The organism is Agrobacterium bohemicum, from assembly GCF_002896715.1.
In the GTDB taxonomy this organism is placed as follows: domain Bacteria; phylum Pseudomonadota; class Alphaproteobacteria; order Rhizobiales; family Rhizobiaceae; genus Agrobacterium; species Agrobacterium bohemicum.
Map to the genome: position 1 here is coordinate 57,672 of NZ_PGEL01000027.1, position 57,671 is coordinate 115,342.

At 56.9% G+C, this 57,671-nt stretch carries 53 protein-coding genes and 1 riboswitch (2 of these 54 cut by a window edge); of the genes, 31 read left to right on the top strand and 22 right to left on the bottom strand.

Going from position 1 to position 57,671, the window contains the following annotated elements:
• A protein-coding gene (locus tag CUC55_RS15710) for a hypothetical protein (RefSeq protein ID WP_067642696.1) crosses the window boundary here: on the top strand, positions 1–290 show its final stretch. Its footprint begins 403 nt before the window's first position; only the last 290 of its 693 coding nucleotides appear in the window; its start codon lies beyond the left edge, outside the window; its stop codon occupies positions 288–290.
• Between the two features lie 814 nt (positions 291–1,104).
• The gene (locus CUC55_RS15715; RefSeq protein ID WP_425352867.1) at positions 1,105–1,578 is read left to right on the top strand and encodes a PAS domain-containing protein; all 474 of its coding nucleotides are present in this window, start codon (positions 1,105–1,107) and stop codon (positions 1,576–1,578) included.
• 4 nt (positions 1,579–1,582) lie between these two features.
• Here CUC55_RS15715 and CUC55_RS15720 read toward each other — a convergent pair whose 3' ends face one another.
• Positions 1,583–2,386 (bottom strand): TSUP family transporter, encoded by an 804-nt coding sequence (locus CUC55_RS15720; protein WP_103088471.1) that lies wholly within the window; start codon positions 2,384–2,386, stop codon positions 1,583–1,585.
• A gap of 24 nt (positions 2,387–2,410) precedes the next feature.
• On the opposite strand from CUC55_RS15720, the gene CUC55_RS22765 reads away from it, so the two are divergent.
• The 5 genes from CUC55_RS22765 to CUC55_RS15740 all read left to right on the top strand — a co-directional run bounded on the left by CUC55_RS22765 (position 2,411) and on the right by CUC55_RS15740 (position 7,004).
• Positions 2,411–2,578 carry a hypothetical protein gene (locus CUC55_RS22765; protein WP_157940969.1) on the top strand — a complete coding sequence of 56 codons (168 nt, stop codon included), beginning with the start codon at positions 2,411–2,413 and terminating at the stop codon, positions 2,576–2,578.
• Positions 2,566–3,525, top strand: a complete 960-nt coding sequence (locus tag CUC55_RS15725; RefSeq protein ID WP_067642704.1) for a nucleoside hydrolase — start codon at positions 2,566–2,568, stop codon at positions 3,523–3,525. Before CUC55_RS22765 ends, CUC55_RS15725 begins: the two co-directional genes overlap by 13 nt.
• 249 nt (positions 3,526–3,774) lie before the next feature.
• Positions 3,775–4,995 carry an LL-diaminopimelate aminotransferase gene (locus CUC55_RS15730; protein WP_067644110.1) on the top strand — a complete coding sequence of 407 codons (1,221 nt, stop codon included), beginning with the start codon at positions 3,775–3,777 and terminating at the stop codon, positions 4,993–4,995.
• Between the two features lie 63 nt (positions 4,996–5,058).
• Positions 5,059–6,369, top strand: coding sequence for a homoserine dehydrogenase (locus tag CUC55_RS15735; RefSeq protein ID WP_067642707.1), 1,311 nt, complete (start codon positions 5,059–5,061; stop codon positions 6,367–6,369).
• Positions 6,370–6,494: 125 nt separating this feature from the next.
• Complete coding sequence (locus tag CUC55_RS15740) at positions 6,495–7,004, top strand: GNAT family N-acetyltransferase (protein ID WP_103088472.1); 510 nt, start codon at positions 6,495–6,497, stop codon at positions 7,002–7,004.
• On the opposite strand, the gene CUC55_RS23665 is transcribed toward CUC55_RS15740, so the two are convergent.
• The gene (locus tag CUC55_RS23665) at positions 6,986–7,561 is read right to left on the bottom strand and encodes a DUF1294 domain-containing protein (RefSeq protein ID WP_425352858.1); all 576 of its coding nucleotides are present in this window, start codon (positions 7,559–7,561) and stop codon (positions 6,986–6,988) included. The genes CUC55_RS15740 and CUC55_RS23665 overlap by 19 nt on opposite strands.
• Here CUC55_RS23665 and gatB point away from each other — a divergent pair.
• The 5 genes from gatB to CUC55_RS15770 all read left to right on the top strand — a co-directional run bounded on the left by gatB (position 7,469) and on the right by CUC55_RS15770 (position 11,083).
• Positions 7,469–8,971 carry an Asp-tRNA(Asn)/Glu-tRNA(Gln) amidotransferase subunit GatB gene (gene gatB, locus CUC55_RS15750; RefSeq protein ID WP_067642713.1) on the top strand — a complete coding sequence of 501 codons (1,503 nt, stop codon included), beginning with the start codon at positions 7,469–7,471 and terminating at the stop codon, positions 8,969–8,971. The genes CUC55_RS23665 and gatB overlap by 93 nt on opposite strands.
• A gap of 70 nt (positions 8,972–9,041) precedes the next feature.
• Entirely contained in the window at positions 9,042–9,539 is a 498-nt protein-coding gene (locus CUC55_RS15755) for a GNAT family N-acetyltransferase (protein WP_103088473.1), read from the top strand.
• Entirely contained in the window at positions 9,536–10,009 is a 474-nt protein-coding gene (locus CUC55_RS15760; protein WP_103088474.1) for a GNAT family N-acetyltransferase, read from the top strand. Before CUC55_RS15755 ends, CUC55_RS15760 begins: the two co-directional genes overlap by 4 nt.
• Before the next feature lie 111 nt (positions 10,010–10,120).
• Positions 10,121–10,519, top strand: a complete 399-nt coding sequence (locus tag CUC55_RS15765) for an NADH:ubiquinone oxidoreductase subunit NDUFA12 (protein WP_067642723.1) — start codon at positions 10,121–10,123, stop codon at positions 10,517–10,519.
• A 126-nt stretch (positions 10,520–10,645) separates the two neighbouring features.
• The gene (locus CUC55_RS15770; protein WP_103088475.1) at positions 10,646–11,083 is read left to right on the top strand and encodes a DUF2155 domain-containing protein; all 438 of its coding nucleotides are present in this window, start codon (positions 10,646–10,648) and stop codon (positions 11,081–11,083) included.
• A 9-nt stretch (positions 11,084–11,092) separates the two neighbouring features.
• On the opposite strand, the gene aat is transcribed toward CUC55_RS15770, so the two are convergent.
• From aat to CUC55_RS15795, 5 genes are all read right to left on the bottom strand, one after another.
• Positions 11,093–11,704 (bottom strand): leucyl/phenylalanyl-tRNA--protein transferase, encoded by a 612-nt coding sequence (aat, locus tag CUC55_RS15775; RefSeq protein ID WP_103088476.1) that lies wholly within the window; start codon positions 11,702–11,704, stop codon positions 11,093–11,095.
• 3 nt (positions 11,705–11,707) lie between these two features.
• Positions 11,708–13,051 carry an acetyl-CoA carboxylase biotin carboxylase subunit gene (gene accC / locus CUC55_RS15780; protein ID WP_067644116.1) on the bottom strand — a complete coding sequence of 448 codons (1,344 nt, stop codon included), beginning with the start codon at positions 13,049–13,051 and terminating at the stop codon, positions 11,708–11,710.
• Between the two features lie 10 nt (positions 13,052–13,061).
• Positions 13,062–13,544 carry an acetyl-CoA carboxylase biotin carboxyl carrier protein gene (accB, locus tag CUC55_RS15785; protein ID WP_067642732.1) on the bottom strand — a complete coding sequence of 161 codons (483 nt, stop codon included), beginning with the start codon at positions 13,542–13,544 and terminating at the stop codon, positions 13,062–13,064.
• Positions 13,545–13,571: 27 nt separating this feature from the next.
• Positions 13,572–14,009, bottom strand: a complete 438-nt coding sequence (gene aroQ, locus CUC55_RS15790; RefSeq protein ID WP_067642734.1) for a type II 3-dehydroquinate dehydratase — start codon at positions 14,007–14,009, stop codon at positions 13,572–13,574.
• A gap of 210 nt (positions 14,010–14,219) precedes the next feature.
• The gene (locus CUC55_RS15795) at positions 14,220–14,987 is read right to left on the bottom strand and encodes a DsbA family protein (protein ID WP_103088477.1); all 768 of its coding nucleotides are present in this window, start codon (positions 14,985–14,987) and stop codon (positions 14,220–14,222) included.
• 171 nt (positions 14,988–15,158) lie between these two features.
• Here CUC55_RS15795 and CUC55_RS15800 point away from each other — a divergent pair, with 171 nt between their 5' ends.
• The 4 genes from CUC55_RS15800 to CUC55_RS15815 all read left to right on the top strand — a co-directional run bounded on the left by CUC55_RS15800 (position 15,159) and on the right by CUC55_RS15815 (position 18,634).
• Positions 15,159–16,316: a pyridoxal phosphate-dependent aminotransferase gene (locus CUC55_RS15800; protein WP_173645912.1), complete on the top strand. Its 1,158-nt coding sequence runs from the start codon at positions 15,159–15,161 to the stop codon at positions 16,314–16,316.
• 87 nt (positions 16,317–16,403) lie between these two features.
• Positions 16,404–17,108, top strand: a complete 705-nt coding sequence (locus CUC55_RS15805; protein WP_103088478.1) for an SDR family oxidoreductase — start codon at positions 16,404–16,406, stop codon at positions 17,106–17,108.
• 175 nt (positions 17,109–17,283) lie between these two features.
• Positions 17,284–17,661 carry a response regulator gene (locus CUC55_RS15810; RefSeq protein WP_067642744.1) on the top strand — a complete coding sequence of 126 codons (378 nt, stop codon included), beginning with the start codon at positions 17,284–17,286 and terminating at the stop codon, positions 17,659–17,661.
• A 136-nt stretch (positions 17,662–17,797) separates the two neighbouring features.
• Positions 17,798–18,634, top strand: a complete 837-nt coding sequence (locus tag CUC55_RS15815; protein ID WP_103088479.1) for a response regulator — start codon at positions 17,798–17,800, stop codon at positions 18,632–18,634.
• Positions 18,635–18,699: 65 nt separating this feature from the next.
• Here the strand turns inward: CUC55_RS15815 and CUC55_RS15820 are convergent, their stop codons facing one another.
• From CUC55_RS15820 to CUC55_RS15830, 3 genes are all read right to left on the bottom strand, one after another.
• Positions 18,700–19,290, bottom strand: coding sequence for a carboxymuconolactone decarboxylase family protein (locus tag CUC55_RS15820; protein WP_067642750.1), 591 nt, complete (start codon positions 19,288–19,290; stop codon positions 18,700–18,702).
• 83 nt (positions 19,291–19,373) lie between these two features.
• Complete coding sequence (locus CUC55_RS15825; RefSeq protein WP_103088759.1) at positions 19,374–20,876, bottom strand: phospholipase D family protein; 1,503 nt, start codon at positions 20,874–20,876, stop codon at positions 19,374–19,376.
• Between the two features lie 111 nt (positions 20,877–20,987).
• Complete coding sequence (locus tag CUC55_RS15830; protein WP_103088480.1) at positions 20,988–21,176, bottom strand: hypothetical protein; 189 nt, start codon at positions 21,174–21,176, stop codon at positions 20,988–20,990.
• A gap of 103 nt (positions 21,177–21,279) precedes the next feature.
• A riboswitch (cobalamin riboswitch) is annotated at positions 21,280–21,460 on the top strand.
• Positions 21,461–21,534: 74 nt separating this feature from the next.
• Here CUC55_RS15830 and bluB point away from each other — a divergent pair.
• Entirely contained in the window at positions 21,535–22,221 is a 687-nt protein-coding gene (bluB, locus tag CUC55_RS15835; protein ID WP_103088481.1) for a 5,6-dimethylbenzimidazole synthase, read from the top strand.
• A 2-nt stretch (positions 22,222–22,223) separates the two neighbouring features.
• On the opposite strand, the gene CUC55_RS15840 is transcribed toward bluB, so the two are convergent.
• Both CUC55_RS15840 and CUC55_RS15845 read right to left on the bottom strand, forming a co-directional pair.
• Positions 22,224–23,384 carry a DUF2865 domain-containing protein gene (locus CUC55_RS15840; protein ID WP_245303718.1) on the bottom strand — a complete coding sequence of 387 codons (1,161 nt, stop codon included), beginning with the start codon at positions 23,382–23,384 and terminating at the stop codon, positions 22,224–22,226.
• Positions 23,385–23,503: 119 nt separating this feature from the next.
• Positions 23,504–25,819: an NADP-dependent malic enzyme gene (locus CUC55_RS15845; protein ID WP_103088482.1), complete on the bottom strand. Its 2,316-nt coding sequence runs from the start codon at positions 25,817–25,819 to the stop codon at positions 23,504–23,506.
• A gap of 216 nt (positions 25,820–26,035) precedes the next feature.
• Here CUC55_RS15845 and CUC55_RS15850 point away from each other — a divergent pair, with 216 nt between their 5' ends.
• On the top strand, positions 26,036–26,863 hold the full coding sequence (locus CUC55_RS15850; RefSeq protein WP_067642762.1) for a UDP-2,3-diacylglucosamine diphosphatase: 828 nt from the start codon (positions 26,036–26,038) through the stop codon (positions 26,861–26,863).
• A gap of 4 nt (positions 26,864–26,867) precedes the next feature.
• Here the strand turns inward: CUC55_RS15850 and dgcA are convergent, their stop codons facing one another.
• On the bottom strand, positions 26,868–27,851 hold the full coding sequence (dgcA, locus tag CUC55_RS15855; RefSeq protein WP_103088483.1) for an N-acetyl-D-Glu racemase DgcA: 984 nt from the start codon (positions 27,849–27,851) through the stop codon (positions 26,868–26,870).
• 143 nt (positions 27,852–27,994) lie between these two features.
• On the opposite strand from dgcA, the gene CUC55_RS15860 reads away from it, so the two are divergent.
• The 4 genes from CUC55_RS15860 to CUC55_RS15875 all read left to right on the top strand — a co-directional run bounded on the left by CUC55_RS15860 (position 27,995) and on the right by CUC55_RS15875 (position 32,001).
• Positions 27,995–29,155 carry an ABC transporter permease gene (locus CUC55_RS15860; RefSeq protein WP_103088484.1) on the top strand — a complete coding sequence of 387 codons (1,161 nt, stop codon included), beginning with the start codon at positions 27,995–27,997 and terminating at the stop codon, positions 29,153–29,155.
• 4 nt (positions 29,156–29,159) lie between these two features.
• The gene (locus CUC55_RS15865; protein ID WP_103088485.1) at positions 29,160–29,996 is read left to right on the top strand and encodes an ABC transporter ATP-binding protein; all 837 of its coding nucleotides are present in this window, start codon (positions 29,160–29,162) and stop codon (positions 29,994–29,996) included.
• Between the two features lie 3 nt (positions 29,997–29,999).
• On the top strand, positions 30,000–31,370 hold the full coding sequence (locus tag CUC55_RS15870) for an MlaD family protein (protein ID WP_103088486.1): 1,371 nt from the start codon (positions 30,000–30,002) through the stop codon (positions 31,368–31,370).
• A gap of 28 nt (positions 31,371–31,398) precedes the next feature.
• Positions 31,399–32,001 carry an ABC-type transport auxiliary lipoprotein family protein gene (locus tag CUC55_RS15875; protein ID WP_067644128.1) on the top strand — a complete coding sequence of 201 codons (603 nt, stop codon included), beginning with the start codon at positions 31,399–31,401 and terminating at the stop codon, positions 31,999–32,001.
• A gap of 69 nt (positions 32,002–32,070) precedes the next feature.
• Here the strand turns inward: CUC55_RS15875 and CUC55_RS15880 are convergent, their stop codons facing one another.
• Together CUC55_RS15880 and CUC55_RS15885 are read right to left on the bottom strand one after the other, a co-directional pair.
• Positions 32,071–32,511 carry a PACE efflux transporter gene (locus CUC55_RS15880; protein WP_067642777.1) on the bottom strand — a complete coding sequence of 147 codons (441 nt, stop codon included), beginning with the start codon at positions 32,509–32,511 and terminating at the stop codon, positions 32,071–32,073.
• A 176-nt stretch (positions 32,512–32,687) separates the two neighbouring features.
• Complete coding sequence (locus CUC55_RS15885; protein ID WP_103088487.1) at positions 32,688–39,521, bottom strand: apolipoprotein A-IV repeat region-like domain-containing protein; 6,834 nt, start codon at positions 39,519–39,521, stop codon at positions 32,688–32,690.
• Between the two features lie 479 nt (positions 39,522–40,000).
• On the opposite strand from CUC55_RS15885, the gene CUC55_RS15890 reads away from it, so the two are divergent.
• Complete coding sequence (locus tag CUC55_RS15890) at positions 40,001–40,369, top strand: Hpt domain-containing protein (RefSeq protein WP_067642783.1); 369 nt, start codon at positions 40,001–40,003, stop codon at positions 40,367–40,369.
• Positions 40,370–40,492: 123 nt separating this feature from the next.
• A complete protein-coding gene (locus tag CUC55_RS15895) occupies positions 40,493–40,813 on the top strand; it encodes a 2Fe-2S iron-sulfur cluster-binding protein (RefSeq protein WP_067642786.1) in 321 nt (106 codons plus the stop codon).
• Between the two features lie 325 nt (positions 40,814–41,138).
• Here CUC55_RS15895 and CUC55_RS15900 read toward each other — a convergent pair whose 3' ends face one another.
• Positions 41,139–41,795 (bottom strand): DUF922 domain-containing Zn-dependent protease, encoded by a 657-nt coding sequence (locus tag CUC55_RS15900; RefSeq protein WP_082760100.1) that lies wholly within the window; start codon positions 41,793–41,795, stop codon positions 41,139–41,141.
• 131 nt (positions 41,796–41,926) lie between these two features.
• On the opposite strand from CUC55_RS15900, the gene folP reads away from it, so the two are divergent.
• From folP to folK, 3 genes are all read left to right on the top strand, one after another.
• Positions 41,927–42,793, top strand: coding sequence for a dihydropteroate synthase (gene folP / locus CUC55_RS15905; RefSeq protein ID WP_483415372.1), 867 nt, complete (start codon positions 41,927–41,929; stop codon positions 42,791–42,793).
• Positions 42,790–43,155, top strand: a complete 366-nt coding sequence (gene folB / locus CUC55_RS15910; protein ID WP_103088489.1) for a dihydroneopterin aldolase — start codon at positions 42,790–42,792, stop codon at positions 43,153–43,155. Before folP ends, folB begins: the two co-directional genes overlap by 4 nt.
• Positions 43,156–43,159: 4 nt before the next feature.
• The gene (gene folK, locus CUC55_RS15915) at positions 43,160–43,675 is read left to right on the top strand and encodes a 2-amino-4-hydroxy-6-hydroxymethyldihydropteridine diphosphokinase (protein ID WP_103088760.1); all 516 of its coding nucleotides are present in this window, start codon (positions 43,160–43,162) and stop codon (positions 43,673–43,675) included.
• Between the two features lie 14 nt (positions 43,676–43,689).
• Here the strand turns inward: folK and CUC55_RS15920 are convergent, their stop codons facing one another.
• From CUC55_RS15920 to CUC55_RS15935, 4 genes are all read right to left on the bottom strand, one after another.
• Positions 43,690–44,244, bottom strand: coding sequence for a hypothetical protein (locus CUC55_RS15920; RefSeq protein ID WP_067642795.1), 555 nt, complete (start codon positions 44,242–44,244; stop codon positions 43,690–43,692).
• 129 nt (positions 44,245–44,373) lie between these two features.
• Entirely contained in the window at positions 44,374–45,447 is a 1,074-nt protein-coding gene (locus CUC55_RS15925; protein ID WP_103088490.1) for a YcjF family protein, read from the bottom strand.
• A complete protein-coding gene (locus CUC55_RS15930) occupies positions 45,444–46,919 on the bottom strand; it encodes a YcjX family GTP-binding protein (RefSeq protein WP_103088491.1) in 1,476 nt (491 codons plus the stop codon). Before CUC55_RS15930 ends, CUC55_RS15925 begins: the two co-directional genes overlap by 4 nt.
• Before the next feature lie 105 nt (positions 46,920–47,024).
• On the bottom strand, positions 47,025–47,534 hold the full coding sequence (locus CUC55_RS15935; RefSeq protein WP_067644138.1) for a SixA phosphatase family protein: 510 nt from the start codon (positions 47,532–47,534) through the stop codon (positions 47,025–47,027).
• 268 nt (positions 47,535–47,802) lie between these two features.
• Here CUC55_RS15935 and dksA point away from each other — a divergent pair, with 268 nt between their 5' ends.
• The gene (gene dksA, locus CUC55_RS15940) at positions 47,803–48,222 is read left to right on the top strand and encodes an RNA polymerase-binding protein DksA (protein WP_067644141.1); all 420 of its coding nucleotides are present in this window, start codon (positions 47,803–47,805) and stop codon (positions 48,220–48,222) included.
• Positions 48,223–48,299: 77 nt separating this feature from the next.
• On the opposite strand, the gene CUC55_RS15945 is transcribed toward dksA, so the two are convergent.
• A complete protein-coding gene (locus CUC55_RS15945) occupies positions 48,300–48,812 on the bottom strand; it encodes a DUF6389 family protein (RefSeq protein ID WP_157940970.1) in 513 nt (170 codons plus the stop codon).
• A gap of 130 nt (positions 48,813–48,942) precedes the next feature.
• Complete coding sequence (locus tag CUC55_RS15950; RefSeq protein ID WP_103088492.1) at positions 48,943–51,882, bottom strand: Rne/Rng family ribonuclease; 2,940 nt, start codon at positions 51,880–51,882, stop codon at positions 48,943–48,945.
• Positions 51,883–52,643: 761 nt separating this feature from the next.
• Between CUC55_RS15950 and CUC55_RS15960 the strand changes: the two genes are divergently transcribed.
• From CUC55_RS15960 to prfB, 3 genes are all read left to right on the top strand, one after another.
• Positions 52,644–53,801 (top strand): N-acetylmuramoyl-L-alanine amidase, encoded by a 1,158-nt coding sequence (locus tag CUC55_RS15960; protein WP_245417783.1) that lies wholly within the window; start codon positions 52,644–52,646, stop codon positions 53,799–53,801.
• Between the two features lie 325 nt (positions 53,802–54,126).
• Entirely contained in the window at positions 54,127–56,562 is a 2,436-nt protein-coding gene (locus CUC55_RS15965; protein ID WP_103088494.1) for a penicillin-binding protein 1A, read from the top strand.
• 99 nt (positions 56,563–56,661) lie between these two features.
• A protein-coding gene (gene prfB, locus CUC55_RS15970; RefSeq protein ID WP_170063900.1) for a peptide chain release factor 2 occupies positions 56,662–57,671 on the top strand; the annotation gives its coding sequence in 2 pieces (ribosomal slippage) (positions 56,662–56,730 and positions 56,732–57,671; 1,131 coding nt in all); it runs 122 nt beyond the window's last position.

Below are 57,671 nucleotides of genomic sequence, written 5' to 3' on the forward strand. Positions count from 1 at the left end.
ACACCAATGCCATCAACGCCCAGTGCTACGAGGCGAAAACCAACGACCTCGTCGGCCGGCACATCGCAGAATTCATCGGCATTCACCATTTCCAGCAAGCGCTGCGTGACAAGCTGGACGCATGCTTCAAGGGGCAGGCGGCCAAGTACACCTATGCGGAAGACATCGATGGGAACACGGTGGTGCGATCCTACGAAATGTCACCCTGCTACTCGCCGTCATACAAGCTCGTCGGCGCTATCATCGTCGTCAAGGAACTGGCCGATCGTCGTCATCGTGCGGTCGCCTAAGGCACCGTCGCATTTTCTGCCGCCAATTTAAGCCTTTGTACGCTACCGCACCATGTCTTTTGACATTTCTGTTTTAATGCCATTACTGACGACTAGGCCTCTTCGCGCGATTTTTTGGATGTCCCGACAGGCATTTCAGGTGAAGTATTCATTCTGCAAGATCATCTTGTAATTCAATTCCTCATTAATTTTGAGTAGAAATACGCCGTTTGGCTTGTATTCGNTTTTTTGGCAGCCAAAATTTCCAGTATATTTCAAATTATTAATGAACATCAATTTGCGCGTGTATGCAACATCCATGCGCGGCATGGCGGTAAATCTATATAACAAAAGTTAATCCGTGAACGTCTATAGGTAGAAACTAGTGTATTGACGGATTGAACGGCAATAGTGTTCATATCCGTCGTTGGGGTTTTTCCTTGGTCGCCGTCGGTCGGTCGTTCGCGCCGAGGCAGAGTCGATGAGAATTTGCCCGAGCAATAGCTTTTGAACGAAGGACGTTTCTGGATCCGGCGCGGCGACGTTGATCGTGGCGCCTTACAGAAACTTGGGTGATGAAATGGAGGCTCCAATGCTCGGACTCCTCGAGACTTTCGCGCAAAAATGCATGCAGTTGAAGCAGGCTGTGGCTGGTGGCCATGATGATCTCGTGCGCGCGCTTGACCGCGAACTTGAGCCTATGATCGAGGATATTCTGTCCTACAAGGCGGAAACCCGTGAGGACATGCTTATGCAGTTGCAGTTCCTGAACGGCTTGATCCGCGACGAAGCGGACGACAAGTCGAGCGTGACGCGTCGTAGCGCTGCCATGTCGATGCTGTTTGACCGTTACCTTCGCAGTCCCGATACCGATAGTGACAGCGTCCANCCCCCATCATTGCGCGGGACGAACAGCGACATCGCGTTCCAGACGGCGGACCAGCCGTCGTTTAACGAAGCGGTTCTCGACAGCCTGCCGGACCGGGTTGGCGTCATCACCAGAGATTACCGCTATGTCTATTCCAATCAAGCCAATGCGCAGTATCTAAGCCATACGACGCTTTCCATGATCGGCTGTCATGTGTCTGACTTTATCGGCGAGGAAAGCTTCAGTACATTGGCCAAACCGGCATTCGAAAAATGCTTCAGGGGTGACACGGTGGATTATATCCATACCGGCTTGCGTGACGCCAAAAGCTTTTTCACGCGCTGCCGCATGACGCCTTTGCGCGGATCAAGCAATGAAATCATCGGCGCGATCATTGTTCTTCACAATGCTGACCAGACCGTTGAATTCGAGCGCAGTTGAGCCCTTAGCTGCCTGTCAGGCTGGAGAAGAAAGCGGACACCGAGGAGGCCGCGCCTGAATCCAGCAGCAATTTGGTTGCCATTGCCAAGCAGGAAATGACCAGCAGCGGGCGAATGATTTTTGCGCCGTTGCTCATGGCCAGGCGCGAGNCCATCTGGGCACCCAAAAACTGCCCCAGACCCATGACAAGTCCGAGCTTCCACAGGATTGCGCCGCTGAACGTAAAGACGAGAAAGCTGCCGAAATTGGAGCCGAAATTGAGAAGCTTTGTGTGCGCTGTTGCCTTCAGCATGCCGAAACCGGCAAGCCCGACAAAGGCCAGCATGTAAAAAGAACCGGCCCCCGGTCCGAAGATGCCGTCGTAGAAGCCAACCAATGGAACGATGGTCAACCCGAACACGAAGGGCGTGATGCGCTGATGGCTGTCGAGGTCATTGAGGTTGGGTTTGAAGGCAAAATACAGTGCGATGGCAATCAGCAGGAAAGGCATGATGGCACGCAGAATATCTGGCGGCACGAATGAGGCTGTCAGCGCTCCGAAGATGCCGCCGACGAATGCCATCATCGCCATGGGGAACTGCTTTTTAAGGTCCACATGGCCGCGCCGCGCATAGGCGATGGTGGCCGACGCCGAGCCAAACTGCGCTTGCAGCTTGTTGGTGCCGAGCGCTTCGAGCGGCGGTATGCCGAGAATCAGCATGGCAGGAATGACAATGAGGCCACCACCACCGGCAATCGAATCCACGAAGCCCGCAAAAACGGCGACAAGAAACAGGATGAGAAAAAGCTGAAGGGCGATGTCTTGCACGGGAGCATTCCGGAGGGACTGTAAATGATGACAGCTTCTTTCACCGAATCCTGCCTGTTGCAACGCTTTTCCGCCCGTGGAGCAGAAGGCATTGCGTCGATTGCGCGTCCGTCTATTGTGCGCTCGCTGTTTCGTCAATTTCAGGGCGATTCTGCTGACAAAGAATTCGAGGACATGGCATGCACAAGGTAATTTTCGACACGGACCCCGGCATCGACGACGCAATGGCGCTGCTGTTTCTGCACCGCCACCCGGATGTCGATCTTATCGGTGTCACGACGGTGTTCGGCAATGCACCGCTGGATATTACCACCCGCAATGCGCTGTTTCTCAAACAGCAGTGGGGCATGACGGCACCCGTGGCCAAGGGCGCGGGCGTCACGTTCGACCCATCGCGCCCGGAAGGCCATTGGCCGACATTCATCCACGGCGAAGATGGTCTCGGCAATATCGGTGTTCCCGAAGAAATCGATCTACCGCTCGATCCGCGTCCGGCACACCATTTCATCATCGATACCGTCAAGGAAAATCCGGGTGAGGTGACACTGATCGCCGTTGGCCGCATGACGAACCTTGCGCTGGCGCTGCGTGAAGACCCAGATTTTGCCGCTCTGGTCAAGAATGTCGTCATCATGGGTGGCGCTTTCGACATTAACGGTAATGTCAGCCCCGCAGCAGAAGCCAATATTCATGGCGATCCTGAAGCCGCGGACCTGGTGTTCACCGCGCCGTGGCGCGTGACCGTCGTCGGCCTTGATGTCACGACGCGCACCGTTATGACCGCCAAATTCATGGATGAGATGGCAAAGGAGGGCGGGGCGCCCGTCCAGCTTCTGTCCGATCTGTCGCAATTTTACATCGAGTTTTACACTCAGCGCACCGGCGATGGAATGGTGGTGCATGACGCTTGCGCCTGCGTCTACCTCACCAACCCCGAACTGTTCCAGACACGCAGTGGCGCGGTTCGTGTGGTCTGCGGCGGCATCGCAGATGGCCAGACGATCCAGAAGCCGGATGGCGTCGGCTTCCCGCCTGGAAACTGGGACGGGCACCCGAGCCAGCTCGTCTGCACGGATATCGAGCCCGAACGTGTACTTTCGGTCATCCGTTCTGCAGTTGTGCAGGGTGAGCGCGGCTGATTGATCGCCCGCGCCGCCAAACGCTAAGGCTCGCCTTGCATTTTAGNAAAAACTCGCGTTATGCAGGTTTTTGATGCGTCGTGTGGATTTTACCGACTATGGTCGGCTTTGGNAAACCAATTCGTGNTTTTCAGCACATGCGCTACAGTTAAACTATACGGTTTCGATGTGTTCGTGTCGGCTGTATTTGAAACCNAAAAACGAACGTTCTGTGAGCCGGTTCATCCGGCTCATTTCCACGAGGNAAAGATGGAAGAGTTTCACAAGGTCAAGCGTCTGCCGCAATACGTCTTCGAACAGGTCAACCGTTTGAAAGCGAGCGCGCGAGCGGGTGGGGCGGATATTATCGACCTTGGCATGGGGAATCCAGACCTTCCAACGCCGAAGGCCATTGTCGACAAGCTTTGCGAAGTCGTGCAGGATCCGCGCACGCACCGTTATTCTTCGTCCAAGGGTATTCCGGGCCTTCGCCGTGCACAGGCGGGCTATTATGCCCGTCGCTTCGGCGTGAAGCTGAACCCGGATACGCAGGTCGTTGCCACGCTCGGCTCCAAGGAAGGCTTCGCCAACATGGCGCAGGCGATCACTGCGCCGGGCGATGTCATTCTCTGCCCGAACCCGACCTATCCGATCCACGCGTTCGGTTTCCTCATGGCCGGTGGCGTCATTCGCTCGATGAATGTCGAGCCGGATGAGACCTTCTTCGGCCCGCTGGAGCGCGCGGTTCGCCACTCCATTCCAAAGCCGCTGGCGCTGATCATCAACTACCCTTCCAACCCGACAGCACATGTTGCATCGCTGGATTTCTACAAGGACATCATCGCTTTTGCGAAGAAGCATGACCTCATCGTGCTCTCGGACCTTGCCTATTCCGAAATCTATTTCGACGACGCCAACCCGCCGCCTTCCGTGCTGGAAGTGCCGGGCGCCATGGACGTGGCTGTTGAGTTCACCTCCATGTCCAAGACCTTCTCGATGCCCGGCTGGCGCATGGGCTTTGCCGTTGGCAACGAGAGACTGATCAGCGCGTTGACACGGGTGAAATCCTATCTGGATTACGGTGCATTCACGCCAATCCAGGTGGCTGCAACCCATGCGCTGAACGGAGATGGCACCGACATTGCCGAAGTGCGCAGTGTCTACCGCCGCCGTCGCGACGTGATGGTGGAAACATTCGGCAAGGCCGGTTTCGAGGTTCCACCTCCTGCAGCCACCATGTTCGCATGGGCGAAAATTCCGGAAAAATTCCGTCATCTCGGTTCTCTGGAGTTTTCCAAGCTGCTCGTGGAGAAAGCCGATATCGCGGTTGCTCCCGGCGTCGGCTTTGGCGAAATGGGCGACGATTACGTTCGCCTTGCACTCGTTGAAAACGAACATCGAATTCGTCAGGCAGCGCGCAATTTGAAGCGTTTCCTGTCGACAGCGGACGATACGTTGCACAACGTCGTTTCGCTCAACGCCCACCGTTAAGGGCACATAACCGGGTGGCCGTTTCAGGCCACCTCTTCACGTCAGCAAATCAGGAATATACCAATGGCAGATTCATTGAGAATCGGCATAGCGGGACTCGGCACCGTCGGCTCTTCGCTCGTGCGCATCCTCCAGCAGAGAAGCAACGAACTTGCGATTACCTGCGGACGCGCAATTGAGATTATTGCCGTCAGCGCACGCGATCGTTCGCGTGATCGCGGTCTCGATCTCAAGGGTATTACTTGGTTCGACACGCCTGAAGAGATGGCGAAAAAAGCCGAGATCGATGTTCTCGTGGAACTGGTCGGCGGTGCCTCTGGCGCTGCCGAAAAGGCCGTGCGCGCCGCATTGGCACGCGGTCTCCATGTGGTGACAGCGAACAAGGCGCTGCTTGCCAAGCACGGTGTCGAACTTGCCATCATGGCGGAAGAAAAGGGCGCACTGCTGAACTTCGAAGCAGCCGTGGCCGGCGGCATCCCCATCATCAAGGCGCTGCGTGAATCGCTCACCGGCAACCATGTGTCGCGCATCTACGGTATCATGAACGGTACCTGCAATTACATCCTGACCAAGATGGAAAAGGAAGGCCTTTCGTTTGAAGCCTGCCTGAAGGAAGCGCAGCGTCTGGGTTATGCCGAAGCCGATCCAGCCTTCGATATCGAGGGTAACGATACCGCCCACAAACTGGCTATTCTGACGACGCTTGCCTTCGGGTCCAAGATCGCCGCTGATGACATCTATCTCGAAGGCATCTCCAATATCTCCATCGAGGACATTCAGGCAGCGGCCGATCTCGGCTACCGCATCAAGCTGCTTGGCGTGGCGCAGGTTACGGAATCCGGCATTGAGCAGCGTGTGCATCCGACCATGGTGCCGCTGGATTCGGTCATTGCGCAGGTGGACGGCGTGACGAACGCGGTTGCCGTCGAATCGGATATTCTCGGTGAACTGCTGATGGTTGGTCCGGGTGCTGGTGGCAACGCAACGGCATCTGCCGTGCTGGGTGACATTGCCGACATTGCCAAGAGCCGTCCCGGCGTGCAGCAGGTGCCGGTTCTCGGTCGCCCTGCGAAATCACTGACCGAATACCGCCGCGCCAAGATGAAGAGCCATGAGGGCGGTTACTTCATCCGCCTGACGGTAAAGGACAAGGCAGGCGTTTTTGCCAGCATCGCGACGCGCATGGCGGAAAACAACATCTCGCTGGAATCCATCGTGCAGCATTCGCGGGTTCCCGTCGAAGGCGGTGCCCAGACCATCATTCTCGTTACGCATGCGACGATGGAAGATGCCATTCGCAAGGCTGTCAAAGCCATCAAGAGCGAAAAATATCTGGTGAACGAACCGCAGGTCATTCGCATCGAACGCACCTGATTCCGCTGGNTTTCAACCATGAGTGACAATGCCATCGCCGTTGGGCGGTGGCTTTTGTCCATGGGGTCTCGCTGGCCGAATCGAAGGTCGGATGATCTATTGGATTTCACAAACGGAGAGGCCTAGTGATCTTTATCCGCCCAGCCAGAGAAGGTGACGCAACCCTGCTTGCGGCCATTGGTCTGCGGGCGTGGGCAAACGCCACATCGGCTATTGGCGTAACGGAAGAGTTGCGGGACAATGCGCGTGCCGCATTCGGTAATTTCACGCACTCCTCATGGCTTGCCATCACGGTTGCAGAGGCTNATGGCACGATTGTCGGTTGGGCGGCGCGCGAACATTTCGATGAGACGATCACAGATTTCTGGATCGATCCGGTCTACCAACGTCAGGGTGTCGGGACGGCACTTCTAGTTGACATCGAGCGGCAGATCGTGGCGCGCGGCTACGCTGCCGGAAGGCTGGAAAGCCATGCGCAAAACGATCAGGCCGTTTCGTTTTTCCGCAAGCATGGATACAGTGTCAGCTGGNTTTCCATGAAATATTCGGAAAAGCTGGATCGTGACGTGCAATCCATGGGGCTGCGAAAACAGCTGGTAGACATAGAAATCGGCGGTTACGGCTTCGGTTTTTGAGCCATTGTTTCCAGGGCATGGAGCGCAGCTTTCGGCCAGGTCGGCATGATGATCAGCGATGCGCCAAGCACGAGCTGCACGATGACGATGAAGAGCAGGATGCTGCGAAATGGCTCTTTTCGGGTTTTATGACGCAGCATGCGCTGGGCGACAACCGCACCGGCGCTGCCGCCCAGAAAGGCAAGCCAGAGCAGGGTGGATTCGGCGACGCGCCACTCGCCTTTCCTTGCAGCCTCCTTGTCCCACCAATAGATAAGGAAGACCAGGAGGTTGAAAGCAAGATAGGTCGCGAGAGATAAAGCCAGAATCATCATGGCGCGATTGAAATTCAAAATTGTNAAAAAATGATCTTCACTCTGGCCNAAAGATGCAGCTTTCATGCCTTTGGCGCGACAAGCCTTGCGCCACGATGCCAATTGTTCTACCTCACCATAGACAGAAATTCCGTATATTAAGAGCTTGATATGACCCTTGTAGACGTGCGCACGCCAGACCCGAAACGCTTCATTCCCGGCGCCACCGGCGATTGGGAAATCGTCATCGGCATGGAGGTGCATGCGCAGGTTCTGTCCAATTCCAAGCTGTTTTCCGGCGCTTCCACCACCTTCGGCAACGCGCCGAATTCCAACGTTTCGCTGGTGGATGCGGCGATGCCTGGTATGCTGCCTGTCATCAACGAGGAATGCGTGGCACAGGCTGTGCGGACCGGTTTGGGCTTGAAGGCACAGATCAACAAGCGCTCGATCTTCGACCGTAAGAACTATTTTTATCCGGATTTGCCGCAGGGCTATCAGATTTCGCAGTTCAAAGACCCGATCGTCGGTGAGGGCAAGATCGTGATTTCGCTTGGACCTGACCGTCAGGGCAATTTCGAAGACATCGAGATCGGCATCGAGCGTCTGCATCTGGAGCAGGATGCGGGCAAGTCGATGCACGACCAGCACCCGACCATGTCCTATGTGGACCTGAACCGTTCCGGCGTGGCGCTGATGGAAATCGTCTCCAAGCCCGATATGCGCTCGTCCGATGAGGCGAAAGCCTACATGACGAAGCTGCGCTCCATCGTGCGATATCTCGGCACCTGCGATGGCAACATGGACGAAGGCTCCATGCGTGCGGACGTGAACGTTTCCGTGCGTAAGCCGGGCGGCGAGTTCGGCACACGTTGCGAAATCAAGAACGTCAACTCTATCCGCTTCATCGGCCAAGCCATCGAATACGAAGCACGTCGGCAGATCGCCATTCTCGAAGATGGCGGCTCGATCGATCAGGAAACCCGGCTGTTCGATCCCGGCAAAGGCGAGACGCGCTCCATGCGTTCCAAGGAAGACGCGCATGACTATCGTTACTTCCCGGATCCTGATCTGCTGCCGCTGGAATTCGACGATGCCTTTATCGAACGGATGAGCAAGGATTTGCCGGAACTGCCTGATGACAAGAAAGCGCGGTTCGTCAGCGAGCTCGGCCTCTCGGTCTACGATGCCTCGATCCTGGTTTCGGAAAAGGCGATTGCGGATTATTACGAACTGGTCGCCAACGGCCGCGATGGCAAGATTGCCGCCAACTGGGTGATCAACGACCTTCTGGGCGCGCTCAACAAAGCGAGCAAGGGCATCGAAGAGACTCCGGTTTCTGCCGATCAGCTTGGCGGTATCATCGACCTCATCAAAGCCAACACGATCTCCGGCAAGATCGCCAAGGACCTGTTCGAAATCGTCTGGAACGAGGGCGGCAACCCGGCGGAGATTGTCGATACCAGGGGCATGAAGCAGGTCACGGATACGGGCGCCATCGAAAAGGCCGTAGACGAAATCATTGCTGCCAACCCGGATCAGGTCGAGAAGGTGAAGGCAAAGCCGACGCTCGCCGGCTGGTTCGTCGGTCAGGTCATGAAGGCAACGGGCGGCAAGGCCAACCCACAGGCCGTGCAGGAACTGGTCAAGGCGAAGCTTGGTCTTGAGGAGTAAGCGCTCCTATCGGTGACGTCGAAGCCGGGATTGCTCCCGGCTTTTCTATTTCAAGACTAAGGGGAATATCGTGTTTTTTATTCGCACGGCCAGTGAGCGCGATATTGAGCCGGTGAGGGCGCTCTTGGCGCGGACTTGGCATGCCACCTATGACGCGATCTATGGTGCGCAGCGGGTCAGTCAGCTGATTACCGAGTGGCATTCTCTCGCCGCCATGAAAGAGCGCGTTCNAAAAAAGGGTGGCGAGTTTTTGGTGGCTGATGATGGCAAGCGCATCGGTGGGATGGGTTATGCCGCCATGTCGGGCAAGATGTCCAAGACGGCGCTGCTGCACCAGCTTTACGTCGATCCGAACTTTCAGCGACAGGGCGTCGGGCGCGACATTTTCGCGGAACTCGAGACGTGTTTCCCGGATGCAGAAATCATGCGGCTTGAGGTGGAGCCGAAGAACACCGTCGCCATCGCTTTTTACGAGGGATTGGGTTTTGTCGAGGTTGACCGTGTCGAACGCATGGCAGGTGTTGTCGGTTTGCCGGGTATCGCGATGGAAAAGACGCTGACGCGATGAGCACGAGCCCGGAAAACCTCGTCATTCGGTTAGCGCGGGAGAGTGACCTGCCTGCGCTCGCAGCGATGTTTGCTGCCGACGAACATGGCGGTCACGGCGATACGACCGACGTGTCGGCGCAGCCGGATTACCTTTCGGCGTTTCGTGCCATAGAACGATCATCCAACGAGACGCTTTATGTCGCGGAACTGGACGGCAAGGTGGTCGGGACTTTTCAGACGGTGATTCTCACGAAGCTCGTCGGTCGTGGCGCAACGTCGATGAAGATAGAGGCGGTGCAGACCCGTGATGACATGCGCGGTCGCGGTATCGGTGGGATTATGATCCGCTACTGCATCGATGACGCTNAAAAACGCGGTGTCAAAAACATTCAGTTGATATCGAACATGACCCGGGTTGATGCGCACCGGTTTTACGATCGTCTCGGCTTCGAGAAGCGCCATCTCGGTTTCAGCATGACACTGAAATAGCAGCTGACGGCCGGGGAAATACTGGACAATTGGCGCTTGGGGCGGCATAAGCTTGTGCTGTGCTGCGCAATCCAAATCGCCGCAGTGCATTCAAGCCCCGAGGAATGGATAATGAAGACTCTCCTGACGCAAATCTTCACCTGGTGGAATGGCCAGACGATCGGAACGCGCTTTCACACATGGCGTTTCGGGAAGAAGGTTGGACAGGACGAGTTGGGCAACACCTATTATGAAGGTGGAACCACATCCTGGGGCATGCCGCGTCGTTGGGTCATCTATAATGGTTATGCTGATGCATCCGCGATCACGCCCGGCTGGCATGGCTGGATGCACTACCGCACCGACGTTCCGCCAAGCCAGGAAAGCTACACGGCACGCGAATGGGAAAAGCCGCACTTGCCGAACATGACCGGCTCGTCCAAGGCTTACCGTCCGCAGGGCTCGCTTGCTGTTCCCGGTGAACGTCCACGCGTGACCGGTGACTACGACGCCTGGACACCCGGCAACTGATTGCGTTTGGGTGGTGAGCATGGCCTACGTATGTGCCGCCACGTCACCCGTTTTCGCCACATTCCGCCTGTAGGCGTTGAACTCTCGCCGGATTGGCGCGGGAAATCTTTCTGGAGACGGTTCGATATGGGAAAATTCACGCGAGATCGTTCTTTGCGTGCACTGGCTGTGGCTTTTGTTGCGCTTTTGCCCATGACTGGCTTCGTCTCCTCCGCCTCTGCCGCTCGCATTGNAAACCGCGTTGCGGTGTTTTCCGGTATCGACAAGATCACCGGCCGCATCACCTCATTCGATGTTTACCTGAACGAGACGGTGCAATTCGGTGCGCTTCAGGTCACACCGAAGGTCTGCTATTCCCGCGACGACACCGAAGCGCAGAAGATCGACGCTTTCATCGAAGTCGATGAAATTACCCTCGATCGCAAGATCAAGCGCATCTTCACTGGCTGGATGTTTGCAGATAGTCCCGGCCTGAACGCCGTCGAGCATCCGATCTATGACGTGTGGCTGACTGGCTGCAAGCAGGAATCGGACGTGCCCGCTCCGTCTTCTGCCAGCAAATAATCCAGAAAATCAAAATGCAAGGCTTGGGCGATTGACCGCAGGCTCCAGCATTTTTGAATAATCCGCCTTCGGAACGTCGATTGCCCCGAATGTCTTCAGATGTTCGGTGGTGAACTGTGTGTCGAGAAGGGTGAAGCCTTTTTCGCGCAGGTGCTCGACAAGGTGGACGAGGCAGATTTTGGATGCGTTCGTGCGCCGTGNAAACATGCTTTCGCCGAAGAAGGCAGAGCCGAGCGATACTCCGTAGAGGCCGCCTACGAGCTCATCACCCTCCCAGGCTTCCACGCTGTGCGCGTGGCCGATGTCATGCAACTCGTTATAGAGGCGATGGATTGTGCCGTTGATCCATGTGCTGGGCCGATTGTCCGCTTCGGCTGCACACCCGATCATGACCGCATCGAACGCCGAATCGAACCGGATATCGAACGGCTTTTTGCGGATGGCCTTGGCCAGACTTTTTGAAACGTGNAAATCATCAAGCGGGATGACGCCCCGCATGTCCGGCTCTACCCAGAACAGTTCGGGGTCATCAGCCGAATCGGCCATGGGAAACAGGCCGATGGAGTAGGCGCGCAGCAGAATATCGACGTCGATATCGTCATTTCTGCCGCGCCGCCCCATATCTTACTTCGCGTCGCCAGCCAGATATTTTTCCAGCCAGTGGATGTCATAATCGCCGTTCAGAATGTCTTCGTTCTGCAGAAGGTCCTGAAACAGCGGCAGGGTGGTCTTGATGCCGTCTACAACGAATTCGTCGAGCGCACGACGCAGGCGGCGAATGCATTCGTCTCGGTTGCGACCGTGCACGATCAGCTTGCCGATCATGCTGTCGTAGTAAGGTGGGATCTTGTAGCCCTGATAGGCGCCGGAATCCACACGCACACCGAGGCCGCCGGGTGTGTGGAAATAGGTCAGCGTGCCGGGAGACGGCACGAACGTGCGTGGGTCTTCGGCGTTGATGCGGCATTCGATGGCGTGACCATTGAACTTCACCTCATCCTGCGTCACCGAAAGGCCTTGGCCGGATGCAACGCGGATTTGCTCCTGCACGAGGTCCATGCCGGTGATGGCTTCCGTGACCGGATGCTCCACCTGAAGACGGGTGTTCATTTCGATGAAATAGAACTCGCCGTTTTCGTATAGAAACTCGATGGTGCCTGCACCGCGATACTTCAGCTTGCGCATGGCATCGGCGCAAATTTCACCGATCTTCATACGCTGCTCGACGGTGAGCGCGGGTGAATTGGCTTCTTCCAGAACCTTCTGGTGGCGGCGCTGCAACGAGCAGTCGCGTTCGCCCAGATGAATGGCCTTGCCTTCACCATCGCCAAACACCTGCACCTCGATATGGCGCGGCTTGCCGAGATATTTTTCCATGTAGACGGCGTCGTTGCCGAAAGCGGCAAGCGCTTCGGAACGGGCTGTCGAGACGGCTTCTTCAACTTCCGACTCGTCTTTCGCGACCTTCATGCCGCGTCCACCGCCGCCAGCGGTTGCCTTGATGAGAACCGGGAAACCGATCTTTCGGGCGATTTCCAGAGCGTTCTCAGGCTTCACTTCGCCGTCCGAGCCGGGAACTACGGGAATGCCGAGTTCCAGCGCGGTCTGCTTGGCGGTGATCTTGTCACCCATGATGCGGATGTGATCGGCGGTCGGTCCAATAAAGGTGATGCCGTGCGCGTCGAGAATATCCGCAAACTTGGCGTTTTCGGACAGAAAGCCGTAACCGGGGTGAACGGCATCCGCACCGGTGATTTCGCAGGCCGCAACGATCTGGTGAATGTTGAGGTAGCTGTCACGTGAAGGCGGTGGGCCGATGCACACACTCTCGTCGGCAAGGCGCACATGCATGGCATCGGCGTCAGCTGTGGAATGCACGGCGACCGTTGGAATGCCGAGTTCCTTGGCGGCGCGCAATACGCGAAGGGCGATTTCGCCGCGATTGGCGATGAGGATCTTGGATACCATGAAATCAGCCTTATTCGATGACCACGAGGGCTTCACCATACTCTACTGGCTGCGAGTCGTTGACGATGATTTCCGTCACCTTGCCGGACTTTGGTGCCGGGATCTGGTTCATTGTCTTCATCGCTTCAACGATCAGAAGCGTCTGGCCTTCCTTCACGGTCGCGCCGACTTCAACGAATGGACGCGCGCCGGGAGCGGAGGACAGATAGACGGTGCCAACCATGGGCGACGTCACCGTGTTGGCAGGGTTGCGGGCAGGGGCCGCAGGTGCTGCCGTGCCGGGTGCGACGGCCGGGGCAGCAGCTGCTGCGGGGGCGGGAGCAGGGGCGTATTGTGCGGGTGCTGTTGCGTAAATCGGCGCAGGAGCTGCACGCGACACACGAATACGCATGTCGTCCTGCTCGACCTCGATCTCGGAAAGGTCGGTGTCGTTGAGAATGTTCGCGAGGTCGCGGATCAGTTCCTTGTCGATACCGTGTTTCTTTTCAGACATGACAAACCCTATTCTGATTGTTTCTTTTTATGCCGTGATATTTTTCAAAGCGTTGAGCGCCATGATGTAGCCATACGGCCCGAAACCGCAGATCATACCCTTGGCGGCGGGCGCTATCATCGATTTATGGCGGAATTCTTCGCGTGCGTGGATGTTGGAAATGTGCACTTCCAGCACAGGAACGGAAATGGCGCGGATGGCGTCATGCATCGCAATCGACGTGTGGCCATAGGCACCAGGATTGATGACGACACCGACGGTGCGTTCGCCTGCCTCGTGCAACAGGTCCACCAGAGCGCCCTCATGGTTGGACTGATGACACTCGACCGTAAAACCAAGCTCTTTACCCGCTTTGACGCAGTCGTCCTCAATGTCCTTCAGCGTCTTGCCGCCATAAATGCCCGGCTCACGTTTTCCCAACATGTTGAGATTGGGTCCGTTGAGGACAAAAATCGTGTTGCTCATTCGAAAGTTCCGCCAGAAAATCAGCGCCACCTATAGACCGCACAACTGCGAAGGAAAAGCCCCGAAGCGCTCAAAGCAGGGATTGTCCTTAATCTTATGGGGNTTGAAGGTGTTTTTGGTAGATTATCGCTCGCAGAAGACGCGCCGAGCGTTCAAAGGAGGCCTGTCTCTCATTCCAGCGGGAGCGCAGGAATGAGAGACAGGATGTCATTAAGAGCACGTCGCCTTACCGCAGGCGCGCATATTGGCGATCTTTTCNTTTAGCGGGGTCGTGCCGACTGCGCCGAAAATGGCTTCGTTGCCGATGACGTAGGACGGCGTGCCGGTGATGCCGAGGTTGGTGGCGAGCTGGTAGGTTTCCTTAACCTGGGCGTCGTTGGGATTTGCCGCCATGGATTTGCGGATATCTGCTTCTTTGATACCAAGCGATTCTGCGACTTCGATGGCGCTTGCCTCGTTGGCCCGGCCCGTGCTTCCGAGCAGTGTGCGCTGGAATTCCGGATATTTTTCAGGTGCCAGAAGTTTGACGGCGTTGGAAACCTTGTGTGCCTCCAGTGATTCCGGCCCGAGAATCGGAAACTCCTTCAGAACGAAGCGAACATTCTTGTCGGNTTTCAGGATGGCGTCGACGTCGCTCATCGCCCGTTTGCAGTAGCCGCAATTGTAGTCGAAGAACTCGACCAGCGTCACATCGCCATTCGGGTTGCCCAGCGACAAATCATAATCAGACTGGAAAATGGTTTTCTGGTTGTCTGCTACAGCCTCGGCTGCCTTGGCGTTGCGCGTGTCATATTGCTTGCGCTCAAGAGCCTCCTGAACCTCCAGCATGATCTCCGGGTTCTCGATCAGGTATTCCTTGATGAAGGCGCCGAACTCTTTTTTCTGCTGGTCATCCAGCGCATGGGCGGGGAGCGATACGAAAACCGTGGATAGGGCCGTCAGGCAGGCAAAAGCCGTGGATTTTAGGGAAAGTGCCATGTCGGTCCTCATCGTTTTGTTGCAGAGTAGTGATTCTGTTGTCCCACGCAATTACCCTAATTCGATGCGATTGCCATATCGCAAAATAAACCGGCCCGTTGCGATCTCGCCATTGTGAAGACCGTAATAATGCGGCAAATCTCCGACAGTTTGACAAGAAAGAACATGCTTTTGATAACGTTGTCCAAGCGAAGCGCGGTCGAGCCATTCCATGCGATGGATATTCTGGCAGAAGCCAACCGTTTGAGACAGGCGGGAAGACCGGTAATTTCCATGGCCGTTGGTCAGCCCTCGCATCCCGCCCCCAAGGCTGCGCTGGATGCTGCCGACGAGGCGCTGAAACACGGCCGCGTTGGCTACACCGATGCGCTTGGTCTGCGCGATTTGCGTGAAGCCATCGCCTCCAGTTACCGCATGCGCCACGGTGCCATCATTGATCCTGCCCGCATTGCGGTGACGACCGGATCTTCGGCGGCATTCAATCTGGCATTTCTGGCTCTGTTCGATCCCGGTGATGCCGTCGCGATTGCGCGTCCCGGATATCCGGCATACCGCAATATTTTAAAAGCGCTTGGTCTTCACGTGGTCGAGGTGCCGGTTACTGCGGAAACCGGATATACGCTGACGCCTGCAAGCCTTGAGCGCGCCGAGACCAAAGCCGGGCACAAATTGAAGGGTGTGCTGCTGGCAAGTCCGGCCAACCCGACGGGCACGGTGACGGGACGTGAAGCGCTGAAGCGGCTGGTGAATTATTGCGACAGCCGTAACATCGCGTTCATTTCGGATGAGATTTATCACGGGCTGACATTCGTCGGCGAGGAGACGAGTGCCGCCGAGATCAGCGAGAACGTCGTCGTCATCAATTCGTTTTCGAAATATTATTGCATGACGGGTTGGCGTATCGGCTGGATGGTGCTGCCTGAAATGCTGATACGACCGGTCGAATGTCTTGCGCAAAGCCTGTATATTTCAGCGCCCGAGCTTTCGCAGCGTGCCGCCAAGGCCGCTTTTTCCGCAGAAGACGAGCTTGATGTCTACAAGGAAAGTTACCGCACCAACCGCGATTTCCTGATGAGCCGGCTCCCGGAACTGGGCCTGCCGCTGGCATCCCCCATGGACGGCGCCTTCTACGCCTATGTCGATACCAGCCGCTATTCGAATGACAGCATGGATTTCGCCAAGCGGATGCTGGCGGAAATCGATGTTGCGGCGACGCCGGGGCTGGATTTTGACCCCTTGGAAGGCCACCGCGCGCTGCGATTCTCCTATGCCGGTTCCGTGTCCGACATTGCCGAAGCGGTCGGTCGGATCGGCGGCTGGCTGAAATAAAGCTGTCATCTTCCATCAATGATTTTGGTTCGAACTTGCTGGTGAAACCGGTTAAGTTCGAGTTTCAAGCAGGATGGGAGAACAACGATGTCGGCAGAAAAAGTAGCGGTGGTAACGGCGGGTGGCAGCGGCATGGGCGCTGCGGTGGCGAAACGTCTGGCGGCAGATGGCTACAAGGTCGCGATCCTGTCATCGTCCGGCAAGGGTGAGGCGCTGGCTGCAGAGCTTGGTGGCATCGGCGTGACGGGTTCGAACCAATCCGTCGATGATCTCAAGAGGCTTGCCGATCTCGCTCTTGAAAAATTTGGGCGGATCGATGTGCTGGTCAATAGCGCCGGTCACGGTCCGCGTGCGCAAATCCTGGAAATCACCGATGAGCAGTGGCATACGGGTCTCGATGTCTATCTGCTAAATGTCATCCGCCCGACACGCATCATCGCACCTGTCATGGTGTCGCAAAAGTCGGGTGCTATCATCAATATTTCCACCGCCTGGGCGTTCGAGCCAAGCGAGATGTTTCCGACCTCTGCCGTATTTAGGGCGGGGCTTGCCGCCTATACCAAGATTTTCTCGGACACCTATGCGCCACACAACGTGCGCATGAATAACGTTCTACCGGGCTGGATAGACAGCCTGCCCGCAACGGATGNCCGACGTGACATGGTGCCGATGCAACGTTACGGTAAAAGCGAGGAAATCGCGGCAACCGTCGCATTTCTGGCGTCGGAAGGGGCGGGGTATATTACCGGCCAGAACCTGCGGGTGGATGGTGGCCTAACCCGTTCCGTGTGAGCGTTCTTCCTTTACAAGACGAATGACAGGTTGATGTGCCTTGCCCATTTATCCCGTGGAGAAGTCCTGATTCCGCGCACGGGAAAGGAACTTGCATGGCTGGGTGGCGTTGTTCAATCCAAGGTCAAAAGTTTTCACGAACACGACGCTTGGATGTAAAAGCAGGTAACCAGTCATGGGACAGCGCAACGCATACGCCAGACAAGTGGTACTGGTCGTCGAAGACGACCCTCTCTTACGCATGATGGCGGTCGATCTTGTCGAAGATGCAGGCTTTGACGCAGTGGAGGCTTGTGGTGCCGACGAGGCGATGGAAATTCTCGACAGCCGCCAGGACATCGACGTGTTGTTTACCGATGTCGATATGCCCGGGAGTATGAATGGGGTTGGGCTCGCAAACTGGGCCCGCAGAGCGAACACCCCATTGGGGATCGTCGTGACGTCTGGGCACCACAACCCGTCAGAAGAGGTTTTGCCGGAGCGCAGTGTGTTTTTTCCGAAGCCCTATGACTTTACCAAGGTCGTCGATACGTTGCGCCTGATGACTGTATGAGTTGCTTCGCTGCGCGCAGCAAGACAATGGTTTGCGAATAAGTAACCATAGTTCACACGTGGTTTTATGGATTAATTATTCTGNAAATATCAGCAGTTATAGTCGCTTTCAAGGATTTCGGGTATTTGGGGGCACTATGAACTTTCTGGGAATTACGGGCATGCAGTATTCTGGCGTGCCANTTCGCGACACAAGAATATTGCTTGCCGAAGACTCCAATGTCTTCACCCAGATGATCGGCTCTCGTCTTAAGGAGTTGCTTGGACTTTCTGTCGAAGTCTGCCGCAACTTTGAAGAATTGCAGGAATGCTACGAGCGCTCCTCCGAAGAGGTGACGTTGGCGATTTCCAACATCAACTTGCCCGGTGCAGAGAATGGTGAGGCACTGGAATATCTTGTCGATCTCTCCATTCCTACCATTGTTTTCACCAGCACATTCCATGAAGACACGCGCGAAAAACTCCTCACAAAGGAAGTTGTCGACTATATTCTCAAAGACAACGTTTTTGCCGTCGATATGCTGACAGAATCGGTCTGCCGCTTCCTGACCAACCACCGCCATCATGTGCTGATCGTGGATGACAGCCCGACGGCACGTGCGCTGCTTTCAAGCCGTCTGAAGCGTTACAACTTCCGGGTAAGCCTTGCCGACAACGGCGCGAAGGCGCTTGAGCTCTTGAAGAACAATGCGGACATCAGTCTTGTTGTAACTGACTATAATATGCCTGACATCGATGGTTTCGAGCTGACACGGCGCATCCGCACGATGCGTGGGTCGCACGAACTGCGTATCATCGGTGTGTCGTCGTCCACCAACCGCCTTCTGTCGGCGCGCTTCCTGAAAGCTGGCGGCAACGACTTCATGCTGCGGCCCTTCATCGATGAAGAGTTCTATTGCCGCGTGAACCAGAACCTGGACACGCTTGTGCAAATCCAGGCTGCCAAGATGCACAGCAAGAAGGTCGCAGCCTAAGGCTGGACGTTGGCAGGTGGCACGCGTTGGTGCCGCCGCCTTTATGCTGTTTGCAAACGTATGCGTCAGACTTCCTTTTCGACCGGGCGGCCCATTGCCAGTTTATCGGCAAGTTCCGGGCCGAGTTTGTCCACATAGGTCTGGTCTGGAGAGGTGCCTAGCGCATCCAGCGTCTTGGAAAAGAAACAGCGTGCAGATGCTGCCGCTACGATGTCAAAAATCTCCGCATCCGTAAGAGCGTGTGTTTTGAGCGCGTCGATATCGGCCTGCGTGATCGATGTCGCATCGCGCACAACTTTGGTAGCGAAGATCATGATGGCGCGTTCCTGATCGTCCAGCGGTGCGTCGTCTTGCCCATCAACGATAGCCTCCAACTGATCACCCGAAACACCTTCGCGCACCAGCACCGCCCCATGGGCCAGCATGCAGTAGGAAGAGCGAAGTTCCCGGGCTGCGGCGAGCGTCACCAATTCGTAGCGTCGCGGCTCAATATTGCCGCGCAAGCTGACCAGCAATGCACTCCAGCTTTCCATGACCTCCGGGCGATGACCGAAGGCCCGATACATATTGGGAAGATATCCGTATGTCTCCTCGGCGCCGCGATACATTTCTGCTGTCTTGCGGCTGGCTGTCGGCTCTGGCGGGGCGATGAACATGGAACTCTCCTGTATTTCAACTCTTTCTGAAATGCGTGAGCGCGCAATTGGATCAGTTCGGAAACGCTTTTTCTTGAAAAACATTAAAGCTGCGACTCGAGCGGCAAAAGTCCCATGGCAATTACCAGTATCCGGCGGCTGAGGCTTGCATAGGGCTCGTTCGAGTAGTGGCGCAATTCACCGCGCACCAGACCATTCCACACCAGATTTCGTCTTGCATTCAAGGTCAGCTCGAAGCTCATTTCGTGGTTGGTTTCCTGCGCGAAAATTTCGTCCATGGCTTTCACCAGACCTGGAGATGNAAACAGGACACCCATCTCGGTATTCAAAGACATGGAGCGCGGGTCGAAGTTGAGCGAGCCGATAAAGCCGATCTCGCCATCGCGGGTGAAAGCCTTCGTATGCAGGCTGGCCTGACCGGAGCCACGAAGCGAGAAGGACTTGTACTGATCTGCCTGTGAACGAAGCTCGTGTATTTTGACGTTATTGACCAGTAGCGGCTTTCGGTAGCGCGAATAACCAGCGTGAACGGCAGCCACATCCGTCGCTGCCAGTGAATTGGTGAGGATGCAGACAGACACGCCATCGGCGCAGAGGCGTGAGAATGTCTCGACGCCTTTCTGGCCGGGAATGAAATAGGGAGAAGTGATCCTGAGTTTCTTCTTCGCCTGCTCCATGATCGGAAGCAGTGTTTCCATCAGAAAATTATGGCCATTGCGACGGTTTCCGGCAGCCTTTTCAGGCGGGTCGGCAACGACTTTCGCGCTTTCGACCCAATGCAGACTGTCAGACATCAGAAAATTGCCGGAGTGATGCTGGCTTTCCACCTGCGCAAGATAGGGTCGGGCGGCATTTCCCGAGGCAAGGACATCCATTCGCCGACGAAGCTTGGCAAGTTTGCTGGGCCGCCGCGACAGAAGCGATCTGACCGGAACTGCCACTGCACTGTTCCAGTAGTCGTCGAATATGTCCTCTGCCTCGTCAACGCATGTGCCATGCGCTATGACATCGAAATCCCGAAAATTCGTCTGTTCCGCTGCATCGAAATAGGCGTCGCCGATGTTACGTCCGCCGACGATGAGGACCCGACCATCCGCAATCCACGCCTTGTTGTGCATGCGTCGGTTCACGCTGCGAAACCGAAACACCATCTCTATGCCGCGCCTGAAAACGTTCTCACGTGCTTTTGTGGGGTTGAACAGACGCAACTCGATGTTGGGATGGCTGTCGATAGCGTGAAAGGCGCGGTCGGAAATGGACACGCCGAGATCATCAAGCAACAGACGCACCCGCACACCGCGATCGGCAGCGGCGATGACCTCACGCATGACGAGCTGGCCCGTAAGATCCGCGTTCCACATGTAATACATGAGGTCGAGACTGCGCCCCGCCGCCCTTGCGGAGCCCACCCTGGCGGCGAAAGCACCGACATTCGATTGTATCAGGGACAGGGCGTTCTTTTCGGCACGATCCCGGTTGAGGTCCATCCAGTGCCGGTCGAGGGGTGTCTCGTCATCGTCCTTGGAGAGGGCTGTCGATGCGATTTTGATGATGATCTTGTCGCGGTGACGCGTAGCCAGAGCCATACCCGCGACAATGACGAGTACGATAAGGATCGCAATAGCGACAGTGGCATTCACAGAGATGGTATCACCCGCATCNTTTATTGAATATTCTGCTCAGATATCTGGTCTGGGTCAGTGGATTTCAATGCTTCGCCTGTCGGCCTCTTCCTTGATGATATCTTCAACGACCTGTCGTTTCAGGTCAGGATCGCCAAGCAGGTAATCATCTGCGATCTCGAAAATGGATTTTGGGKTTTCGGTTTTCTTGAGCGTATCAAGATCCTGTCCGATGCGCTCGCGAAGTTCGGCATAATTATCCATAAGATGTCCTCCATTGTGCAGGGAGAATGCGTCAGCGGGCTGGAGGGTTCCGGCATCAGTTGGCAAATGACACGGGATTGTCTTGCTTCTTCGCGTTTGCCTCGCGATAACGCCTGCATCAGGTGCCTGCTTTGCGGTAGGAGAATCGGGAACGCGGTGAAATTCCGTGACGTGCCCAACGCTGTAAGGTGGACGCGTGTTGCCATAGGCCACTGAGAGATCGGGAAGGCGGCAACATGCGAGCGAAGCCAAGTCAGAAGACCGGCCTGATGCAACAGACCAACCGCTTGGACAGCGCGAGGTTTTTCGAGATACCGGATGCGGATGTGTCCGGCCTCGGCATTGTTGGGGATTGACGATGCGACCTGATGACCTCGAGCGCGGGCTTGTGCCGGCGCATGAANTTTCTGACGACCATAAGATCGCCGTCTACCGCGCTATCGAAACCCGCCGTGACGTGCGGGACCAGTTTCTGGACGAGCCACTGTCCGACGCGCTGGTAGAAAAACTTCTGAGGGCTGCCCATGCGGCGCCGTCTGTCGGCTTCATGCAGCCATGGAATTTCACACTCGTGACCGATGAAGCCGTGAGGCAGCGCGCGTGGGAGGCATTTTCCCGCGCCAATGCGGAGGCGGCAGAGATGTTCGGGGAGGAGCAGCAAGTTCTTTATCGCAGCCTGAAACTCGAAGGCATCCGCAAGGCACCATTGTCGATCTGCGTGACCTGCGACCCGACCCGTGGCGGCGACGTGGTGCTGGGACGAACCCACAATCCGCGCATGGATGTCTACTCCACCGTCTGCGCCATACAGAACCTGTGGCTGGCCGCGAGGGCGGAAGGCATCGGTGTCGGATGGGTCAGCANTTTCCACGACGCCGATATCCGCGATATTCTCGCCATCCCCGAACACATCGAAATCGTTGCTTGGCTATGCGTCGGCAAGGTCGATATGCTCTATGACGAGCCGGAACTGGCGGTCAAAGGCTGGCGGCAGCGACTGCCGCTGGAGGAACTTGTGTTTCGCGATAGGTGGGGCGNAAAGTAAGGTCACCTTTGCTGCGGCTGTGCGCCTTTCAGCGCTGGGTTTTTCAGATCGATACGGCTCGTTTCTGCGGGCAGAAACTGCGGGCCGACGATGCGGACCTTGCTGTTGTTGGGGTCGTATTCCCGCTCAGGAACAGGCTCTGCCTTCTCCACCGGCTTCGGCTCCTCGGGCTTGATGTCAGCAGGTTTCGGCATTGTGTCACTCTTCGGTGACGTAATGGTCGTGATGCTCGACATCTCCTGTGACGGGGTCGATTGCGGTGCTTTTGCCTGATCTTCCTGCTTTTTCATCTCGTCGTGATAGGCGGCCATGTTGCAGCTACAGGATGGCGAGCGACTGGTGCCTGCGTTGTTGCGATAGGCAAAGGCTGTTGGCATGGAGGCATAGGGTTCGCCCGTTTTGGCCGATACCATGTCCGAACTTTCCTGACCCTGAAGCGAATGGTAGAACAGTTCGGTCTGGGTGCCGGGGCACATGCGCTCGCATTGGGCTGCCTGCGCGCGGAAATCCAGCGGTGTGGCATTCGAGGAAATCGGGAAGAACGCGCCATCGCATGTTCTCACGCAAAGCGTTCTTAATCCGCCTTGCATGGGCATGTCGGGCGAGGGGCGGTAGTCCTGATTATCGGGACTGTCGAAGGGGTCGACCGTGCCGCCCATATCCGGTTGTTGCGAAGGATCGGTCGTGGCGAAGGATGGCGGTTGCTCATCGTAACAACCCTGCGCATCCAGTGCTGCCATGATGCGTTCGCGGCTGTCCTGCGCGTTCTCATCGCGCTGCGAGGCCAGCATGCGGTCTCGATCTTCCGCAATCATGGCACGGTCGGATTCGGCCTGAACCAGCGCATCACCGATTTCGCCGCAGAGTTCGGCGTTTGGATTGCCATAGACGATGACGCTGCCTGACGAGCAGCCGTAGCCGCGCATATCGTTCTTGATCCGACGAATGAGAATATTCTGTTGCGCCAGCGCATTGGCGTAACGTCTTACCTCGGCCGTGTTGCCGATGATGCGCGTTGGCTGAGTGAGCTGCTGGCGCAGCCCATCACAGACGGCACTGGCCTGCGCCGACAGGGGTGCTGCAAGCATGAGAGTGAAAAATGTGCCGATCAAACGGCTGCGGCGCGGGATCAATGGTCCGTCCGTTTCCTGCCCTGCCATCATGCAGGTCATATCCTGTTGATCATCGTCCGCGGAATGCGAAGCATGTTTATGCGTTCAGGATAACATAAGCCCGTGCCGCAAAGCGGCAAGGGCCTGTTCAAAATTACGTTAACCCGGCCTTACACCGAAGGGTGCGAGGCCTGAACCGTTGCAAGCGCTGCCATGTTGACCACGCCACGCGATGTCACCGTTGGTGACAGGATGTGAACGGGCAGAGCGGAGCCGAGCAGGATCGGGCCGACATGCAGGCCTTCTGTCATGGTGCGGACGACGCCCAGCGTGATGTTGGCCGAGTCGAGATTCGGGAAGACCAGAAGATTGGCTTCGCCCGACAAGGCGCTGTTTGGCATGGCGCGCTTGCGCAGAATTTCAGACAGGGCCGAACCGCCCTGCATTTCGCCATCGATTTCCAGTTCCGGCGCCGCATCGCGCACCAGCTGAAGGGCACGGCGCATCTTGCGGGCGCTTTCCGAATCGCGCGAGCCGAAATTCGAATGGCTGACCAACGCGATCTTTGGCGTGATACCGAAACGCTTGATCTCCTTGGAGGCAAGGATTGCAAGTTCGGCAATGTCTTCCGAAGTCGGCTCGTAATTGACGAAAGTGTCGGTGAGGAAGATCGCGCCTTGTTGGGTAATCAGCAGGCTGAGGCCGCCGAATGCGTGGGCGCCTTCGCGTTTGCCGATGATCTGGTTCACGTCGCGCAGATGGCGGTCGAAGCGACCTTCCAGACCGCAGATCAGGGCATCCGCTTCGCCGCGTTTGACCGACAGCGCGCCGATGACGGTGCTGTTGGTGCGCACGATTGTGCGGGCTGCTTCCGGGTTGATACCGGCGCGACCGACCAGCGCGAAGTAGTCATCGACATATTCACGGTAACGCGGATCATCCTCGGGGTTGACCACTGCAAAGTCCGCGTGAGGACGAATACGCAGGCCGAAACGCTTCAGGCGCGTCTCGATGATCTGCGGACGGCCGATGAGGATTGGAACGCCGGTTCCTTCTTCCAGCAGCACCTGGGCCGCGCGAAGTACACGCTCGTCTTCGCCTTCGGCAAAGATGATGCGCTTCTTTTCGGCAGTCTTGGCCAGATTGAAGATCGGCTTCATGATGAAGCCGGAGCGCCAGACGAAGCGGTTCAACTGATCCAGATAGGCGTCGAAATCGGTAATCGGGCGGGCGGCCACACCGCTTGCGGCAGCAGCACGCGCAACGGCTGGCGCAATACGCAGGATGAGACGCGGATCAAACGGCGATGGAATGAGATAGTTGGGGCCGAAGACGGGGGTCTCTTCGCTATAGGCCTTTGCCGCGACTTCAGAGACCTCCTCACGCGCCAGCTCGGCTATGGCGTGAACGGCGGCCATTTTCATTTCTTCGTTGATGGTGGTCGCGCCGCAATCCAGTGCGCCCCTGNAAATATAGGGGAAGCAAAGCACATTGTTGACCTGGTTCGGGAAGTCGGAACGACCCGTGCAGATCATCGCATCCGGGCGCGCAGAGCGTGCGAGTTCCGGCATGATTTCAGGATTTGGGTTGGCAAGTGCCAGAATGAGCGGCTTTTCCGCCATGCGGGCCAGAAGCTCGGGTTTCAGCACGCCGGCGGCGGAGAGGCCGAGGAAGACATCGGCGCCATCGATTGTTTCGTTCAGGGCGCGCTTGTCGGTCTTCTGCGCGTAAACTTCTTTCCACTCGTCCATCAAACTGTTGCGGCCATCATAAACGAGGCCTTCGATATCGTGGACCCAGATGTTTTCGCGCTTGGCGCCGAGAACGACGAGCAGGTTGAGGCAGGCGAGCGCTGCAGCGCCTGCGCCCGATGCAACGATCTTGACGTTTGCAAGCGANTTTCCGGCAAGTTCCAGTGCGTTAGTCACAGCCGCGGCGACGATGATGGCGGTGCCATGCTGGTCGTCATGGAACACGGGAATGTTCATCTTCTCACGAAGCTGGCGCTCCACTTCGAAACATTCCGGTGCCTTGATGTCTTCAAGGTTGATGCCGCCGAAAGTCGGCTCCAGCGCCGAGATTGTGGACACCATGTCGTTGATGCCGGGTGCATCGATTTCGATATCGNAAACGTCGATGCCAGCGAATTTCTTGAACAGAACCGCTTTGCCCTCCATGACGGGCTTGGAGGCGAGAGGGCCGATATTGCCAAGGCCCAGAACCGCCGTACCGTTAGAAATGACGGCAACAAGATTGGCGCGCGCGGTATATTCGGCGGCCATTTCAGGGNTTTCGTGAATGGCAAGGCAGGGGGCAGCAACGCCGGGCGAATAGGCAAGCGCCAGATCGCGCTGGTTTCCAAGGGGTTTGGACGCCTGAATCTCCAGTTTTCCCGGGCGCGGATAGCGGTGGTAGAAAAGTGCCTGTTGTTCCAGATCCGCATTGGCGTTTTTGTCTTGCGTCTTGCCCGTGTCCTGAGAACTCATTCTATCACCGCTTATTTCAAGTTTATTGGAGGCCTTTGCATACAACAATCGGCAGGTGCGTACAGCCGTTTATTTCATCTACGACACCCAAAAGCGGTACTTTTCACACGGCTTAAAACGAGAGTTTCCTTCAGAAATGGCCGGTTGTCATCTTGCTGAAACACGAGTCTGGNTTTGCAGGAGAAGAAAGTTGCCGAGACAAGGGGGAAGAGTTCCATGGCCGCGCAAACCGAAGCCAGACAGTTCAGAACACTTTTCATTTCCGACGTGCATCTTGGCTCCAAAGCAGCCAAGACGGATTTCCTGCTGGATTTCCTGCGCTACCACGAAGCCGATACGATTATTCTCGTTGGTGACATCATCGACGGCTGGCGACTGCGCCGTAACTGGTATTGGCCGCAAGGCTGTAACGATGTCGTGCAGAAGCTGCTGCGCAAGGCGCGCAAGGGCACGCGTATCGTTTACATCCCTGGCAATCACGACGAATTCCTACGGGAGTTTCCCGGTACTCACTTCGGCGGTATCGAAGTGGCGGAGCGGATGATCCATGAGGCTGCGGACGGCAAGAAATACCTCGTCATTCACGGTGACGAGTTCGATGTCGTGGTCCGCAACGCGCGCCTTCTCGCCTATCTCGGCGACTGGGCCTATGATGCGGCGATTGCCATCAACGTGCTGCTGGCTGCCGTTCGCCGCCGTATCGGTTTGCCTTACTGGTCGTTCTCTGCCTGGGCAAAGCAGCAGGTGAAGCATGCCGTCAATTTCATTGGCGAGTTCCAGCGTGTGGTGGCCGATGAAGCGCGCCGCAACAATGTCGACGGTGTTATCTGTGGCCACATTCACCACGCGGTGATGGAGGATATGGACGGTATCCGCTACATCAACACCGGTGACTGGGTGGAAAGCTGTACGGCGGTTGCCGAAAATGCCGACGGAACCTTCGAGCTGATCACATGGATGAAGTCCGACGATCAGGTCGAGACGTCGGTGCGTGAGCTTGAGCCGGTGAATATCGCTGGATTGCTCGGCAGACAGGCGGCCTGATTCTTTAGCCCCACAGTTCCGGTTCTGGTGGATGAACGAGCGATCCTTCATACCGCATGCCGGGAACGCGGTCCCGCACGAGCAGTAGCGGCCCGTCGAGATCGGCATAGGCGGTGTCCTGCGCCAGCATAAGCGCAGGTGCCATGCCGAGCGATGTGCCCAGCATGCATCCGACCATGATGATGAAGCCCAGTCGCTCCGCCTCCTTCTTCATGACGAGTGCCTCCGTCAGGCCGCCGGTCTTGTCCAGCTTGATGTTGATGGCGTCGTAGCGGTCACGCAGCGCGGTTAGATCGGTCGTCAGATGCACAGTTTCGTCAGCGCAGATGGCGACTGGCCTTTCGATTTGCGCCAGAATGGCATCCTTGCCAGCGGGTAACGGTTGTTCGATAAGCGCGATGTTCAGCTCTTTCGCCACGGCGAAATGATGCCCGATGTTGTGTTCCGTCCAACCTTCGTTCGCATCGATGATGATGGTTGCGTGTGGCGCGGCGGCACGAACGGCGCGCAGACGTGCCTCATCATCCTGAGTGCCTGTCTTGATTTTCAGAAGGGGACGCGAGGCATTCTCCGCGGCTTTGGCAGCCATGGCATCAGGTTCGCCCAGAGAAATCGTGTAGGCGGTGACAATGGGCTTTGGTGACGCCGTCAGAACCCTGGACGCTACGCTTGTGCCTGACAGTTTCGCCTCCAGATCCCACAACGCGCAATCGACCGCATTGCGGGCCGCACCCGGTTTCATCATGTGCTGCAATTCGGAACGGTCGATGCCGTTGGACACGGCATGCGAAACTGCCCTGATATCCTCAAGAACGCCATCGATTGATTCGCCGTATCGGGTGTAAGGCACGCACTCGCCGACACCTTTGATGCCANTTTCCGTAATCGAGCAGGCGACGACGACCACTTCTGTGCGGCTTCCGCGTGAAATGGTGAAGCTGCCCGCAACCGGGAAGACTTCAGCTGTGGCTTCGAGGTAACGGCCCATCGAAATTACCCTTTAGTTGGATGTAAAACACGGTAACTGACAATAAATCTACGAAATNCCCCCGGATCGCTGTGGCTTGGTGATCCGTCAATCGGTATGAATCGTTACGGAATCTTTAATAAGCTGCATTCGCTTGGAGCAAGATGCAAGAACCTGAAGCACGGCAACCGGCGCAACCGGCAGCGATCTCGGCGGATAACGACGCGAACGGCGGCTCTGCGCGTTACGTTCTGACTGGCTCATGGCGCAACGCTCATGTCAGTTCGGTTCTTGGCGACATTGAAAAAATCGAAAAATCTGGCGCCAACGGTTCGATCGTGGTCGATCTTTCGGGTGTCGAGAACATCGATACGACAGGCGCATGGCTGTTGCAGCGCATGCGTCACAGGCTGGGAAAAGCCGGTGGGCAGGTGGCATTCGAGGGCAATGAACAGGTCGAGGGGATCATATCCTCTCTGCCGGAAGAAGCGCCTCTGCCACCCAAAGACACGACCAAACACAGTCTGAGCGAACGCATCTTCTCGCCTGTCGGCAAGAATGTCGTTCAGGCAGGCGCTGATTTTCTGGCGGGCATGTATATTCTGGGCTCCGCTGTTCGCGGCGCGCAGATGAAGCTGGGGCGTGGGCGCGGTGTTTCTCCTGCCGCCATCGTCAACCAGATCGATCATATGGGCGTTCGGGCCGTCCCGATCATTCTGCTTATGTCGTTTCTGATCGGTGCGATCATTGCCCAGCAGGGTGCGTTCCAGCTGCGGTATTTCGGTGCTGAAGTCTTCGTGGTCGACCTTGTCGGTATTCTGCAACTGCGTGAAATCGGTGTGCTGTTGACCGCCATCATGATCGCTGGCCGTTCGGGAAGCGCGATCACCGCCGAAATCGGCTCGATGAAAATGCGCGAGGAAATCGACGCGCTGAAGGTCATCGGCCTCAATCCGGTGGGCGTGCTGGTGTTTCCGCGTCTGGTCGCGCTGACGATCGCGCTGCCGCNTTTGACAATCATCGCCAACTTTGCTGCGCTGTTCGGGGCTGCAGTCGTTTCGCTGCTCTATTCTGGCATCACGTTCGAGGTTTTCCTGTCACGCCTGCATTCCGCCGTGGNAATTTCCACCATTGCATCTGGCATGATCAAGGCGCCGTTCATGGCGTTGATCATCGGCATTGTTGCAGCGGTCGAGGGTATGAAGGTGGGTGGTAGTGCCGAATCCCTCGGTCAGCATGTCACGTCCTCAGTCGTGAAATCCATTTTCGTCGTGATCCTGGTCGATGGCGTCTTCGCCATCTTCTATGCAGCTATCGATTTTTAGGGAGATGCTGTTGCAGGATCACGAAACAACGAAAAGCAAAAACAAGGATCGTGAGGTCGTTCTCTCGGTTGAAGGGGCGACCGTGTCATTCGGTGACAAGGTTGTTCTGGACAAGCTCGATCTCGATGTCTATCGCGGCGAAATCCTTGGCTTCATCGGTCCATCCGGTGCTGGNAAATCCGTTTTGATGCGCGCTATTCTGCGCCTCATTCCGCGCCAGGGCGGTACCATCAAGATTCTCGGGACCGACTACGACAAGGCGACGGACGAGGAGCGCATGGGGCTCGATACCCGCCTTGGTGTGCTGTTTCAGCAGGGTGCGCTGTTTTCCGGCCTGACGGTGAAAGAGAACATTCAGCTGCCGATGCGCGAGTATCTCGACCTGCCGCAGTCACTGATGGACGAGCTTGCTGCTCTGAAGATCGATATGGTTGGCCTGGCAGCGGATGCTGCCGACAAATATCCATCTGAATTGTCCGGTGGCATGATCAAGCGCGCGGCCCTAGCACGTGCATTGTCTCTCGACCCGGATCTGGNTTTTCTGGACGAACCGACATCGGGCCTAGACCCCATCGGTGCGGCAGAATTTGATATGCTGATCGCGCGGCTTCGTGATTCGCTGGGTTTGACCGTCTACATGGTGACGCACGATCTCGACAGTCTGTTTTCGGTCTGTGATCGCATCGCGGTTCTGGGCAACAATAAGGTTGCAGTGGAAGGCACACTCGAGGAAATGTTCGAAAGCGACGATCCTTGGGTTCAATCATATTTCCGCGGNAAGCGGGCACGTGCCGTCGTCCTTCCTGATGGCACGCAACACATTCCGGGGAGTGACGAGTAAGTCATGGAAACCAAGGCAAACTACACCATTGTGGGAATTTTCACGCTGATCGTGATCGCTGCCGCTTTCGGTTTCGTCTACTGGATGGCCGAATTCGGGCGTGGTGGTCCGACTGCTCAATTGACAATCCGCATTCCAGGCTCTGCCAATGGTCTTTCCGTCGGTTCGCCGGTGCGGTTCAACGGTATTCCCGTGGGTACGGTTCGCGGCCTGTCCATCGACCGCGATGATCCCGCCTACTCGATTGCGTTTACGGAGGTGCAGGCCGACGCGCCGGTGTTTCCTTCCACCCGTGCGGTGCTGGAAATCCAGGGCCTGACAGGTGCCGCCTATATCGAGCTTTCCGGCGGTCGCAACAATGAAGAGCGGATTTTGCAGAAGTCGTTCGACACCGGCGTACCTGCTGAGTTGACCGCTGACCTCTCAAGCGTGACCAACCTTCTGGCAACGGCTGACAAGATACTGAAACGCGCCGACGGTGCCATTGGTGAGTTGCAGGGCTTCGTACAGGATGCGCGCGGGCCTTTGACGCAGACCGTTCGCAATGCCGAAAAATTCTCAGATGCGCTTGCCTCCAACTCAGACGGTATCGAGAACTTTCTGGAAAGCCTGAGTTCTCTATCAACGACCGTACAATCCGTTTCCGTTCGTCTGGACGGCACTTTGACGGCAGTTGAGGGGCTGGTGAAATCCGTCGATTCGGNAAAGATCGATTCGATCCTGACCAATGTCGACAAGGTGACGTCTGATGTCGCCGAATCCTCGGGTGGAATTCAGGACATCATGTCGACCGTGCAGCGCACGTCACGCAATTTCGAGCAGGCAAGTGCGGAAGTGCAGACTGTCGTGAAACGTGCGGACCAGTTGCTTGCATCGGTTGACGCCAGCAAGGTCAGCAACGCCGTGGAAGATGTCGCTGCGGCCACTTCGGACGTTCGTCAGGCAATCTCTACCTTCCGCCAGATCGCAGATGATGTCGGCACCCGTCGCCCTGATATTGATCAGGCAATTGCCGATTTCACCGATATGTCGCGCAAGTTGAATGCGGCTTCCAGCCGTGTTGATGGTATTTTGGCGAAAGTTGACGGATTGCTTGGAACCGATGATGCCAATTCGCTTTTCTCCAAGGCGCGTGAGACGCTTGCCTCCTTCAAGGCCGTCGCCGACAATATCAATATGCGCGTTGGTCCTATCGCCGACAATCTGGCGCGGTTCTCCAGTTCGGGCCTGAAAGACTTCCAGGCTTTGATTGGCAGCACACGCCAGACAGTCGACAATCTGAACAACACGATCACAAATTTCGATCGCGATCCGCAGCGCCTGATCTTTGGCGGCGAGAACGTGAAACAGTATGACGGCCGGACAAGGCGTTGACGGGGGTAGGACATTGAAGGTTTCGCTGATGCGCTGGCAGGGTTCGGCCCCGACCAAAATTGTGATGATGCTGCCTCTTATGGCTGGCCTTCTGGCCGGTTGCGGCGGTGCTGCCAAGAACGACACGTTTGATCTGTCCGTGTCATCGGGCACTGTGACGCAGGCTCCATCGTTCCGCTCACGCCAGCTTCTGATTGCCGAGCCAACGGCCCTGAAGGCGCTGGACAGCGAGAATATCGTTGTGCGCCTTTCAGGCTCGGAAGTGCAATATCTGGGCAGTTCGCAATGGAGCGATCGCCTGCCACGCATGGTGCAATCCAAGCTCGTGGAAGCCTTCGAGGACACAGGTAAGCTCGGCGGCGTCGGCCGTCCCGGGCAGGGTCTCGCTATCGACTATCAGGTCGTTACCGATATCCGCGCCTTTGAGGTCGACACAGCAAAGAACCTTGCGACGATCGAAATTTCGGTGAAGTTGCTGAACGACAAGAACGGCACCGTGAAAGCGCAGGAGGTGTTCCGCTCCACCGCCCGCGTCAGCGGTTCGGGCAATGCGAATTTCGTCAAGGCGCTCGACAACGCGTTTGCATCGACCTCACGAGAGATTGTCGCCTGGACGCTGCGGTCTCTCTGACGACATCGCATTTGAGAACAAACGCCGTGCGTTGCGAAACGCACGGCGTTTTGATTCGTGGCGATGGGGTCAGCGCTTCGCCAGAGGCTCGGTGTTCCATTCGGGCAAAGGAAACAGCCGGTCGTAGCACCAGTTGAAAACAAACGCATAGACGACGTAGAACAGCGCAAAGGACACGTCCATGACGAGGGCATGGATGAGGCTGACGTTCAGATACCAGGCGATGAATGGCATGAGAACGACCAGCAAGCCCAGCTCGAAAATGACCGCATGTGCCACGCGCGCCAGCATCGTTTTTTGCGTCGTGCCACGCCAGCGCTGCATGGTTTTGTCAAAGCCGAGATTATAGAGGTAATTCCAGATGGTTGCCGCTGTGGCGCTGACGATGCCGACGATGCCTATGTCCGTCACGGGTATCTCGAAGGCGATAGCGCCGAGCGGTATGATCAGCAGAAGGCCAATGATTTCGAAGGAAATGGCGTGGCGAACGCGGTCTTTGATGGAACGCATGGGGGTACTCCCGATGTATCGGGTCGTCCCGAGTTTCAATCATCATGCCNGGGTCGTCCCCGTGGGCGTGATATAGAGCTTCGGCAGAACCGCTTCAAGCTCATTGCTAATATACAGCCAAAGAAAAAGCCCCAAAGAATTGTTCTTCGGGGCTTTATATTCGAGATGTCTGCGCCTTAGCTGAAGCGTCCTGCCGCGTGCGCAAGCATGGTATAGACCTTGCCGGTGTCTGAGGTGAGGTATGATTGCGTGACGGTGCGGTCACGGTCTGTCCTTGCGACGTCAGCAAGCAGCTTTTCGAAATCGGAGATATAGCGATCGACAGCGGTCCGGAATTCCGTTTCGCGTTCATACTTGCGCTTGATCTCGTCGAATGTCTGCTGGCCCTTGAGCGTGTAGAGGCGGCGCGTGAACACGTCGCGTTCACCGCGCTGGTAACGGCCCCACAATTCCACCGATGCATCGTGGTCGATGGCGCGAGCAATATCGACAGACAGCGAGTTCAAAGACTCCACGACATGGCGGGGATTGCGATTGTCCGTGGCGCGGGTCTGCGGTTCTTGAGCAGGACGCGGCGTGGGCGCAGTTTGGCCCGTCACATCCTGACCATCACGCGAGGCACCGCGCAGGAGATCGCTGATCCAGCCACCACCTTCTTCGCGGCGCTGAGCAGGTGCGGCAAAACCTGCCTGTGGCGGTACCGGGCGAGTTTCCAGCGGCGCCGTGTTGCGTATGACAGGTGCAGAGGCCGTGACCGGAGCTGGTGGCTGCGGCTGTGGTTGCGGGGCTGGGCGGGCTGCGACGGGCGCAGCCGCGACAACCGGTGCTGCGACCTGGGCTGGCTGTTCGCGCGTTTCGGCGCGTGGCTGCGGCTGAACCGGAGCAGGCTTGGTGGCAGCGATGGCACGGGCTGCCGGTTCGGAAATTTCCAGCTGCTGCGTCGAGCGACCGACGAGTTGGGAAATGTCCTGCAACGCCTTGATCTGCTCGGAAACGGCACGGCGCATAGCAGCCGCACTTTCCTTGGCTTCTTCCGGCAGGTCAAAGGCACCGCGCTTCAGTTCCGCACGGGTCGAGTCGAGTTCCTTGCGGATGTCGACACTGGAGCGGCGGATTTCGTCCGTTGCGCCGGCAAAGCGAGTGACGGCTTCTTCAACCGCTTCGCGCAATGTTTCGCGCATGACGGCTGCGGCAGCGCTGGACTTGTCTGTCGCGCTTCCCATCAGCTTGTCGACATCAGATAGCGAGGAGGCAACGCCGCCGCGAAGACGGTTGACCAGCTCATCGGAGTACTTCTGCGCGTTGGCCATCGTGCCTTCGATGGAGCGGCTGGCGTCCTGACCGGCAGAGAGAAGCGCGCCACGCATATTCTGCGCTGCCTGTTGTGCTCTCTGTTCGGTTTCGTCGAGCGATTGACCGATCTGATCGAAGGTGGACCCCAGATTTTCGCGAAGGTTGCCAGCGACATTTGCCGAACGCTGCTCCGCCTGCGCAATTGTCTGCTCGACAGCGCTCATGACGCCGCGCATCGAGGTTTCAATTTCTTCGGAGCGGGTCAGGAGGCCAACGGAGAGCGACCGCAGGGCTTCCTGGCGTTCTTCCAGTGTGCCTGCAAGGCTCGTCTGTGCGGCACTAAGCAGTTCAGAGGCCTGTGACAGAACGGTGGAGTGTTCTTCGAAACGACCGACGATGCCTGCGACCTGCGAAAGCGTCTGACCTGAGATATTGGCTAGGCGATCGATCTTTCCCTCCAGCAGGCGGCTGGAGCTGGACACCATATCCGACGCGCGGGATGCAGATTCCGAGAAGCTGGACGCAGCCGTGTTGAGAGAGTTGTCTGCCGCGCGGAATTCCTGAGTGGCACGAACGACTGCGACATTGAGGTTGTCGACCGCGTCAGACACGACATTCGCCATGCCGGTATGGGTTTCCGACAGTTTGGCCGTGCTCTGACGAGTGGCATCGACCAGACGGTCGGCAGCCTCGTTGCCAGCCTTGGCGTAATCACCAATTGCCTGTTCGACAAGTTGAGCCATGCCGCTGTTACTTTCGGCTAGCAGACTTGCGCTCTGCTGCGCGGCAGTAACGATCTTCTCGGCGGCGTTTTGACCAATCGTCGCATATTCGTTGACGAGGGGCTTTGCCTTTTCTTCTATGAGGCGGGACAGTTCCGCAGAACGGCTCGCCAGCATCGAGTTGAGTTCGCGGGTGCGGGTATCGAGCGTCGAGCGAATGGACTCGCCGCGCGCATCGAGTGAGCTTTCGACGCCTGAGAGCGTGTCGGAAATGGCGCCAACCTGCGAGCGGACGATGGCTTCAGCTTCGGCAACCTTGTTGACGATGGCGTTGCCAGCTTCCGAGAAGGTCTGTGCGACGGCTGCGGCCTGGCCGGAGAGGCGACCCTGGGCATCGGAAATGCGCCCGACGATTTCATTCGAGCGCTGTTCGATGGCGCTCGCGAACTCATCATTGCGCGCCCGGACCTGATCGGCAAATTCCGAACCGGTCTTGGCCAGACGTTCAGCCGAGCGATTGGCTTCGCCATCCATCGTTTCCGCCGCGTTTACGACAGCGTCACGCAAGCTGACGGCGAGGCCCGTTGCTTTGCCTTCAATGGTGCGATTGACATTTTCGAGGCCGATGTTCAGTGCGCGATCCATCGTACCGAGGCGTTCATCGATGCGAGCCGTGCCGGTGTCGAAGACACTGGCGATACGCTGCGTGGCGTCTTCGCTGGTGCGAACAAAAATCTCCGTCTTGCCGTCCAACGTATCGGAAATTTTGCGGCTGGCATCTTCTATGGATGCATTGACGTTACCGAGATCGGTCTGGATCCGGGTCTGCAGCGCACCAATATTGCTTTCCAGCTGGGCACCTGTCTCATCGAGACGCGTGGAAACCTGGCTGACGGACTGCTCGACACGTGACGACAGGGTGTCAGCGGCACTACCGATTTCACGGGCTGCATCGCCCATCTTGATCGCCACATCGCTGGCGCTGTTGCGCAACCGCTCTTCGAGGTTGGCACCGCTGGTGTCGATGGTCTGCTGAAGCGCTTCCTGCTGTGTTTCGAGGGAAATTTCCAGCATGCTNGCGCTCGAAGCGATCGTAGTGCCGATGGACATTGCCTGTTCGGACAGGAGGTCGCTCATACGCTCCTGCGCGGCACCAAGCGTGTCGCTCAGCGCGCCGTGATGCTGGTCGAGCGTTGTGCGAAGTTGGTCGTGCGAGGAAACGAGATTGNTTTCCATACGCGATACACCGCTCTCCATCGTCTCGGAGAAGCGGCCTGCGCCGCCTTCGATGGCGGTTTCGATGCGGGTGGCGGCAATGCCGACGGTCTGCTCTATCAGATCGCTGTTGCGCTCTACAGTTCTGGTGATGGCATTGGCCTGAACGCCCAGCATCGTGTCGAGGCGAAGATGACCGACGGAAAGCGCTTCATCAAGGGTAGCAGCGGTCGAGGCCAGACGCTGCTCTGCGCCAACGACGGACTGGGTGATCGCAGCGGTGCGATTGTCCAGCGTTTCAGTCATGCGCTCTTCGGCGCCTGATATCGCCATGTCGATGGCCATTGTGCGGCTGTCGAGTGCGTCCGCGATGCGTTCTTCCACGCCGGAAACTGCGTTGGTGAGGGCAACGGTACGGCTATCCAGTGTATCTGCAATGCGTCCTTCAACGCCGGATACAGCACTCGTGAGCGCACTCGTGCGGCTGTCCATGGTTTCGGCAAGGCGCTCTTCGGCAGATGAGAATGCCATGTCGATGGCCATGGTACGGCTGTCGAGTGTGTCTGCGATCCGTTCCTCAACGCCGGAAACCACGCTGTTGAGCGCTGCCGTTCTGCTGTCGAGCGTTTCGGAAATGCGGTTTTCAACGCCCGACACAACCGTGTTGAGCGCAGCCGTTCTTGAATCCAATGTCTCTGCGATGCGCTCTTCCGCACCGGAGAAAGCCATGTCGATGGCCATGGTACGGCTGTCGAGTGTGTCGGCAAGGCGTTCTTCGACACCGGAAACGACGCTGTTGAGTGCGCTCGTGCGGCTATCCATCGTTGCAGCGATACGCTCTTCCGCACCGGAGAATGCCATGTCGATAGCCATTGTACGGCTGTCGAGGGTATCGGCGAGGCGTTCTTCGACGCCGGAAACGACGCTATTAAGCGCGCTCGTGCGGTTATCCATGGTTTCGGCGATACGCTCTTCTGCACCGGAGAAAGCCATGTCGATAGCCATCGTGCGGCTGTCGAGTGTGTCCGCGAGGCGTTCTTCGACGCCGGAAACGACGCTGTTCAGCGCACTCGTGCGGCTATCCATGGTTTCAGCGAGACGTTCTTCCGCAGAGGAGAATGCCATGTCGATGGCCATCGTGCGGCTGTCGAGTGTGTCCGCGATCCGCTCTTCGACACCGGATACGACGCTGCTCAGGGCGGCCGTGCGGCTATCGAGGGTTTCGGCAATGCGGTCTTCAACGCCGCTGACGACGTTGGTCAGTGCCGTCGTGCCATTCTGAATAGTATCAGAGATGCGGCTTTCGACGCCTGAAACAACCGTGTTGAGTGCGGCTGCTCTGGTGTCAAGTGTTTCCACCAGACGTTCTTCCGCAGACGAGAATGCCATGTCGATGGCCATTGTGCGGCTATCGAGCGTGTCTGCAATACGCTCTTCAACACCTGAAACGGCACTTGTCAGCGCGCCCGTGCGGCTGTCGATTGTTTCGGCAAGACGTTCTTCTGCCGTCGAAAACGCCATGTCCAGCGCCATGGTGCGGCTGTCGAGCGCATCTGCGATGCGTTCTTCGACGCCCGATACGACACTGTTGAGAGCCGAGGTGCGGCTATCCAGTGTCTCCGCGATGCGCGTTTCGGCACCCGATACGACATTGGCGAGAGCCGCTGTTCTGCTTTCGAGCGTGTCGGCAATACGGTCTTCCACACCGGCAACGGCGTGGTGGATTGCGGCTGTACGGACATCGAGCGTGTCGGCCAGACGTTCCTCGACGCCCGAGACGGCGCCGGTAATGGCGGCGGCACGGCTGTCGAGGGTTTCTGTCAGGCGACGCTCGACATCGGCAACGATGCTGTTGATGGCAGCGGCGCGCTCATCAAGAAGAGCTGCCAGATGTTCGGCTGAGCCCGAAACGGAGCCGGTGATGCTTTCCGTGCGGCTGGCCAGCGCGCTGTCGAAACGCTCCTGGCTGGCGGTGAGGGCGCTGAACAAAGCGTTGCTGCGCTCCTGGAATACGGCATCAATATTTTGATGTGTATTGCTGAATGCACCGGTAATTTCCGCCGTGCGGGCACCAATGGCATTGCTCAGATCACGAGTGTGATTTTCGAGCGTACTTTCCAGCATTTCCTGGCTGGTGCCCAGAGTCGTTGCCAGCGCAAACGACTGGTCGGTGAGAGCGGTGCTGAGGCGTTCGATACCGGAGTTCAGCGTGCCGTCGATGCTATCGGTACCACCCGCAACGGTTTCGTTGATACGGGCGAGGCTTTCCATCAGCTTGCTGTCGAGGCTGCCTGCGCGTTGATCGAAGGCGCTGGTGAATTCGGCCACGCGCTCATCGAAGGCGGAGTTGACGAGGCCAACCGTGGTCTGGAGCTTTTCTTCGAACAGGCCCGACCGCAGGTCGAGATCCATGATCGCGTCATCGGCGGAGCTTTGCAGGTTCTGGCGGAACGAAAGGCCTTTTTCTTCCAGTGTCGTTGTCAGCTTGTCGAGAACATTATCCAGCGAGCCGCCAATGATGGCCTGGCCGCGCTCGATGTTCTGACCGAGTTCGAGCGTCCGCTTGGAAAGCGTATCGTTGAGAAGACGGGTGCGCTCTTCCAGCGTTTTGTTGAGGTTTTCCGTGCCCGTGCTGATATTGGACGCCTGTGTGGCGAATTGGTCCAGAAGCAGGCGGCCACGATCATCCAGTGTCGTGCTGAGATCGTGCAGGCGCAGATCGAATTCGTTCGAAATGGCAGCGCCAGAAGAATTCAGTGCCTTGAGAAGATTATCGGTCTTGGAGGCAATGAGGCTGCCCATGGCTTCCGAAGAGGCGCGCGACTTTTCGAGAAGCGCGGCGGACCGCGTATCTATCAGCGAGGCGAAAGCTTCGCCGCTGGTCGCCAGGCGCATCGAAAGCTCTTCACCGACGATGGAGAGCTCTTCCTTGATCTGGTCCTGTGCACCCATGATGGACGAGCGAATACGCTCTGCATGATTGATGATGGCGTCGCGCTCTGCGCTGAGTTCCTCAACGAGGCTGCGGACGCGGGTTTCATTGTCGGCATAGCTGCGCTCGAGAGCATTGACTTCGGAATGGACGAGCGTTTCAAGCTCGGTGGCTCGGGCAATCGTGCGCTCGATGCCATCGTTCATTGCGGAAACTTCACGGCGAACGGCCTGACCAACGGACATGATGCGTTCGGACGCGATGGTTTCCGGCTCAGAGAGGCGAAGTGCGACTTCGGCCATGGAACGTGCAGCGTTGCGCAGATCGCNGGCGCGCGCCATCATGAGGGCGAAGGCAAAGAACAGCATGATCGGAACGATGACGCCGATGATGATCGCCATGACGCCGGGAACGGCAAAAAGCTCCGCAATAGAGCTGACATTCCAGATCAGGTTTCCGTAAAGGACGTGTGCAAGGCCAGCACCCGCAATGGCCCACAAAACCGAAACAATGCCTGCATTGCGCAGTGCGCCCGTCACGGAACCAGCGTCCAAGGATTTGAGGATCATGGCAGGGCTGCGCTTTGAGCCGTCATTGGCTGCTTCGAGAGATGGCGATCTCGGGGCTTGCTCGGCAGCGGCAGGTCGTTGTTGCTGTGGCTGTTCCGCGGGGCGTGTCTTTTCTCTTTCAGGCGCTCTTGGCTTTTCTGGCACTCTGGCCTCCGCAGACTTTGGAGTGGACCTCTTGCGAGGCTCCGGCTGGGTTTCGTACGCGCCGAGTTGCAAGGCATCTTCAAGTGCCTGAAATGCAGTCTCGTCAATCGAGTCGCTGATCTTATTATTCGCCATGCGGTTACGCCTCGTTACATATACGCCCGGCCTCATGCCGTGCACCCCATCGCCGCCTTGCTCAGGGATATCCGCCATCATGCCTCAAGACACGATACCTTGCGGGTATATAGTGCCTCGTTTCTTACCAATTCCCTGAGAGCCGGTGATCAGGCACACAGACAAACCAATTTACGCACCGAAATTCACGTAACCGGACTTAGGTCATGCGAGACGGCAGTACCGTAGTGACACATTCGAGGCTTTTAAACAATTAAGCCACAAGAGCGCATTGGCCAAGTGGCGGTTTGTTAACAGTTTTTAAACTCTAGCGGCGCGCTGAAAGCCTTGTTTCATATAAGCTTACCATAAATTAACCATAGCGGAAGATTTCCACGGTTCTCATGCCCCATTTTCATCTCATCCTAGGCTTACCTGGGTAGAACCAGCACATATGTGCCTCNAAACAAGAAACATGATCCAACCGAGGAAACTTTAAAATGGCAGCGGTGAGTATAGCATTTGATGCCCCAGACAATTTTGGCGGCGTACAGCGAATGAGCAGCAAGCCCATAGACTTCGCACACCTGTCGCGCCAGACGATGGGAGACAAGGAGTTGGAGATCGAAATCCTTCAGCTCTTTACGCGCAATGCGCGTACCTTGTTGCATGATCTCGCCACCGCCAACGAAATTGAGATGAAGGGTATCGCGCATCGTCTAAAGGGTTCGGCAGATGCTGTAGGGGCTTTTCAGGTGGCGGCAGCAGCCGAGGCCATTGAAAGCGGCAGCCGAGATGTGGCCGCGCTTTCCAAAATCGCGACGACCGTGATCGAAGCCGAGAATTTCATCCTGAAGCTCTGCCGCTAGTCTTTCTCTGCACAAATCTTTTCAGGCCGGTTTCGCTTGGCAACCGCATTCACGGGTTGCCAAGCGGGGCCGGTCTTTCTATTTGTTTAGAAACATTCTCAACACGTTTCTGGATTGCCCGACATGACCAAACTGACCATCGTTGCCTTCGACGGCACGCAGCATGACCTTGATGTGAGCAACGGCTCTACCGTCATGGAGGTTGCCGTTCGAAGCTCCATTCCCGGCATCGACGCCGAATGCGGTGGTGCCTGCGCCTGCGCAACCTGTCATGTCTATGTCGACGATGCATGGTCGGATCGGGTCGGTCCGCCTGAACCTATGGAAGAGGACATGCTGGATTTCGCCTTCGATGTTCGTCCTACATCGCGGCTTTCCTGTCAGATCAAGATGTCGGATGCGCTGGATGGTCTGGTCGTGCACGTACCGGAACGTCAGGGCTGATCGGCACCCGTCAACTCTTGTCAGCCACAAAAAGCCTCGCCTTCCGTTTTGCCGGACAAGCGAGGCGAGGTGGGCACGTCACCATCAGGCGAAGGAGGAGGCACCTGCGGTTCTGGACGCGCCGGGAGAGCAAAAACGACAGTCGCGGCACAATGATCAAATTAAGGGTATTTCCGCCTTCATTGATACGTGAGTCGTGCAATTGCATCCACGACTAGAACTCAATGATCATTATCCGGCGAAGCGCACTCAGTGCTCAATCTCTCGCTGAGATATCGATTTAAGAAAATTCCGCAAGTGCCCGGTATTATTCCAACTGCATGAACTATCGCGCGGATGTGTTCTGCTGCATTCGATGTGTCAGCAAACGTGTCATGCGCGCATCGAAGTTTTTCGATTCCACGATATCGAAGCGCAACTGGTCCTTGTCGTGCGCCGCCATCACCTCCTGCGTCGTTTTGGTGACAAGCGCTTGCATGTCCTCACATTCTGTCTGTGGACGAAGGGATTGCAGCCGCTTTTCCAACATGCGTGCGTAGGTGCGGGAAATTTCGGCGTGGCGCTCTTCATGACGTTTGATATCGGCAGCCAGCGTATCCCATATCAGGCCAAGCTCTGCGCTGGTGCGGCGCCGGTTCGTCCAGCGGGGAAGCAGGATTTTCGTATGCAGCGTCACCTTCACCGTGCCGACGCCACAGCGACCGTTCTTCTCGACATAGGTCAACTCACCACCGAATTTGATTTCCGTGGCACCGGGATGGCGTGCGCCGGTGGCCTTCGTCATCGGGCCACGGTGCGATAATTCACGATCCAGATCTTCAGCTGTCCGTCCACCGACTTTGAAGTAGGAGAAGGATTTGCTCATGAGCGTTTCGGCGCGTGCCTGTGGTGGTGAGGACAGCAAAGTCGCACCGGCAGCTATAGCGCAGACCATACGGGACAAATGGACCTTCCAGTTGAACTTCGAGGGTGATTGCGCCATAGAGCCAATGCTTCCACTATGCGCAGGAGACTCTGTGACAATCGGTGTTGAATTATGAACCGGGGGTGCAGGCGGAGTGAAGACGATATGAATGGCGGGCACTCCGTTATTCCGGAAAGGCGTGATGTTACGTGATAACAGCCAGTGACAATGTGTGGCAAGTCGCGCACGGGCGCTCCCTGAAACTTGATGGGGATGGCCTTATTATGGCTATCGTCAATGCCACGCCGGACTCATTTTCCGACGGTGGGCGATATCTTGCGGCCGATCTGGCCATTGCGCACGCTTTGGACTGCGTGACCAAGGGTGCACACATCATCGATATCGGCGGAGAATCGACCCGGCCCGGCGCGGCTGGTGTGAGTGAGCAGGAAGAGCAGGACCGCGTCCTGCCAATTATTGAGAGGCTGTCTGGCGTAACGGACGCCTTGATTTCTGTAGACACCTATCGCGCCTCGACGGCGAGGCTTGCGGTGGAGGCCGGCGCGCATATCGTCAACGATGTTTTCGGTCTTCAAAAAGATGCTGCTATGGCTAATGTCGTCGCTGAAACCGGGGCANGGGTTTGCATCATGCATACGGGCCGCGAGCGTGAGAAATTGCCGGATGTGATTGCCGATCAGTTCGCTTTTCTCAACACTTCGCTGGATATTGCGGATAAGGCGGGCATTTCCCGCAGCGCCATCATACTCGATCCCGGCTTTGGANTTGCCAAGGACACGGATGAAAATGTTCTGTTGATGTCGCGTTTCGATGAGCTTTCCCGCTTCGGTCTGCCTATTCTGGCGGGAACGTCACGCAAACGTTTTATCGGCGCTCTGACGGGACGCGACGGAGCCGAGGATCGCGATATCGGGACTGCCGCGACCACGGCGATACTTCGCATAGCNGGGGCGATCGTTTTTCGTGTACACAATGTGGAGATGACCAGAGACGCTCTGGCTGTTGCCGACGCCGTTCTGAGACAAAAGAAAAACAAAGGGGATGGGCGGTTATGAGCCTTTACACGATAGTCTTGAAGAACTGCTCGNTTTTTGCCCGCCATGGCCTGCTGGAGCAGGAAGAGACGCTGGGGCAGCGTTTCTTTGTGGATGCGGAGATGGAGGTCGAGGCGGGAAACGCGCTGGAGACTGACAATATCGAAAATACCGTGGATTACGGCGTTGCCTTCGACGTCATCGAAAAGATCGTCGCCGGTCAGCGGCGTTACCTTATCGAGGCCTTGGCAAATGACGTCGCGACCGCATTGCGCAAACGGTATCCACAAATCGTGCGGGTCAAGATCACGGTTCGCAAGCCATCCGCACCCGTACCTGGCATTCTGGACTACGCACAGGTGAGCGTCGAACAGCATGGCTGATGGCATGACCCTGGCGGCGCTGGGTTTGGGTGGCAATATCGGTAATCCGCCTGCCGCCATGTCACAGGCGCTGGACACCTTTGCAAACCACGAAAACTGTCGCCTGTTGGCCGTCTCTCAGCTTTACAGCACGCCGCCATGGGGAAAGACGGATCAAGCCGATTTCTTCAATTGCTGCGCAACGGTCGAAACCTCGCTTACGGCCGAGGAGCTGCTGGACCTGTGTCTGGATATAGAGCGCGGTATGAAACGGGTGCGCAGCGAGCGGTGGGGGCCGCGCACCATCGACATCGATGTACTGACCTATGGCGACAAAACGATCGAGACCGAAAGAGTGGAAATTCCGCATCCACGCATGACGGAGCGCGCATTCGTGCTGATGCCGCTGGCCGATATTGCGCCGCAGATAATGGTCAATGGCAGGTCGGTGACCGACTGGCTGGAAAATGCCGACAAGACCGGTATCCGTATGGCAAACNAAAAACGGGAGTGGTGGACACTCCCGTTCTCGAACGAATGATATACCCGGAAGGCTTACTGCTTGATGGAGCCAACCGCCATCTGGTCGACATTGCGCGCCAGCGTCAGCCCGATGACTGGAACCATCTGGTCCGCGACTTTTACGGAAATGGTGATGTTCATCGAGGTGTTGTCGGTGACGCGTGCTACCATGGCACCGTTCAGCTTCGCGCGGTTGATGCCGACGACGACTTTGTCACCGCTGACCTGACCGGACACGATATCCAGTCCCTTGCCTTCTGAGCCATCGAGAAATTTGCCCTCGTAGCTATTGCCCTTTTTGGCAATGACGGCGGACATCGGCTGCTTGAATACGCCGACGCGGCATGTGCCGCCCAGCTTGATGCCGGTTTCCTTGTCGCCCAGCGGCTCGCCCGTCAGATCGCACGTGAACTTCGTGCCCTTGTATTTTCCGGCAACGATCTCGCCTGGACCGGACCAAACGCCTGCCACGGAGCCGAAGAAGACGTCATCGCGGGATGCGGCCTGAACGTCGGAAACTGCAAGTCCGCCGCTGACGGACATAACGGCGGCAAGTCCGCCCAGTAGCGAAAAGAAGCGCGAATACATGATACTTTCCCTGGCGAAATGGCCGCTTTGTGTAGGGTCAATCTATGTCGCGAATGGTTAATGCTTGGTTTATTTGCCCGAGATTAGCTTGAGCGATCGTAACCTTTTGACCTATGGAAGCCTTGTATCTCAGGGCTTCTCATCANTTTTGCGGTTCGTCAAATCAGGGGTGAGATCGGAAACAAAATCGCTGATGCCAGGGCGTTTCAAAGCCCTGAACGGCAGTGGACGGCACAAATCCATGGCGGCGATACCGATTCGTGCCGTCATCAAACCATTGATGACGCCTTCGCCCAACCGTGCGGAAAGCCGCGAGGCAATGCCGTGGCCCAAGACCTGCTGGGCCAGTCCATCACCCACCGCAATCGACCCTGTTACAGCCAGATGCGCAACGACATCCCGCAACAGTCTCAGCATGCCAAGCGTGCCGGGTCGGCCACCGTAGAGCTCTGCCATGGTCCGAACCAACCGTGTGACCTCAAACAGCACATAGGCGAGGTCAACGACCGCACGCGGGCTGACGGCGGTGACGACAGAGACGCGCTTGGAGGAATTCATGATCAGCGCGCGTGCCTGACGGTCCAGCGGGCTCAGCAATTCGCGTTCCGCAAGTTCGATGAGATGCGGGCCGTCTATGACGTCGTTTTCCGTCTCCTTCAGCGCGGCACGACCCTTTGCCGTCTCGGCCCGGTGCGCCAGCACGGCGTTCAACCGCACGATGACGGCGCGTGCAGCCGTCGATTTTTTATCGAGCGCCGCCTTTTCCGCGTCTGATTTCAGCGACTGGACGGCATTTAGCCGCATGATACCGATCGTTTCCCGTGCCACCAGAGCGACGACTGCAAAGGCGGCGACGGCCAGCGCGACGCTCGCCGTATAACCCAGCCAGTCCGATCGCGAAAAAAGATCGCGGATCAGCTGGTCGGCCCAAAGCCCGAAGGCAAGCGAGAACAGCACGCCGACCGCGCCCATGGCCAGTTTGCCAAAGGAGAATTTGCGCTTGCGCGGCGCTGCGACGGGCAGGGAACTCTTGTCGATTTCCTCCGGGGCTAGAAACGGGTCTTCCTCATCCGGCGTCATGGAGATATCGGCGTCGAAGCTACGGGGTGACCGCTTGATATCCCCCATGTGAGCGGGCGCTGGTTCGCTCTCCAGCGTGAAGGCGGCCGGCCGGCGGCCAGGTGTGTTGCTGTCGTCCTTCATGCGAGCTTGTCTCCAAAGAGGAACTGCATGGCGCGGTCCAGCCGGATGTGCGGAACGGACAGCTTTATGCCACCACTGGTTTCCTCCAGCTTGGGCGGGCGAAAACGCAAGACGTTCACATCCGGCAGATCGGCCTTATCGCCCTCTGCATCCAGTGCCCGAAACAGCGGTTCCGGGTCTTCCGGCAGATCGCCCGGGAAAATGGCCGTCGTGCGATTGCCGTCGAAGATTTCGCCATTGATCTTCTCGCCTGCAATCGGCGTTCCGACGATGACGGGAAGCGAGTGGCCGTCCTGACGCACGCTGGCCTCTTTGGTGGCGCGCACGGAGGCGAGCGCCATAACCTCGATGCCTGCACCGCTCATGCCGATGGTGGTTATCGCGCGGTCCACGAGGCGTCTCGTGAGGTTTTCGAGGCGGTCATGGCTTTCGTGGTGAAGATGGTCCGCTTTTGTTGCCGCGACCAGCACCTTGTCGATGCGCCGGCGCACCAGAGACGACAACAGGCTGTTCTTGCCGGGGCGGAAGCAAGCAAGAACATCACCCAGAGCACGTTCAAGGTCCTGCACTGCCTCCGGGCCGCGATTGACGGCCTGCAGCGCATCGATCAGCACGATCTGTCTGTCGAGGCGAGCGAAATGCTCACGAAAAAACGGCTTCACAACGATGGACTTGTAGGCTTCATAACGCCGCTCCATCATCGCTCTGAGCGAACCCTTCGGTGCTCTCGCATCGCTCAAGCCTGGAAGAGGCGAGAAGGTAAGGGCAGGAGAGCCCTCCAGATCACCCGGCATCAGGAAGCGCCCGGGTGGCAGGGTAGAAAGCGAGCGCTCATCCGATTTGCAGGCGCGAAGGTAAGTGGCGAAACTTTCCGCCAGACGTCGCGCGGTCATCTCATCGGCTGGGCCGTCAATATTCACCGAGGTGGCGATTTCCAGCCATTCACGCGCAAGCTCTGCACGAACGCCCTGGGTGGCGAGGGAAAGGGTATTGTCGCTGAAGGTCTTATAATCCTGAGTCAGGAGCGGCAGGTCCAGCAGCCACTCTCCGGGATAATCGACGATATCGATGGCAAGACGGCCTGACGAGAACCATCGACCCCAACCGCTGGCGCTCTGGTAATCCAGCGTGATGCGCAATTCGGAAATGGCGCGGGTCGAATCGGGCCAGATGCGGTCGCGCACCAGCGCCTGAATATGATCCTCATACTGNAAACGTGGAATGGCGTCATCCGGCTGTGGCTCCAGCCGCACGTTGGAAACTCGGCCAGAGCGAAGCGCCTCAAACAATGGAAGGCGGCCGCCATTTAGTAGATTGTGGACCAGCGAGGAGATGAAAACTGTCTTCCCCGCCCGCGAAAGCCCCGTCACGCCCAGTCTCAAGGTCGGGTTGGTCAGGGCGCTCGCGCGATCCGTGAGATTGTCTATGGCAATCAATGCGCTATCGGTGACGGATGTAAGGGATGGCGCCAATGAATGTTTCCCACAAAATATTTCGGTTCATGAAAATATATAGGGCTGGCGGCTGCTTAAAAAAGAAGCGGGCCATGGAAAGNTTTTATATGGCAAACTCTCGCTTTATGGGGCGAGGAATTCGAGCATTTGCCATTCCGTCACCCTGCTATCACCCCCAAGCTTTGCGTCGAGCACGGCAAGGCCCGCGGTGGGAAAGCCAGATGGCAACAGGCTTTCCATTTTCCGCTGGCCTAGAAACGCTTCCGCAACGGCATCCAGCGTCGGGTTATGCCCAATCAGCATCACGGAACGGCTTGGCGCTTGAGCGACTATCAATGCGAGATAGGTTTCCGGCTGGGCGTTGTACATCTCGTCGACATAGCTGATGTCGAAGGCGTCGTTGAATGCGCGCCGCACGGACTTAGCAGTTTCGCCACAACGCGTCGCTGTCGAGCTCAATACGACATCGGGGAGGTAGCCCTTTTCCGCTGCGCGCGCACCGACGATTTCGACCTCCGCATAGCCCACGTCATCCAGGCGCCTGTCGAAGTCCCGCTCACCGGCAACAGGCCACGCAGCATGCGCGTGTCGCATCAGATAGACCCGGAACGGTGGCGGTTGAAGCACTGGCATTTCCGGGACATCCCATGCAGGTGTGAACATCGTTGGCAAGCTTTACAGGAACAGATGAAGTCACTGCAAGTGGAGGCCTATATAATCAAGTTCTCATAACGTGATTGAAGAAATAATTCGTGTTTCGCGAATAAAGCTTAAAAAATAACCGTTTAGCTGAATTTTGTGACAGATTTAAAAATGCCTGAAAACCGTTCTGCGCACTTGAATGGCTGTGTCGCATTGGAGTATACCCGCGCCATGTGAGATGTTCTTCGAGGAGAATCGCGTGAGTGAGAAGATCGATCTTAGCAATTATGTGCTCTCGGAAAGCGATGAGTTCATGAACGCCAACCAGAAAGCCTATTTTCGGGCGAAGCTGGTCGGCTGGAGGAACGACATTCTGAGAGAAGCGCGCGAGACGCTGGGTCATCTCGCAGAAGAAAGCGCCAACCATCCGGACCTGGCTGACAGGGCATCATCCGAGACGGACCGCGCAATCGAGCTTCGCGCCCGTGACCGCCAGAGAAAGCTGATTTCGAAAATCGATGCAGCGCTCCAACGGATCGACGAAGGTACATATGGCTATTGCGAAGAAACCGGCGAGCCAATCGGCATCAAGAGACTGGACGCGCGTCCCATAGCAACCCTGTCCATCGAAGCCCAGGAACGCCACGAGCGCCGTGAAAAGGTATATCGCGACGAGTGACGGTTCGCTGAGCGGGCTGTCTGCCTTCTTTCAGATCATGTATCATATTTGAAAGCCGTATCGGAAACGATACGGCTTTATGCGTACTGCGTGTTCTCTGCACTATAAATAGCATTTGGCCACGCGCCGTAGCCTTCTTCTCCAAAGACCTGTGCTGGTAGACCGACACCGCCAAATTCACACCAGAACTGTTCAATCCACTCTATGCTGACGTCGACAATGGCATCATTGACGGAAAAGCACACTTCTTCTGCACCGTACATAGGGACATCGGGCTGCATACGACCATCAATGCACTGAACTTCGAATAATGTGCGGTATGGCGCGACAGCTTTGTTGAGGACGTAGAGATCCGGCCCGTCCAAGTGAACCACAATGTCAAAGAAACCTTCTTCGGACTGACCGGGATGTATGCCGATCATTAGCATGTGTGTCTTCCCGGGGAGATTTTGTTTTAAGTGCCGTAAGTTTTCCAACGCGGACGGTGCGTGCGCTCGCAGGATTTTCAGGAGCAGCGACTTATAATCCGATTCGGTCATCGGCTTGTTTGTTCTCATGACCTTATCGATACCATCGGCGGCAACTGACAACAATATCTTCTGTCTATGTCGCCTAACCCCGCTTTATCACGGGCGCTGCGGGTAGGTTCCTCTGNAAACGAAAGAGGCCCCGCNAAACGGAGCCTCTCTGATTGGTCACGTCGGTTTCGACGGCTGCTTCTTAGAAAAAGCCGCGTCTTTGCCACCAGCCGCCCTTGCGTGGCTTGGACTGATCGCCGCCTTCGGCGCCTTCGCCTGATGGCGAGGTGACGACTGGCTCCGAGGAGGACACGTTGTCACCACGGTTGGCACGGGCAGGCTTGGTGCTTTCCGCAATCTCGTTTCCGAGATCAGCAGAGGCTTCGCCAGCTTCTTCGACCGCAACGTCTGCGACGGTCACTTCAACGACAATGGGTTCCACCGTTTCGACGGGGATAGGAGCGGGAGCCTGGGTCGGAGCAGCAGCAGCAGCAGCTTCTACAGGCTCCTTAGTTGCGGTTTCCTTGGCCTTGCGGGTCCGGCGTGGCTTCTTCGGCNTTTCCGTTTCTTCCACGGTTGGAGTTGCTGCTTCGGCCTTGACTGCTTCTACGACTGTGGGCTCTTCGACGCCCTCTATCGCAGCGGCAGCAGCACCGTCTTCAACGCCCTCGGATATTTCAGGCTCAGAGCCATCCTCATCGATGAGGTTGCCGTTTTCGTCGCGATTGCGGCGTCCACCCCGTTTACCACGGCGGCGGCGCTTCCGCTTGCCATCGTCAGATGTCGCGCTGTCGCCTGTTTCCGGTGTCGAGGCGGACGCCTCTTCATCGGAATCTGCGTCTGCGTCGTCATCCTGATCGTCAGACGACGTGTCGTCTTCCGCATCACCATTGGCCTCGGCGCCGTTCTGGCCGCCATTCTTACCCCGACGACGACGACGACGCTTGCGCTTGCGCTTGCCGTCTTCACCCGTATCGGCCTGCGCGGGACGTGCTTCGGTCTTCTCCGCCTTCACGACGACTTCATCCTCGTCTTCATCCTCATCGGCTTCGATGATGATGTCGTCTTCCTCTTCCTCGAAGTCAGGAAGCATCTGGATGAGGCTTTCGATCTTCACCGGATTTTCGACGGCTTCACCGCGATCGATTGCGAAGTGCTGCGCACCAACGCTCTCATCGGCCGCGATGATGATGGCCACGCCGAAGCGAACTTCATAATCGACAATCGTCGCGCGCTTGTGGTTGAGCAGATAGAGCGCGGTATCCGGCGTGCAGCGGACCGTGATGTTGTGCGTGGTGTTGCGCAACAGGTATTCCTCGACGCCGCGCAGGACATGCAGAGCAATGGAGGATTCGGAGCGGACATGGCCCGTGCCGCCGCAATGCGAGCAGACCTGGGTCGTGGATTCCAGAACCGAAGCGCGAATACGCTGGCGCGACATTTCCAGCAGGCCGAAATGCGAGATGCGGCCGACCTGAATGCGGGCGCGGTCGTTCTTCAGGCAATCCTTGAGCTTCTTTTCGACGGAACGGTTGTTGCGTTTTTCTTCCATGTCGATGAAGTCGACGACCACGAGACCGGCAAGGTCGCGAAGACGCAGCTGGCGCGCCACTTCTTCAGCGGCTTCAAGGTTCGTCTGAACGGCGGTTTCTTCGATGGAATGTTCGCGGGTCGAACGACCGGAGTTCACGTCGATGGCAACCAGCGCTTCCGTCTGATTGATGATCAGATAACCACCGGACTTCAACGTCACCTGCGGCTGCAACATACGGTCGAGCTGCGCTTCGATGCCCGAACGCGAGAAGATCGGGTGAATATCGCGGTAAGGCTGGACGACCTTGGCGTGGCTCGGCATCAGCATCTTCATGAAGTCTTTCGCTTCACGATAGCCTTCTTCGCCAGACACGATGATTTCGCTGATGTCCTTGTTATAGAGATCGCGGATCGAACGCTTGATGAGCGACCCTTCTTCATACACGAGGCAAGGAGCGGTTGAGTTGAGCGTCAGCGTGCGGACATTTTCCCACAGACGCATCAGATATTCGAAGTCGCGCTTGATTTCGACGCGGGTGCGGTTGGCACCGGCTGTGCGAAGGATAACGCCCATGCCCTGTGGCACTTCCAGATCGCGCGCGATTTCCTTCAGACGCTTGCGGTCCGTCGGCTGAGTGATCTTGCGGGAAATACCACCGCCACGCGCCGTGTTCGGCATCAAAACGGAATAACGACCGGCGAGCGACAGATATGTCGTCAGCGCTGCACCCTTGTTGCCGCGTTCTTCCTTGGCAACCTGAACCAGAAGGATCTGGCGGCGCTTGATGACTTCCTGAATGCGGTATTGTTTGCGTGGCTTGCGGGAAATACGATCTGGAACTTCTTCCATCGCGTCTTCTGCGCCAACGGATTCAATGACTTCCTTTTCGTGATGATCGTCATCATCGTCGTCATCATCATTGTCGCGACGGCCAAGGCCTTCGACTTCTTCCGAAATCGTATCGGTATCGACCATGGCAGCCATTTCGCCGCCCTTGCTGCCATCGTCTTCTGAGCTTTCGTCCGAAGGGGCTGCTTCGGCAGAAACGTCATCCGCTTCGGCCTTTTTCTTTGTACGAGGACGACGAACGCGCTTCTTCGGCTTTTCGTCTTCTGCAGGCGTTTCATCGGCTACGGCCTCGACTTCGGTTTCAGCAGGTTCTGCCGCAACTTCAGTGGTTTCGGCTTCTTCAACGGTGGTTGCCGCAACGATACCGATATCAGGCTGATCGGCTTGGGAAAGATCAACGGCAAGCGAAGACGCAGAAGATGGCTCATTAGGCGCATCGTTGGCGGACTCGAAGTCGTCGTTACGACGGTGATCTTCGGCTTCTGCTCTCAGCAGTGCCTGCCTATCGGCCAGAGGGATCTGGTAATAATCCGGGTGAATTTCTGCGAAAGCGAGAAATCCGTGGCGATTGCCGCCGTAATCGACGAATGCTGCCTGAAGGGAAGGCTCTACGCGTGTCACCTTGGCAAGATAGATATTGCCTCGGATTTGCTTCTTGTGTTCCGACTCGAAATCGAATTCTTCAATTCGATTTCCACGAACTACAACAACGCGCGTCTCCTCTTCATGGGACGCGTCGATAAGCATTTTGTCTGCCATGTAAGCTGTGCTCCTCGGCGCAGCCTTGTCATATACGAGAGCAGGCCCGTCGCGAGGACAGGCCTTTCATCTATTTTCAAGGGTGTGCCGGAAATGAAGTTTCTTGCCCGGCGTCGGTTAACTGGCAGCATCCGGACAACTGGCAAAGCATGATGCCTGCTCCTGGTATCCGGTTGATTTGAAAGCTGCTGCAACGACATCATTGGCCAAGCGAGAACGACTTTAATAAATAGATCCCGAAGGATCCGATGAAAATGCTCTCTTCGAGCGTGCGGTGGCATGCCACCGGGTATTGTTCCAGCCACGGCCGGAATTGATTCAGTTTCAGGAGAAAAATGCAGCGACGGCAGATGATTGCCCGAAATTACAGCGCCAGCGTCTTTGTCGATTGGCAGCCGGCGGGCGTCTATCCCGTCAACACTTTTAACCCTCATTCACGTTGTATGTTTTATCCGTCATAATAGCAATAGGGTGGCTAAATATGCCATATCATTGGTGGAATTTCACAATTAAGAATTGCTTCACCAAGGGCTGCGATTGTTGCGCCACAGCGCAAATCAGGCCATTCTGACGGTGGTAAATAACGGGATTTGGCTGAAACCGACGGCTTCCTCTGTTAAAAGACGACAAATACGGAAATGACTTTGGCGACCATCAAAACATCGATCGACGGCATCAACGTGTCACAAATACGGATTTCGATTGCACGAATCAGTCGGGTTTTCGCCTTGGCGTTGCTGGGTGTGCTGTCGGGCCTTGAAATGGCGCATGCAAGCGAACAGGCACCGTCGCTGGTTGCGAACGAGGCGCGTATCATTGGTGATGAAGCGCGCACCCGCATCGTCATGGAGTTCAACCGGGAGCCGGAATTCGAGGTTCATTATCTCGATTCGCCCACGCGGATCGTCGTAGACTTCCCAGCCGTCGGCTTTTCNTTTCCGACCAGCGATCTCGCCCCGACCGGCCTGTTTAGCGATATCCGCTTCGGCAGCATGGGTGAGGGCAGTGCGCGGCTCGTGCTGACAGCCAAGAAACCTGCGCATGTGGTGATCGCCGAAACCAAGTCTGATGATGGTGGCAAGATTTTCCGTTTCGTGCTGGATACGGAAATGGCGACGAAGCAGAAATTCGCAGAACTGTTGAAGAATCAGAGCTGGCACGCTCTTGCGCCCGCGACGACCGCTTCGGTGACCGCCGATATCGCGCCGAAAACATCGCGCCAGTCGGATTTCGTCATCGCGGTTGATGCAGGCCATGGCGGCATCGATGCTGGTGCCAAGGGTGCCGNTTCCGGAACGGACGAAAAAGTCATTACTCTGACATTCGCCAAGCAACTGGCTGATCGCCTCAACAAGCTGCCCGGTATCAAGGCGTTTTTGACGCGGGACGACGACACGTTTCTGGCTCTTTCAGAGCGCGTGATCCTAGCCCGTCAGCAAAATGCCAATCTCTTCATCTCCGTCCACGCCGACACCCTGAAACAAAAGGGCATTCGCGGGGCGACCGTCTATACTATATCAGATCGCGCTTCTGACCGGATGGCGCAAGACCTTGCCGAACGCGAAAACCTTTCGGATCAGATTGCGGGCGTGACTGTTCAGAGTGAGCAGCCAGAGGTTGCGGACATTCTTCTCGATCTGACGCGGCGTGAAACGCAGGCATTTTCCGTAACCTTGGCAGAAAACATCGTTAAATCCTTTGAGGGGCAAGTAGGGCTCATCAACAACCCGCATCGTTACGCGGGCTTTCAGGTGTTGCGCGCCCATGACGTGCCGTCCGTTCTGCTGGAACTTGGATTCCTCTCCAACCCGGATGACGAAAAGTTGTTGCTGGACGAGGCGTGGCGCGCAAAGGTCGCCGACACGCTGGCGACTGCCGTTACGCGCTATCGTGCCCAAGCGCTGGCGAATGGCGGCTGAGGGGCCTTCCCAAGCAAAGCTAACCGCTGTGGCATCTATGCGTCCGTCGCCCTAAAAACGGTTTGCCGCGCACCCCAAGCCGTTATAAATTGGGTCGAAGCCCTATTTTACGCACATTCCCCACGTTACTCGANGGTGAGATTCGATGGTCAGGGCTGCTTCTTTTCATTGAGCAGAAGAGGTGGTTCGCGATAACATATCGGAGAATGCTTCTATTGGCAGCTTGTCATCGTTGAAGCGGTGTGCAAAACGGCACTCTATATGCGAGAATGTGCTCATAACGACGGGCGCAACCTTTTGCGATTCGAAGTATCGGTAGCTAAATATGATCAGACTTATTGGATATTTCTTTGGCTTGGCCAGCATGCTGTTCCTTGTGGCAGCAGGTGGTGTCGCCATTTATTTGATGACGATAACGAAGGATCTCCCCGATTACGCCGTCCTGGCGAGTTACGAGCCGCCGGTGACGACGCGCGTTCATGCTGGTAACGGCGCGCTGATGGCGGAGTACGCCAAGCAGCGGCGTTTGTTCCTGCCGATCCAGGCTGTCCCCGACCGGGTCAAAGCAGCGTTTCTTTCAGCGGAAGACAAGAATTTCTATCAGCATCCCGGCATTGATGTTACCGGCTTTGCCCGCGCTGCAGTTGCNTTTGCAACGGGTGGTCCAACGCAGGGTGGCTCGACCATTACGCAGCAGGTTGCCAAGAACTTCCTGTTGACGAATGAGCAGACGATGGAACGCAAGGCCAAGGAAGCCGTGCTGTCCTTCCGCATCGAGCAGGCCTACAGCAAGGACAAAATCCTTGAGCTTTATCTCAACGAGATTTTCTTCGGTCTGAATTCCTATGGTATAGCCAGCGCTGCGCTGACCTATTTCAACAAATCCGTGACCGAATTGACGATTGCCGAGACGGCCTATCTGGCCGCGCTTCCCAAGGGTCCGGCGAACTATCATCCGCTGCGCCGTGAAAAGGCAGCCATCGAGCGTCGTAACTGGGTCATCGATCGCATGGCGGNAAATGGCTACATTACCGCCGCTGATGCCACCGACGCAAAAGCCCAGCCACTGGGGGTGAACATCCGCACCGGCGGAGCACGTCTTGCGGCATCCGATTATTTCTCAGAGGAAGCGCGCCGTCAGATCGTTGAGAAATACGGCGAAAAGGCTTTGCTGGAAGGCGGTCTTTCCGTTCGCACCTCGTTCGACCCCGATATCCAGATGGAAGCCCGCAAGGCCCTTCAGGACGGCTTGTTGGACTATGACGAGCGTCGTGGNTTTCATGGCCCGGTCGATCAGATCGATGCATCCGGCGACTGGGTTGCCGCACTTTTGAAGCTGAGACCGCTTCGCGATGTGCCTGAATGGAAGATGGCCGTCGTCTTGTCAGCCACAGCTGATGGCGTCGATATCGGGCTTCGTCCGGATGGTGATGCGGNAAATCCTGATCTGCGTAGCCGTGGCCGTATCAAGCCTGNAAACATGAAATGGGCCTACCGTGATGCCAAGGGCCAGCGTGCGACAGCAAAGTCACCCGCGACCGTCCTGAAAGCCGGCGATGTCGTCTATGTCGAGCCTCTTTCGGACAAGGGCGATGATTACCGCCTTCGTCAGCCTCCCAAGGTGCAGGGCGGTATGGTGGTGATGGACCCGCATACCGGTCGTGTTCTCGCTATGGTCGGCGGTTTCTCCTACGGTCAGTCCGAGTTCAACCGCGCAACGCAGGCCATGCGTCAGCCGGGTTCTTCCTTCAAGCCGTTCATCTATGCTGCGGCTTTGGACAATGGTTACACCCCTGCATCCGTTGTCATGGATGCGCCGCTGGAAGTTGTTTCTGGCGGGCAGGTCTGGAGTCCGAAGAACTATGGCGGTGAAGTAGCCGGTNCCTCGACGCTGCGTCTCGGTATCGNAAAATCACGTAACTTGATGACCGTGCGGCTTGCGCAGGACATGGGTATGAATCTGGTGGCTGAGTATGCCGAGCGGTTCGGCATTTACGACAAAATGCCGCCGCTTCTGGCCATGTCGCTCGGTTCAGGTGAGACGACCGTGATGCGGATGGTCTCTGCCTATTCCGTTATCGCGAATGGTGGCAAGCAGATCAATCCGACCGTGATCGACCGCATTCAGGACCGTTACGGCAAGACCATATTCCGTCATGAGGAACGTGGCTGCGAAAGCTGCAATGCACCAAGTTGGCAGAATCAGGATGAGCCGACCATTGTTGACAATCGCGAGCAGGTTCTTGATCCGATGACGGCTTATCAGACGACGTCCATGCTTGAGGGCGTCGTGCAGCGCGGTACGGCAGCAGGCAAGATCAAGGTCAATCTTCCCGTAGCGGGCAAGACCGGCACGACCAACGATGAAAAAGACGCATGGTTCGTAGGCTATACGCCTGATCTGGTTGCTGGTCTCTACATCGGATTCGACAGCCCGGCACCACTGGGACGTGGCGGCACCGGCGGTTCGCTTGCGGCACCGATTTTCGGTGAGTTCATCGCTCAAGCTGCCAAGCATCTGCCGCAGAGCAAGTTCATCGTTCCCGATGGAATGCAGTTCGTGGCTGTCAACCGCAAGACCGGTATGGCTGCCAATGAAGGTGAACCTGACACTATCATGGAAGCCTTCAAGCCAGGTACCGGTCCTGCCAGCAGCTTCTCGGTCATCGGGATGGATGGCTCGATGTCGCAGGAAGATATTCTGCGTGCCTCACCACAGGCGCAGCAGGCCATTACCGGCGGTGGCGGCGGCCTCTATTGATCTCAATTGATGGAAAGGCGAGGGGCGCGGTCTTTACATCCGCGCCCCTCGCATTTATTCAGCCACCCAGTTTATCAATGAAAGCGAAGTATCTGCGAAATGCGCAATGAGATCGTGAACGTCGTCGACGAAATCAAGCAGGCCATAAGCCTGCTGAGGAGGCATCTTTGACTGGGACCAGGCGATAAGACGACTGGACTGGTTGAACAACAAGGCCGAGGATCCCAACCTCTGGAATGACGCCACCGAAGCACAGAAGCTGATGCGTGAGCGCCAGCAACTTGATGAATCCATCAATGGCGTGAAACTTCTGGAACAGCAGGTCAACGACAACATCGAGTTGATCGAAATGGGTGAGGCCGAAGGCGATGCCGACATCGTCAAGGAAGCCGAAGACGCGCTGAAGTCGCTTCGCAGCGAAGCCAACCGCCGTCAGGTGGAGGCGATGCTGTCTGGCGAAGCCGATAGTAACGACACCTATGTCGAGGTCCATTCCGGCGCTGGCGGTACGGAAAGCCAGGACTGGGCCAACATGCTGCTGCGCATGTATACGCGCTGGGCGGAACGCCAAGGCTACAAGGTCGAAATCCTTGAAATTCATGACGGCGAAGAAGCGGGAATCAAATCCGCGACCATTCTGGTCAAGGGCCACAATGCTTTCGGCTGGATGAAAACGGAATCGGGTGTTCATCGCCTCGTTCGCATCTCGCCTTACGACAGCAATGCGCGTCGTCATACGTCGTTCTCATCCATCTGGGTCTATCCGGTGGTTGATGACTCGATCCAGATCGACATCAACGAAAGCGATTGCCGCATCGATACATACCGCTCGTCTGGTGCCGGTGGGCAGCACGTCAACACCACCGACTCCGCTGTGCGTATCACGCATATTCCAAGCGGCATCGCGGTTGCCTGCCAGCAGGAGCGCTCGCAGCACAAGAACCGCGCCAAAGCCTGGGAAATGTTGCGCTCGCGCCTTTATGAGGCTGAACTGATGAAGCGGGAAGCCGCTGCCAACGCGCAGGCAGCCTCCAAGTCCGATATCGGCTGGGGTCACCAAATCCGCTCCTACGTGCTACAGCCTTACCAGTTGGTCAAGGATTTGCGCA

What these genes read in the sequence shown, in the direction of transcription:
- CUC55_RS22765 (WP_157940969.1), top strand. Translation starts at nt 2,411, where the DNA reads ATGATGACAGCTTCTTTCACCGAATCCTGCCTGTTGCAACGCTTTTCC.
- CUC55_RS15725 (WP_067642704.1), top strand. Translation starts at nt 2,566, where the DNA reads ATGCACAAGGTAATTTTCGACACGGACCCCGGCATCGACGACGCAATG.
- CUC55_RS15765 (WP_067642723.1), top strand. Translation starts at nt 10,121, where the DNA reads ATGAAGACTCTCCTGACGCAAATCTTCACCTGGTGGAATGGCCAGACG.
- CUC55_RS15850 (WP_067642762.1), top strand. Translation starts at nt 26,036, where the DNA reads ATGGCCGCGCAAACCGAAGCCAGACAGTTCAGAACACTTTTCATTTCC.
- aroQ (WP_067642734.1), bottom strand. Translation starts at nt 14,009, where the DNA reads ATGAGCAACACGATTTTTGTCCTCAACGGACCCAATCTCAACATGTTG.
- CUC55_RS15810 (WP_067642744.1), top strand. Translation starts at nt 17,284, where the DNA reads ATGGGACAGCGCAACGCATACGCCAGACAAGTGGTACTGGTCGTCGAA.
- accB (WP_067642732.1), bottom strand. Translation starts at nt 13,544, where the DNA reads ATGTCTGAAAAGAAACACGGTATCGACAAGGAACTGATCCGCGACCTC.
- CUC55_RS15735 (WP_067642707.1), top strand. Translation starts at nt 5,059, where the DNA reads ATGGCAGATTCATTGAGAATCGGCATAGCGGGACTCGGCACCGTCGGC.
- CUC55_RS15840 (WP_245303718.1), bottom strand. Translation starts at nt 23,384, where the DNA reads ATGATGGCAGGGCAGGAAACGGACGGACCATTGATCCCGCGCCGCAGC.
- CUC55_RS15890 (WP_067642783.1), top strand. Translation starts at nt 40,001, where the DNA reads ATGGCAGCGGTGAGTATAGCATTTGATGCCCCAGACAATTTTGGCGGC.
- CUC55_RS15900 (WP_082760100.1), bottom strand. Translation starts at nt 41,795, where the DNA reads ATGGCGCAATCACCCTCGAAGTTCAACTGGAAGGTCCATTTGTCCCGT.
- accC (WP_067644116.1), bottom strand. Translation starts at nt 13,051, where the DNA reads ATGGTATCCAAGATCCTCATCGCCAATCGCGGCGAAATCGCCCTTCGC.
- CUC55_RS15895 (WP_067642786.1), top strand. Translation starts at nt 40,493, where the DNA reads ATGACCAAACTGACCATCGTTGCCTTCGACGGCACGCAGCATGACCTT.
- gatB (WP_067642713.1), top strand. Translation starts at nt 7,469, where the DNA reads ATGACCCTTGTAGACGTGCGCACGCCAGACCCGAAACGCTTCATTCCC.
- CUC55_RS15730 (WP_067644110.1), top strand. Translation starts at nt 3,775, where the DNA reads ATGGAAGAGTTTCACAAGGTCAAGCGTCTGCCGCAATACGTCTTCGAA.
- CUC55_RS15880 (WP_067642777.1), bottom strand. Translation starts at nt 32,511, where the DNA reads ATGCGTTCCATCAAAGACCGCGTTCGCCACGCCATTTCCTTCGAAATC.
- CUC55_RS15875 (WP_067644128.1), top strand. Translation starts at nt 31,399, where the DNA reads ATGCGCTGGCAGGGTTCGGCCCCGACCAAAATTGTGATGATGCTGCCT.
- CUC55_RS15935 (WP_067644138.1), bottom strand. Translation starts at nt 47,534, where the DNA reads ATGCCAGTGCTTCAACCGCCACCGTTCCGGGTCTATCTGATGCGACAC.
- CUC55_RS15920 (WP_067642795.1), bottom strand. Translation starts at nt 44,244, where the DNA reads ATGTATTCGCGCTTCTTTTCGCTACTGGGCGGACTTGCCGCCGTTATG.
- CUC55_RS15820 (WP_067642750.1), bottom strand. Translation starts at nt 19,290, where the DNA reads ATGTTCATCGCCCCGCCAGAGCCGACAGCCAGCCGCAAGACAGCAGAA.